Genomic DNA, 46,273 nt, shown 5'->3' with positions numbered 1-46,273 from the left:
GGCGAGGACCAGAAGCAGCATCTCGAGCTGACGCGCGACATCGCCATCAAGTTCAACAACGACTTCGCGGCACCGGACTTCTTCCCGATCACCGAACCGCTGATCTTCGGGGCGGCGACGCGCGTCATGAGCCTGCGCGACGGCACCAAGAAGATGAGCAAGTCCGATCCGTCGGACTATTCGCGCATCAACCTCACCGACGATGCCGACGCCATCGCCCAGAAGATCCGCCGCGCCAAGACCGATCCGCTGCCGATGCCGGAAACGCCTGAGGACGCCGGGAAGCGGGCCGATGCCGACAATCTGCTGGGCATCTATGCAGCGCTGGCCGACCGCGAGAAGGAAGACATCGTCCGCGAGTTCGCCGGCCGGCAGTTCTCGGAATTCAAGGCGGCGCTCACGGAACTCGCCGTCGCCAAGCTGGGGCCTGTCGGCGCGGAAATGCAGCGGCTGATGAAGGATCCGGGCCATGTCGACGCCGTGCTGCGCGACGGCGCCGGGCGCGCCCGTGCACTGGCCGGGCCGATCCTCGCGGATGTCTACAAGACGGTGGGCTTTCTGAAGCCCTAGGCCCGTGGACTAGCCTTCCATCCGCGTCAGGGCCCACTTCACGGTGCAGCCCTCCATCGGAACCTGGCCGACCAGCACGATCTGCTCGGTGCGGCGCACGCGGCCTTCCTCGCCGAGATAGATGCTTTCGGCGAGGCCGATGCCGGCGCCCGACGCGCGCAGCCGCCAGCCGCGGCCGCTCGGCAGCCGCATCAGCACCGCCTGCCCGCTCTGCGCCAACGTCGCCTTGACCGCCGGATGGAGATGGAAGCGCACGATGAAGCGCTGATCGGGCACCGTCACCGGGCGGCCTTCGGGGCCGACGAAGGTGTCCTCGCCGCGCAGGTCGCCGCCATCCGGCGACAGCCACAGGCGGCGGCGATGGATGATGCCGTAGAGCGAGCGATAGCCGTCGTGGCTCATGTCGAGCCACTGCGCGCCGTCGTTGTCGGCGCGATCGACCAGCACGTTGCCGGCGCGATACTCCAGCGCGCCGTGATTGGTGATCTCGGTCGAATTGGTGTCGTCGACCACCGCCGTGCTGTGGGCTGCGGTGTAACGCATGAAGTGGCGCCAGTCGCGTTGCGCGCCGGGATAGGTGCCGCAGTTCACGATCAGCCGCTCGTGCGCGGCGCTCATCTCGAACGACAGCGTGCCGGCATGCGCGATGCCGTCCATGCCACGGCCCGGCGGACTGCCGGCGTCGGCGATGACCAGCGACGTCCCGGCGGCCAGGCGCTGGAAGCCGCTCGCCAGCGCCATCATCGGCGCGCTCTCGTTCGAGCCGGAACGTCCCAGCATCAGGTCGATGAGCGCGCGATCACCCTCCCAGGCACCGTTGAAGAGCGCCAATCCACCGTCGCCATGGCGAAAGAAACGAAGCATCGGCGCCATGCGATCGATCGCGGCGATGAGCTCGGCCGGTGCGCGGCGTTCGGCCGACGCGAGCGCGGCGCGCACGTCCAGCAGATGCTGCAGCACCGCCACCTGAACATGCGGCGCGCGCTCGGCCACGATTCCGTCGTGCATGACGTAGCGTTTCACGAACTTTGCGAGCCTGGCCAGTGTCTGCTCCAGGCTCTTCTCGAAGCGCTTGCCGTCGCGCAGGAACGCGAGATCGGCAAAGACCATCGCCTTCAGCGCGGCAACGGCTTCATGGCCGACCAGGCCGGTGCGCAGCGCGCGCTTGAGATGGGTGCGCTGGCGGGCCAGCGAGAACACGAAGCGCGCCGCGAATCCCGGATCGGCACCGGCGGCCAACCAGTCGTAGTGCCGAATCCAGGCGACGATGCGCGCGGCCAGCACGTCGCGCCGCCAGGTACGCGACGACCAGCGCCACTCCCTATTCGTCCAATCGTCGACCAGTCGGGCGGCAAGGGCAGCGCCCGCCGGGTCGCCGCAGTCGCGCAGGTCGCGCAGCCAGGCGAACCCGTTCAGGGCATCGAGCCAGAGGGCGGTGGCACCGAACCGCCGCCAGGGCGGATCTTCCGACTCGGGCGAGACAGGGCCCACGCTGCCATGCGCGGCGAACTCGCCGCCCAGCAGGCGCTGGCCGAGCGCCGTGTCGCCGGGCCACGAATCGGGCGCCACGGCGAAGAAGCTGCGCGGCGTGCCGTAGCCCAGGGTCAGGGAATAGAGGGCAGAGCCCAGGAACCAGCGCCCGAACCTGCGGCCTTCGCCGGCGGCCGCTCCCGACGGGCGAGCAGGCACCGAACGGATCGGCCGGGTCCCGGGGACCAAAGGTTCACCGGGCCGTCGTGTCTCTGAGGCGACCAGCGTCATTTTTTCTATTCTTTGGCCACGCGATGGTCTGCGGGGCGGTGGAGGGGGTTTTGCCCAGTTTACCCGAGCCGGGGGGCCGTGGCGATGGTTTGGAAGGGCTGGGCAGCCCCTTGAACGGGGACGGCGGCACCCCAGATTTACCCTTAAGGGAAGGCCTAATTGGCTTCCTGGCCACTCGCTCCTCGGAGGAGGGTTCTATGAGCCGCGTATCGATGTTCAATTCGCCCCTGTTACTGGGCTTCGACCAGCTTGAGCGCACGCTCGACCGGCTGGCCAAGAACGCCGAGGGCTATCCCCCCTACAATATCGAGCGGATCGGCGAAAACGGCCTGCGGATCGTCCTCGCGGTGGCCGGCTTCACGACCGGCGATCTCGTCATCGAGCTGGTGGAAAGCCAACTCACGGTTCGCGGCAAACAGACCGACGACACCGATCGGGTCTATCTCCATCGCGGCATCGCCGCGCGCCAGTTCCAGCGGGCTTTCATGCTCGCCGATGGCATCGAGGTCATGGGCGCCCGCCTGGACAATGGCCTGTTGTCGATCGACCTGATGCGCCCCGCCGCCGAGCCCAGAATCCGGACCATTCGAATCGACGCCGGCGAGACGACCGTCGGCGCAACCAACGCCGTAGATATCACCGCGCGCCGCACTCAATCGCGCTGATGCTGCCAAGGAGGTAGCCGTGGAGAACAGCCAGACCACTTTCACCCGCCTCGCCGACGAGGCCTTTCTGAGCCTGGGCGCCGAGCAGGTCGCCTACGTCAAGGCGATCAACCTGCCCGACGGAGCGCATGCGATCGGCATCTTCTCGGCCGACGGCAAGCCGATGGCCGCCGCGCCTTCAATCGAAGTCGCGCAGGCGTTGATCCGCCAGCACGACCTCGAGCCGGCGCTGGTTCACTAGACGCGGGAGAAAAGCAAAAGGGGTTCAGGCCGCGCTTTGGGCCTGAACCGATTCGACGAGCAGGGCGTAGAGCGCCTCAGCGCTCTCCGTGGCCCGCAATTTGTCGACAAGGCTGCGATCGCGCAGCAGGCGTGAGACGCGGGCAAGCGCCTTGAGATGGTCGGCGCCGGCGCCCTCGGGAGCCACCAGCAGAAAAACGATGTCGACCGGACGCTCGTCGATCGAATCGAAGGCGACGGGTTGGGCAAGCCGGGCAAACAGGCCGCGCGGCGCGGCGAGCGAAGGCATGCGCCCATGTGGAATGGCGATGCCGCCGCCAATGCCGGTCGATCCCAGCGCCTCGCGTTCGATCAGGCGATCAAACAGACGACGCTCCTCAAGTGCAAACACGTTGGCGGCGCGACTGGCCAGCTCGGCCAGCAGGGCCTTCTTGCCGGACGTCTTCACGCTGGCCAGAACGGCCTCGGGGCCGGTCAGCAAATCAGCGATTTCCACAATCACACCAATGGGTTAGCGAGCGAAAGCATTCTTCGCCCGACGAGGGGTGCGCCCCTATAGGCGCGTCCTTCGGGCCGGTCAAGCCACCCCTTGCGGCGGCCATCGCTGGCGCCTCAGTCGGCCGGACCGGTCAAGGCCTGAGACGCCAGGGCAGCACTCGGCATGGACGCCGGGAGGCTGCGGCTCATGCCGAGGCGGCCGAGGCGCCGACGCTCGGCCGACGACGGAATACGCATGGCTTCGCGATACTTGGCAACGGTCCGGCGGGCGATCTCGACACCCTCACCCTTCAGCAGATCGACGATGCGATCGTCCGACAAAGGCTGGTGGGAACTCTCGCCGCCAACCAGGAGCTTGATGCGCGAACGCACCGACTCCGACGACACGACCACGCCCGGCGTGCGCGCCGGCAGCGACGAGGTGAAGAAATACTTGAGCTCGAAGATGCCGCGCGGGGTGGCGATGTACTTGTTCGAGGTGACACGGCTCACCGTGCTTTCATGCAGCTCGGTGGCAATGGCGATGTCGCGCAGCACCAGCGGCTTGAGCGCGCTCACGCCGTGGCGGAAGAAGCCATCCTGTTGGCGGACGATCTCGCGCGCCACCTTCAGGATCGTCGTCGCCCGCTGCTCCAGCGTCTTGACCAGCCAGTTGGCCGACTGGAAGCGCTCGGCGACGAAGGCACGATCGTTCTTGGCGCGCGCGCCCTTCATCAGGGTCGCGTGGTAGTTGCGATCGACCAGGACCTTGGGCAGCGCATCGGTGTTGAGCTCGATGAACCAGCCGTCCTCACCGGTGTCGGGATCCTTGGCCGGCCGCAGGTAAAGGTCGGGCGCCACGGGCTGGATCGGCTCGAAGTCGAAAGCCTGGCCGGGACGCGGATCGAGCGTGCGCAGCTCGGCCAGCATGTCGCGCAGATCCTCGTCGTCGACACCGCAGCGCCGCCGCAGCTGGCCGAGTTCTCCGGCGGCCACAAGGTCGAGATTGGCGAGCAGGGCCTTCATTGCCGGGTCCAGTCGGTCGCGTTCGGCGAGCTGGGCCGCCAGACATTCGGCAAGCGAACGGGCGAACAGTCCCGCCGGCTCGATCTGGCGCAGGCGCGCCCACACCGCCTCGACGGCCTCGGTGCTGGCGCCGGCCGCTTCGGCGACGCCCGCGACGTCCAGCCGGCAGTAGCCGGCTTCATCGAGACCCTCGGCGAGCTTCAGGGCGATCCGCCGGTCGTCGACGCCGGTGAACAGCAAGTCGATCTGCTCGAGAACATAGACCGCGAGCGAACGCGGGCGGCCGGCGACGAAGTCGAGCGCGTCGGGCAGGCCTTCGCGCTGACCGACCGTGCTGGCCGTGGCATCGCCGCCGCGGTCGGCATGTTCGCGCGTCCAGCGGTCGTCGGCTTCGGCCAGCGCCGGTGCCGCCGCCGCAAGGGCCTCGGCCGTGTCGGTGGGAGCGTCGATCACCGGGGCGTCGGGCTCGGCAATCGGGCCTTCGTCAGAAGAGCCTTCCGACAGCAACGGGTTCTTTTCGAGTTCCTGCTGGATGAAGGCCGCGAGTTCGAGGTGCGAGAATTGCAGCAGCTTGATCGCCTGCTGAAGCTGCGGTGTCATCGCCAGCGTCTGGCGTGACGCCAAGAGGAGACTCGGACCGATACGCATCGTTACCCCCAACCCCGAGGGCCAATGACCCCCGCCGGAAGTTCTAATGCAATAGTCGTGCCAAAGTCACGCCTGGCTATATTTCAATGTGCGAAAATATCGATCTCGGGCCAGCCCGCGATATCCAGGCGGGCCCGGCTGGGCAGGAAACGGAAGGCGGCGGCGGCCAGATCGGTTCGGCCTTCCCGCTTCAGGAGCGCATCCAGCTTGGCCTTGAGCGCGTGCAAGTACAGCACATCGGACGCGGCATAGGCCAATTGCTCGTCGCTCAGGCTTTCGGCGCCCCAGTCGGAGGTCTGCTGCTGCTTGGACAGGTCGACGCCCAAGAGTTCCTTGCAGAGATCTTTCAGGCCGAAACGGTCGGTGAAGGTCCGCGTCAGCCTTGCCGCGATCTTGGTGCAGTAGACCGGCTCGCAGCGCACGCCGAGCGCATGCTCGAGCACGGCGATGTCGAAGCGGCCGAAGTGGAAGAGCTTGAGGACCTTGGGATCGGCGGTCAGGGCGGCCAGGCGCGGCGCCTTGATCGGTCCGCGCGGAATTTGAACCAGATGGGCGTTGCCGTCGCCGGCCGAGAGCTGGACCAGGCAGAGCCGGTCGCGATGGGGGTTGAGGCCCATCGTCTCGGTGTCGATCGCCACGACGGGCCCGAACGACAGATCGGCGGGAAGGTCGCCGCGGTGAAGGCTGATCGCCATTTAACGGATGCCTCGCAAGCCCTGCATGGTGCCCAGGAGAAGACTCGAACTTCCACGCCTTTCAGCGCTAGTACCTGAAACTAGTGCGTCTACCAATTCCGCCACCTGGGCACGGCATGCGGGCTGTTGCGGGCCGTGAGTTAGGGCGGGGCCGCGCCGATGTCAACCGCAGTGCCTTTGCGCCATCCTCTTGCACCGGGACGACGATGAGTTATAGGCAGCATCCATGAGCATCAAGCAGGTCACGGTTTTCGGCGGCAGCGGCTTCATCGGCCGGGCCATTGTGCGGGCGCTCGCGCAGGAGGGCCTGCTGGTCCGCGTCGCGGTCCGCCGGATCGAGCTGGCGGAGCCCCTGAAGACCGCAGGCGATGTCGGCCAGATCACGCTGATGCGGGCCAATCTCAGGGTGCCGTCGTCGGTGGCGGCAGCGATCGCCGGCAGCCAGGCCGTGATCAACGCCGCCGGCATTCCATTCCAGCGCGGCCGCCAGCGCTACCAATCGGTTCACGTCGCCGGCGCCCGCGCCATCGCCGAAGCGGCAAGCGCCGCGGGTGTCGAGCGACTGGTTCATATCTCGGGCATTGGCGCCGACCGCCGCGGCTCGAAGAATCGCTTTGTCCGGTCGAAGGTCGAGGCGGAAGACGCGATCGTGGCGGGCTTCCCGTCGGCCACGATCCTGCGGCCAAGCGTGGTCTTCGGGCCCGACGATGCGATGTTCAACCGGCTGGGGCGGATTGCGGCACTGGCGCCGTTCGTGCCCGTCGTGGGCAGCGGCTCCGCCAAGGTCCAGCCGGTGTTCTGCGGCGACGTCGGCAAGGCCGCCGTGGCCGTTCTCGCCCGCCCGGAGACAGCCAAGACCGTGTTCGAATTGGGCGGGCCGCGCACCTACACCTATCGCGAGATCGCCGCCCTCGTGTTGCGCGAGATCGACCGCCACAAGCCGATCTTGGGCGTGCCGGCCCCCCTGATGAAGATCGCCGGCTTCTTCGCCGAATTCCTGCCCGTCCCGCCGCTCACCCACGACCAGGTCGAGCTCCTGACCCAGGATAACGTCGCCCGGCCCGGCGCCCCTGGGCTCGCCGCCCTTGGCATCCAGCCGACCGCCGCGGAGGCCATTCTGCCGACCTATCTCGACCGCTTCCGCGTTGGCGGCCGCTACAACCAGCACGCTCCCGCCTAATAAAATCGGGCTTTTCTGCCCGCATCTGGCTGCTTTTTCCAATTAGTCCTATAATGGTAATATATTTTTGATTTCATTCAGGTATTTTCTCCTTGATGAACCTCTGAGATTCTTTCGCTCGAAAAATAGGTCAGTAATATTGACTATAGAGTTAATCCATGATGAAAGAGCGTGGGCGCGCAGCTTTGACGCCAGCGGCACGCCCTTTGCGTAATAAAATTACATCATTGCTTCGAGGGCTGGGCCATGGCCGAAAGGATGCTGAAGTTCGTCGGAACGTCGCAGGCCATGCCGGACAAGCGGCCGGCCGCCGAGCGCCGTCGCGACTTCGATGAGATCTACAGCAACTATGCCCGCGAGAAGGCGGCCGAACAGGCCGCGCGCTGCTCGCAGTGTGGCGTGCCCTTCTGCCAGATCCACTGCCCGCTGCAGAACAACATTCCCGACTGGCTGAAGCTCACCGCCGAAGGCCGGCTCGAGGAGGCCTACGAGCTCTCCTCGGCCACCAACAACTTCCCCGAGATCTGCGGCCGCATCTGCCCGCAAGACCGGCTGTGCGAGGGCAACTGCGTCATCGAGAAGGGTTTTGACGCGGTCACCATCGGTTCCGTCGAGAAGTTCATCACCGACACCGCCTGGAGCCAGGGTTGGGTGAAGCCGATCCGGCCGCGCCGCGAGCGCCCTGAGAGCGTCGGCATCATCGGCGCCGGACCGGCGGGCCTCGCCGCCGCCGAGCAACTGCGCCGCAAGGGCTACCAGGTCGCGGTCTACGATCGCTACGACCGCGTCGGCGGCCTGATGATCTACGGCATCCCCAACTTCAAGCTCGAGAAGGACATCGTGCAGCGCCGCGAAAAACTGCTGCGCGACTCGAAGGTCGCCTTCCATCTCGGCTGCGAGATCGGCCGCGACGTTTCGATGGAAGAGCTGCGCCAGCGTCACGGCGCGGTGTTGATCGCGACCGGTGTCTACAAGGCGCGCGACATCCAGGCCCCCGGCGTCGGCCTGCCCGGCATCGCGGCGGCGCTCGACTATCTCACCGCCGCCAACCGGAGCGGCCTCGGCGACGCGGTGCCGGGAATCGAGTCCGGCGCGCTGTACGCCGAGGGCAAGAACGTCGTGGTCGTGGGTGGCGGCGACACGGCGATGGACTGCGTACGCACGGCCGTTCGCCAGGGCGCCAAGTCGGTGAAGTGCCTCTATCGGCGCGATCGCGCCAACATGCCGGGCTCGCAACGCGAGGTGAAGCACGCCGAGGAGGAAGGCGTCGAGTTCGTCTGGCTGTCCGCGCCGCAGGCGTTCCTCGGCAAGGACCACGTGAGCCATGTGCGGACGGTGCGCATCCATCTCGGCATGCCCGATGCGTCCGGCCGTCAGACGCCGCAGGAGATCCCCAACAGCCATGTCAACATCGAGGCCGACCTCGTGCTGAAGGCGCTGGGCTTTGACCCGGAGAATCTGCCCGAAGCTCTCGCCACGCCCGATCTTGGCGTCACCAGCTGGGGCACGCTCGACATCGACTGGCGCAGCATGATGACCAGTGTCGACGGCGTGTTCGCCGCCGGCGACATCGTGCGCGGTGCCTCGCTGGTGGTGTGGGCGGTGCGCGATGGCCGCGACGCCGCCGAGCGCATCCATTCGTATCTGACGACAAAGGCGCTGAACGCCCAACGAATCGCAGCGGAGTAGATGATGCTGAAGGTTTACGACTTCACCGGATCGGGCAACGGCTACAAGGTCTGGCTGCTGATGTCGCAACTCGGCGTGCCGTTCGAGCGCATCGAGCGCGATATCCTGAAGGGCGAGACGCGCACGCCGGAGTTCCTGAAGAAGAACCCGAACGGCCGCATCCCGACGCTCGAGCTCGAGGACGGCACCTTCCTTTTCGAGTCAGGCGCGATCCTCTGGTACCTCGCCGAGGGCACGGCGTTCGCGCCTTCCGACCGGCTGGCGCGCGCGAAGACGTTGCAATGGATGTTCTTCGAGCAGTACAGCCACGAGCCCTACATCGCCGTGGCGCGCTTCTGGAAGCACTTCCTCGACAAGCTCACGCCGCAGCAGGAAGCCAACCTGCCCGACATCATGAAGAAGGGTTACGCTGCGCTCGACGTGATGGAGAAGCATCTCGCGACCCGCACGTTCTTCGTCGATGAACGCTATGGCCTCGCCGACATTGCCCTCTATGCCTACACGCACGTGGCACACGAGGGTGAGTTCGACCTGTCGCGCTATCCGAACATTACGTCATGGCTGTCGCGCGTGAAGGCCCAGCTTGGCTACGTCGCGATCGACCACAAGTTCTAACAAGGGAGAAGAAGAAAATGCCGATGATCAACGTCCAGATGTTCGAGGGCCGCACGCTGGAACAGCGCCGCAAGCTCGCCAAGGAGCTCACCGAAGGCACCTGCCGGGCACTGGGCTGCACGCCCGACGCCGTCCAAATCATCCTCACCGACATCAAGAAAGAGAACTGGGCCGAGGCCGGCAAGCTCTTCTCCGACTAGTTCTCCCTGCAAGGATCCGACGTCATGTCCGCACGTCCCTTCGATGCCCAAGATGCCCAGCAATTCGTCCGCGACTACCAGAGCGGAACCGCGAAGCTCACCGACGCCTACGGCTACAATCCCGCGCAGGAGCTCGACTCCTGTGGCGTGGGGCTCGTCGTGGCGCTGGACGGCAAGCGTCGCCGCGACGTTGTCGTGGCCGGCATCGATGCGCTGAAGGCTGTATGGCATCGCGGCGCCGTCGACGCCGACGGCAAGACCGGCGACGGCGCGGGCCTGCACGTCGAGATCCCGCAGGACTTCTTCAAGGAGCATATCCGCGACTCGAGCGGCGAGCTGCCCCAGGTCGGCCGGATCGCCGTCGGCATGGTGTTCCTGCCCCGCACCGACCTCGGCGCCCAGGAGCGCTGCCGCATCATCGTCGAGACCGAGATCCTGCGCTTCGGCCACACCATCCTGGGCTGGCGTCAGGTGCCGGTCGACATTTCCTCGATCGGCGAGAAGGCCAACGAGACGCGGCCCGAGATCGAGCAGATCCTGATCGGCCGCGGCGACCCGAAGCTCGACAACCGCGAGTTCGAGAAGCAGCTCTACATCCTGCGCCGCCGCATGGAGAAGGCGGCGATCGCCGCCAGCATCGCCGAGTTCTACGTCTGCTCGCTCAGCTGCCGCTCGGTCGTCTACAAGGGCATGTTCCTCGCCGAACATCTCAGCGCCTTCTATCCCGACCTGCTCGACGAGCGCTTCACCTCGCGCTTCGCGATCTTCCACCAGCGCTATTCGACCAACACCTTCCCGCAGTGGAAGCTGGCGCAGCCCTTCCGCGTGCTGGCGCACAACGGCGAGATCAACACCATCCTGGGCAACGTCAACTGGATGAAGAGCCATGAGGCCCGGCTCGACCACGACGGCTTCGGCCGCTCGATCGAGGATCTGAAGCCGATCATCCAGCCCGATGCGTCCGACTCATCGGCGCTCGACAACGTGTTCGAACTCCTGGTGCGCGGCCATCGCAACCTGCCCATGGTCAAATCGATGATGATTCCCGAGGCGTCGTCATCCAATCCGAACGTGCCGCCCAAGCACCGCGCCATGTACAACTACGTGAACGGCGTCATGGAGCCGTGGGACGGTCCGGCCGCCATCGCCGCCGTCGCCGGCAAGTGGGCGCTGGTCGGGCTCGACCGCAACGGCCTCAGGCCAATGCGCTACGTGCGGACGTCGGACGAGCTGCTGATCGCCGGCTCCGAGGCCGGCATGGTGCCCCAGGACGAAGCCAGGATCGTCGAGAAGGGCCGGCTCGGCCCGGGCGAGATGCTGGCCGTCGATATGGACCTGCCCAGGCTCTACAAGGACCACGAGCTGAAGGACATGCTCGCCGAAACGCACGACTACGCGGCCTGGACTGGCCGCACGGTCGAACTCGATTCGCTGATCAAGCAGGACGCGCCGGCCACCGAGCATTTCGAGGCCGACGAGCTGCGCCGCCGCCAGTTCGCCGCCGGCTGGTCGGTCGAGGATCTCGAGATGATCCTGCATCCCATGGTCGAGGACGCCAAGGAAGCCGTGGGCTCGATGGGCGATGACGCACCGCTCGCGGTGCTGTCGGACACCTATCGCGGCATGCACCACTACTTCCGGCAGAATTTCAGCCAGGTCACCAATCCGCCGATCGACTCCCTGCGCGAGCGCAACGTCATGACCTTGCGCACGCGGCTCGGCAACCTTGGCAACATCCTCGACGAAAGCCCCGAGCAGAGCGAGATGCTGTCGCTGCAATCGCCGATCGTGCTCAACGCCGAGTTCGAGGCGATGCGCAACTACATGGGCGACACGGTCGCCCGCATCGACTGCGCCTTCGATCCCCGGGGTGGCCTCGATGCCATGCGCCAGGCCTTCGAGCGCATCTGCCACGAGGCCGAGGAGGCCGTGCGCCGTGGCTGCCTGCACGTCGTGCTGACCGACGCCAACGTCGATTCCGACCGGGCGGCGCTGCCGATGATCCTGGCAGCGGGCGCCGTGCACTCCCACCTCGTGCGCCAGTCGCTGCGCACCTTCACGTCGCTCAACATCCGTTCCGGCGAATGTCTCGACGTCCACTACGCCGCCGTCATCATCGGCGTCGGGGCCACTACGGTGAACCCCTACCTCGCCGAGGAGACGATCGCCGCCCGCCATGCGCGCGGCCTGTTCGGCAAGCTCTCGCTCGGCCAGTGCCTCGCCAACTACAAGAAGGCGCTGGACGAGGGCCTGCTCAAGGTGATGTCCAAGATGGGCATCTCGGTGCTGTCGTCGTACCGCGGCGGCTGCAACTTCGAGGCGGTGGGCCTGTCGCGCTCGCTGGTCGCCGAGTTCTTCCCCGGCATGCCCTCGCGCATCTCCGGCATCGGGCTGCGCGGCGTGCAGGAGAAGATCGCCGAGCAGCACAGCCGCGCCTTCGACGAGGACGTGATCGCGCTCCCGATCGGCGGCTTCTACAAGACGCGGCGTGGCGGCGATCGCCACAATTTCGAGGGCGACCTCATCCACATGCTGCAGGACGCGGTGAACACCGAGTCCTACGCCAAGTACCGCAAGTACAGCGACGCGGTGCGCAAGCTGCCGCCGATCAACCTGCGCGACCTGCTCGACTTCAAGACCGACCGCGCCCCGGTCGTCCTCGACGAGGTCGAGTCGATCACCGAGCTGCGCAAGCGGCTGGTGGCGCCCGGCATCTCGTTGGGCGCGCTCGGCCCCGAGGCGCACGAGACGCTCTCGATCGCCATGAACCGGATCGGCGCCAAGTCCGATTCGGGTGAAGGCGGCGAGGATCCGGCGCGCTACAGCCCGCGCGCCAACGGCGACAACGCCTCATCGGCGATCAAGCAGGTGGCGTCGGGACGTTTCGGCGTCACCGCCGAGTATCTCAACAACTGCCGCGAGATCGAGATCAAGGTAGCCCAGGGCGCCAAGCCCGGCGAAGGCGGCCAGCTGCCCGGCCTGAAAGTGAGCGAAATGATCGCCCGCCTGCGCCATTCCACGCCCGGCGTCACCCTGATCAGCCCGCCGCCGCACCACGACATCTACTCGATCGAGGATCTGGCGCAGCTCATCTACGACCTGAAGCAGATCAATCCCGAGGCCCGGGTGACGGTGAAGCTGGTCGCGCGATCGGGCATCGGCACCATCGCGGCCGGCGTCGCCAAGGCCAAGGCCGACACGATCCTGATCTCCGGTCACAGCGGCGGCACCGGCGCCAGCCCACAGACCAGCATCAAGTATGCCGGCATTCCCTGGGAGATGGGCCTGTCGGAGACGCACCAGGTGCTGACGCTCAATCGCCTGCGCGAAAAGGTGCTGCTGCGCACCGACGGCGGCATCAAGACCGGCCGCGATGTGGTGATCGCCGCCATGCTGGGTGCCGAGGAGTACGGCATCGGCACGGCATCGCTGATCGCCATGGGTTGCATCATGGTGCGGCAGTGCCATTCCAACACCTGCCCGGTCGGCGTCTGCACGCAGGATCCGAAGCTGCGCGCCAAGTTCGATGGCTCGCCCGAGAAGGTCGTCAACCTCTTCAGCTTCGTCGCTGAAGAAGTGCGCGAGATCCTGGCGCAGCTGGGCTACCGCTCGCTGGTCGAGATCGTCGGCCGCTCCGACCTGCTGCGGCAGGTGAGCCGCGGCGCGCGTTATCTCGACGACCTTGACCTCAATCCACTGCTGACGCGCGCCGACGGCGGCCGCGAGGTGGCGCACTGCACGGTCGAGGGCCGGAACGAGGTGCCCGACACGCTGGATGCCCAGATGATCCGCGACGCCCAGCCGCTGTTCACGCATCGCGAGAAGATGCAGCTCCAATACAGCGTGCGGAACACCCATCGCGCCGTGGGCACGCGGCTGGCCGCCATGATCACGCGCAAGTACGGCATGTCCGGCCTGCAGCCCGACACCGTCACCGTGCGGCTGCGCGGCACCGCCGGCCAGTCGCTCGGCGCCTTCGCCGTGCGCGGCATGAAGCTGGAAGTGTTCGGCGATGCCAACGACTATGTCGGCAAGGGCCTGAGCGGCGGCACCATCGTTGTGAAGCCGACCGTATCGAGCCCGCTGGTGCCCGAGCACAACGCCATCATCGGCAACACGGTTCTCTATGGCGCGACGGCCGGCAAGCTGTTTGCCTCAGGCCTCGCGGGCGAGCGCTTCGCCGTGCGCAACTCCGGCGCCGATGCCGTGGTCGAGGGCCTGGGCTGCAACGGCTGCGAATACATGACCGGCGGCACCGCCGTGGTGCTGGGTCCGGTCGGCGTCAACTTCGCCGCCGGCATGACCGGCGGCATGGCCTTCGTCTACGACCCGGCCGATGCCTTCAAGCTCAAGGTCAATCCCGAGACGGTGATGTGGCAGCGCCTCGACCATCCGCATTGGGAAGCCGAGCTCAGGAAGCTGGTCGAGGAGCATGTCGCCGAAACCAAGTCACCGCTCGGCGCGCGCCTGCTGAACGACTGGGACCGCGAAGTCGAGCGCTTCTGGCAGGTCGTCCCGAAGGAGATGCTGACCCGCCTGCCGCAGCCGCTGTCGATCGCCAAGGCGAAGCGGGCCTAGGGACTCCATACCGTGCATGGGGCGCGGATTCCCCGCGCAGCTTGGCTGCAGCTCGCCGCCAACATCATCCTGTTTGGCCTTAGCTGGCCGATCATCAAGATCGGCCTGGAGGCGTCGACGCCGCTGTGGTTCGCCGCCGCGCGCGCGACGCTGTCGGCCACCACCGCCTTCATCCTGCTGGCCTGCCTCGGACGACTGGCCTGGCCGCATCGCGCCGACTGGCCGATCGTGCTGTCGGTGGGCGCGCTGTAGCTCTCCTGCTTCTTCGCCTTCTCCAACCTCGGCGTACAGAGCCTGCCCGCCGGCCGTTCGAGCGTGCTCGCCTACACCACGACACTCTGGATCGTGCCGCTCTCCCTGCTGATCGGCGAGAAGGTCGGCTGGCGCGCTGTCGCCGGCGTCCTGCTCGGCCTCGCGGGGATCGTCGTGCTGGTCGATCCATTGCGCTTCGACTGGAACGACAAGGCGATCATCTGGGGCCATGTCTGGCTGTTGCTGGCGGGCTTCACCTGGGCGATCGCCATCGTCCACATCCGCCGGCATCGCTGGAAGCTCACGCCGCTCGATGCGCTGCCCTGGCAAATGAGCGTGGCGACGGTCCTGCTCTGGATCCTGGCGCTGCTCGCCGAGCCCGCGGGTTATCTGGAGCCGGGCAAGAGCGAACTCTGGATGGCGCTGCTCTATATTGGCGCCTTTGCCGGTCCGATCGCGACCTGGGCCGCCGTGTCGGTCGGACGGTCCCTGCCGCCGGTCATCGGGTCGATGAGCATGCTGGGCGTGCCCCTGCTCAGCATCGCCTCGTCGGTCGTCCTGCTGGGCGAGACCGTCACGGCGCCGCTCGCCATCGGAACGGCCCTGGTGATCGCGGGCATCGCCATCGTGATCCTGGACAGGTCCCGCGATTGACAGTCCGGGACGGCGTCCCGCATATGCGGACGGTACGGCTCTTGCACGGAACGAGGGTATGGCAAACAAAGTCTACAAAGACGCGAAGTCGGCGCTCGAGGGCGTGCTGCACGACGGCATGATGGTGATGTGCGGCGGCTTCGGCCTGGTCGGCATTCCCGACAGACTGATCCACGCCATGCGCGATGCGGGCGTCAAGAACCTGACATGTGTCAGCAACAATGCCGGCATCGACGGCGCCGGCCTCGGCCTGCTGCTCGAGGCCGGTCAGGTCAAGAAAATGATCTCGTCCTACGTCGGCGAGAACAAAACCTTCGCCAAGCTCTACCTCGAGGGCAAGCTCGAGATCGAGTTCAACCCGCAGGGCACGCTGGCCGAACGCTGCCGCGCCGGCGGCGCGGGCATCCCCGCTTTCTACACAAAGACCGGCGTCGGCACCGAAGTGGCCAAGGGCAAGGAGACCAAGGTCTTCGACGGCCAGGAATATGTCATGGAGCGCGGCCTGGTTGGCGACCTCGCCCTGGTCAAGGCGTGGAAGGGCGACACCTCGGGCAACCTCGTCTATCGCAAGGCGGCGCGAAACTTCAATCCGATGATGGCGACGGCGGCCAAGATCTGCGTCGCCGAAGTCGAGGAACTGGTGCCGGTGGGCCAACTCGATCCCGACCACATCCACACGCCCGGCATTTTCGTCAATCGCATCCTCTGCGGCGCGCCCTACGACAAGCAGATCGAGCAGCGCACCATTCGCAAGGCTTAGGAGACTCCAACATGGCCTGGACCCGCGAACAGATGGCGGCACGCGCCGCCAAGGAACTGAAGGACGGTTACTACGTCAATCTCGGCATCGGCATTCCGACCCTGGTGTCGAACTACGTGCCCGAGGATGTCGACATCACGCTGCAGAGCGAGAACGGCATGCTGGGTGTCGGCCCCTTCCCGCTCGACAACGAGGTCGACGCCGACATCATCAATGCCGGCAAGCAGACCGTGACGGAGCTGAAGGGCACGTCGTACTTCTCCTCGGCCGACAGCTTCGCCATGGTCCGCGGCGGCCACATCGACCTCTCCATCCTGGGCGCCATGGAAGTGGCGGAGAACGGCGACCTCGCCAACTGGATGATCCCGGGCAAGATGGTGAAGGGCATGGGTGGCGCGATGGATCTCGTGGCCGGCGTCCGGCGCGTCATCGTCACCATGGAGCATGTCTCCAAGGACGGCGCTTCCAAACTCCTGAAGGAATGCAGCCTGCCGCTCACCGGCCGCCGCGTCGTCGACATGGTGATCTCGGAACTCGGCGTCTTCGCGGTCGACAAGAAGGGCGACGGCGGCGTCACGCTGATCGAACTCGCCGATGGCGTCACCGTCGAGGAGGTCAAGGCCAAGACCAAGGCCAAGCTCTCGATCGACGCCGGCCTGAAGGTCGCCTAGTCGCGGGGGGACCCGCGACGACTCACCACCTGGCGAGGAATTTCCGCAGCGGCTCGGCGCCGGGATTGCTGAACTTGCGGTCGAGCGCGATCGCCTTGGCCGTGGCGCCCTGGCCGTAATAGAGCGCGTTCCAGTCGCCGTCGGCATCGAGGTACGAGCCCTCGATCGAGGCGCCGGCAAAGAGACCGGCGGAATTGGAGAAGGCCACGATGTCGGCGCCACCTGCCGACGTGGAAGCGCCCTCGAGGCCGATGCCCACCGCCACCATGGTGACGCCGGCCTCGGCGCCGAACTTGAACTTGTGATCGAGAATCGCGTGCAGGCCCTTTTCGGTCCGGATGATGAACACGATCTCCGAGACCTTGCCACCGATCTGCAGGCCGATGCTGCCGGAGCCCATGCCGTAGAACACCGGATAGCTCCAGTCCTGGGGCTTGGTGCGCGCGACCAGAACGCCGCGCCCGCCGGCTGCGCCCAGGATGAAGCCGCCCTGCACGAGTTCGGGAATGATCAGCACGCCCCGGGCGCCGGACATCAATTTGACGGCGTCGGGGAAGTCCTTGCCACTCAGCACCTTGGTGGCGCTCGCCAGGCAGGAATCGACCAGAGACTGGCGCTTGGCGTCGGCCCGGGCGGGCTCGGTGACGATCATCGGGGCGGCGAACGCGGCCGCGGCGCCCGTAAGAACGGTTCGGCGATCGAGCTTCATTTTCTGCTCCTTGGCTGGCGGCCGACGCCGGGGAAGCGCCTAGGTGGCCTCAACAGCCTAAATAATACCATGTTTCGCGGCGGAATTGCGGCCGGTCAGGACCGGGGCGCCGGGCGGTCCTTCATCAGTAGAGGCAGGCCGGCGGCCATGAAAATCACCCGGTCGGCACGTTCAGCCACAGCCATGTTCATCCGCCCCATGGCGTCGCGGAAGGAGCGGCCGAGCGGAGTCTCGGGCACCAGGCCCAGGCCGAGTTCGTTGCTGACGAACACCACCGGAGCGCCGTAGCCGTCGAGTGCGCGCACCAGATCGTCGGTCGCCTCGTCGACGTCGGCGCCGGCATGCATGAGGTTGGAGAGCCAGAGGGTGAGGCAGTCCACCAGGACCGGCTGGCCGTGCGCCGCCGCCGCCTCGAGCGCTGAAGCGAGCTTCAACGGTTCCTCGATCGTGGTCCAGCCGCCGCCGCGGCGGGCGCGGTGGGCCATGATCCGGGTCGCCATCTCGACATCGCCCGCTTCGGCGGTGGCGATATAGACCGCGGGCTGCGGCGAGGCGCCGAACAGCGTGCCCGCCACCAGCTTCTCCGCGTGCGTGCTCTTGCCCGACCGTGCGCCGCCCAGCACCAGGCTGACCGGCGGCAGCGCATAGGTCGGGACGTGCTCCATCAGCCGGCGCTAGCACGGGCGGTAACGAGCCAGCAGGCGCCGGGCAGGCGCACGCCTTCGGCCGTCTCGTGCGGCGTCAAGGCTTCGGCGATCGCGGCCTTCGCCTTTTCGATCTGCTCGGGCGTGGCATCGGCGAAGGCACGCGCCAGCGGACCGAAGCGGCCGGCACTCGCCAGGATGTCGGCGACGCTCTTGCCCATGAACACCAGCTGGTCGAGCGGCTTGAACGAGAGCGCGCCAAAACCCGCTTCCTTGAGGATGCGTTCCACGCGCACGCGGTCGCCGAAGGCGAACTGGCCGGGATCTTCCGGCCCCGGCCGCGGCAGCGGCGGCAGGAACGGCGCGGCGGCGCGCACCGGCACGAGGCCCCAGGGATTCTCGTTCGGCGTGCGCCAGCATATGAAGACCAGGCGGCCACTCGGCTTCAGCGCCTGCTGGAAATTCCGGAACGCCGCCACCGGATCGCCGAAGAACATGACGCCGAAGCGCGAGAAGACGAGATCGTAACCCGCGGCCTCGAACGGATGCGTGGCCGCATTGCCCAGCACGAAGGTCGCGTTGGGCACGCGATGCGACCGCGCCGAGGCGACCAGCTCCTCGGAAATATCGACGCCCAGCACGCGGCCCTGCGGGCCGACGGCCTCGGCCAGCGCGCGTGTCGTACCGCCCAGGCCGCAGCCGACGTCGATCACCTTCTCGCCCGGCTGAGCGTTGGCTGCCACCAGCGCCGCCTTGCCGAAATCACCGATGCCCTGCTCGATGCGCTCGATGGATGCCAACCAGCCCTTGCCACCCGGGCCGTTCCAGTAGGCCGCCTGCTCGGTGGCGAGCTCGGCGGGCGTCTTCATGCCTTGCTCCCGCCGTGGGCGAGCACGAGTTCGCGCGGCATGTAGTTGGTGAAGGCCACGCGCCAGGCATGCGCCGGATCGGCCTGCTCGAAATGCTCGATCAGGGTGATCGAGACATTGTCGATCTCGAAGCGCACCGCCGCCTCGGGATGCATGTTGAACGCATGGCTGAGCGCCGCGCGGATCGTGCCGCCGTGCGCCGTCGCCACGATGTCGCGACCGCGATGCTCGGCCGTGATCTTCTCGATGCTCGACACCGTGCGCTCGCGGAGATCGATGAAGCTCTCGCCGCCGGGCGGCCGGAACTCGGGCGGTCCCAGCCAGAACAGATGGTTGCTGCCGTGATCCTCGGCGATCTCGGTGTAGGTGAGGCCCTGCCAGCTGCCAAAATGCTGCTCGGCCAGCGCCGGATCGATCAGCAGCTTGCCCATCTCGGCGCCGGCCTTGGCGAGGTGCTCCGCCGTCTTGCGCGCGCGCAGCAGGTTGGACGAATACCAGACCGCGCCCTTGGGCAAGAGCGCCGCCTGGTGACGAAACAGCGCCTCGTTGCTGACGTCGCAGTCCTTGTCGGACTGGCCGTAGCAGCGCGCCTCGGGATTGGGGACGGGGGCATGCCGCACCCACCACCAGCGGGTGATGGCACCCGTGACCTTTGCTCCTGTTGCCATGCCGAAGGTTCTAGCGGGCGATCAGGAGCGCCGCCACCACGAGAAAGGCGATCTCCGCCGTCTGCTGCACGGCGCCCAGCGTGTCGCCGGTGTAGCCGCCCAGCCGCTTGGCGATCCAGTGCGCGGCGCCCCAGGCCGCGGCGACGGCGGCAACAGGTGCCAGGAGGGCCACGAAGAAGCCCTTGCCCAGCAGCAGCAGGAAGGCCAGCACCACGCCGATGCCGATGGCGATCCAGACGTCGTTGTCGCTGGGCTTGCCGACCCGCGCGCCCAATCCATTGTCATGGACGGGCGAGAAGGCGAGCAGCGGATAGGCCAGTGCGGCCCGCGACACTGCGTGCGCCCCGATCAGCACCACCAACCCCGTGGCGCCGCCGAACTGCGCCAGGCAGGCGACCTTGATCAGCACCGAGAGCGCGATCGCCAGCACACCGAAAGTGCCGTTGCGGCTGTCGCGCATGATTTCCAGCCGCCGCGACGGTTCGAGCCCGTGCGGGCCCAACCCGTCGGCGGTGTCGGCGAGGCCGTCCTCGTGCAGCGCGCGGGTGATCAGCACGGCCGCGCCGACCGCGAGCACGGCGGCGAGCCAGCCCGGTCCTGCGACACCCCGAACGACCGCGAACACAAGCCCGGCGGCGAGGCCGACGCCCGCCCCAACGAACGGCAGCACCGGCAGCACCTCGGCCAACTGCCAGCGCGGCAGGCCGACATCGAGCTTGAGCCCGGTGAAAAAGGAGACCTGCTCCTTGAACGCCTGCAGCCACTCGTCGAACGAGGTGGGCCGGCCCGTGGGTGCTTGGTACTCGTTGGGACTGGTCATGAGGGTCTGGTCATGTTGAGGCAAATATAGGAGGGTCCGCGCCCAAATGAATGCCCCAACCGCGACTTTCGACGAAATGCGCCGGATCCTGCGCGAATTGCCGGGACCCGACCTCGCCGCCCAGACCGAGGTGGTGCGCCGCCAGACCGAGCTCACCAAGCCGCCGGGCTCGCTCGGCCGCCTGGAGGAGATCGCGGGCTGGCTGGCCGCCTGGCAGGGCCGCGCCCACCCGCGCGTGGAACGGCCCCGGATCGCGGTCTTTGCCGGCACCCACGGCGTCGCCCAACGCGGCGTCTCGGCCTACCCGCCCGAAGTCACGCAACAGATGGTGAAGAACTTCCTGAACGGGGGTGCCGCCATCAACCAGCTCGCCGCCGCCATCGACGCCGACCTCCGCATCTACGAACTCGACCTCGACCACCCGACCGACGATTTCACCCAGGGTCCGGCCATGAGCGAGGCCCGCGCCGCCAACGCCATGGCCTACGGCATGATGGCGGCGGAGCCCGGCATCGACGTGCTGTGCCTGGGCGAAATGGGCATCGCCAACACGACCGCCGCCGCCACGCTCAGCGCCGCCCTGTTCGGTGGCAGCGGCGCCGACTGGGCCGGCCCCGGCACCGGCGTCGCCGGCAAGGCGCTGGCCCACAAGATCGCCGTGATCGACGAGGCGCTCGCCCATCACAAGGACGCCCTCGCCGCCCGCGATCCGCTCGCCCTCCTCGCGGCGGTGGGCGGCGAGGAATTCGCCGCCGTCGCCGGCGCCATCGTGGCCGCCCGCATGGCCCGCATCCCGGTGCTGCTCGACGGCTATGCCTGCACGGCCGCCGCCGCGGTGCTTTATGCCGCCGACCGCCGCGCCCTCGACCACTGCCTGGTCGCCCATCGCTCGGCCGAGCCCGGCCACACGCGCCTGCTCGCGGCGATCAACCAGCAGCCCCTGCTCGACCTGAATATGCGCCTGGGCGAGGCCTCGGGCGCGGCGCTCGCCGTGCCGATCCTGAAAGCCGCCGCCGCCTGTCACAACGGCATGGCGACCTTCGCCGAAGCCGGCGTCAGTTCGAAGGAAACGTAGACGCGTCTTCCTCGCGGCGGCGCCGTTCAGGTCTTGGCCTGCTGCGCCCGCCCTTCGTTTGACGTCGGCCAACTCAAGGATTGATGAAAATCAATGCCTTCCGTTCCGCAAGCGTCAGCTTGCTCTCTTCCTCGGTCGGCGTGCGGCCCGAGCCGTACTTGCGATCCAGCCCAATGATCGCTTCGTGGAGATCAGGCGGCAGAGCCTCCGTCGAATAGATCGTGCAAGGATCGCCGTCCGTAGGGATCGACACCCCCGTCGCTCGATCGATCTCCAGTATTTCCTGCCGCGTGATATCTCTTCCTCTGATGCGCGCCGCCGTCACTTCGAGCGTGAGCCCGGTGACTGTCTGGCCGCCCGGATACTGGGCATGAAACAGGTCTCCCGGTCGGAGTTTCTGAAGATCTATTCTCTTTTCGGCCATCGCAACTTCGTACTGCGAGAACCACGGTCTGTAAAGCACGTATAGGTTGCATATGGAAATGCCAACCTCATCGCTTCTCGAATTCCTTCAGCGTCTTCATCAACTCATCCGCGGGGCTGTTTTCCATACCGAGTTGCTTTACGGCGCAACTCCGACACAGATTTTTGCCCTCCATGTGGTACATGCCCGTAGTCCCCCGGCTACCGCCACGCGTGCAACTACCGCCTACGCACTTCAAGTCGCCTGCTGCGACCGGAACAAGGTGTCCGCCGCCGGGTACGGCTGGATCGGTGGATTGAGCAACGATGGTGTCGATGTCGACGCCAGTCGGTGCTCTGCCTTCAATCACATCGAAGCCGTCGAGCCGGTTGCGTGCGTCGACGCGAGCCTCGGACGCTTCCGCGCTATCGGTTTCGACACCTTGGACTTGGAGCGCCCAATCGATGCCGCGCCGTAGACGGTTGTAGCGTGCGAGGACCGGTTCGATGCGGCCCTCGACAATCGCCTTCTGCGCGCCGGCGAAGCGCGCATGGTCCGCGTCGTTCAGCGACAGACGATGGCGATTGAGATCGGCGGCTGCGAAGGTGTCGGGCTCATAGATCATCTGCCAATCGAGCCGCTCGAAGAGGTCGCGATCGGTCCTGAGGCGGCCGTCGATGTAGAAGGCTTCCAGGCCGCGCCACTGGTCGGCAGCCAGCCAGTCGCGGATATCCGGTGGAATCGCTAGGAACGACCTGTCGGGATTCTTCCCGATCCAGTCGAAGGCAGCGATGCCTGCCTCGGCCTGCTGCCGGCTCCACTGCCGCTCGGCATGGCGATGCGCATGTTCGGCGACTTTGGCGATGCGGACCTGCACCTCGTTGCTCGCGTCGTCCGGCGCGAGTTCGGCCGCGCGGCTCTGGAAGATTTCGAGGCCGGGCGGGCCCGCTGGCTCGATCGGGATACCGGCCAGGTGGCGGTCGATGTCGCGGTAGACGGCGACTTCGCGCGCCCGGACGAAGCGGCGGTTGATTGCGGCCTGGCGTTCGGGATCGATGATCGCGCGGGCATGCTCGTAGAGCCCCGCGGCACCGTCGAGATCGTCCTGGCCGATCGCGGTCTCGACCGCGCCGGCATAGAGATCGGAGAGGCTGCCCCGCACCCTGGCGTCGGTTTCGGCCGGCTCCCAGCCGCGGCGCTCGCCCTGGTAGCGCAGTTCCTCGACCGTGGTCCGGCCGAGCCTCCGCAGATGGGCCGGGTCGTGCCAGGCCGCCGCTGCGTCCTGTCTCAGGCTGGCGATCCGGGCAGTCACGCTGGCATCGTCGACTTCGACCGTGGCGCGCTCTGCCAACCGGCCCAGCGTGCCGGCGGCCCAGTCGAGCCGCGTCTCGATCAGCGGTTCGAAGATACCGCGCTGGCGCGGGCCCATGGCCTGCGAAAGCGTGCGTTCCTTCAGCTCATTGAGCGCTGGCAAGGCACTCGCGATGGCTTCCAGCGCCGCTTCGCCGCTCTGGGCGGCAATCCCGGTCTCGGGAGCGTGCAACAGCGCCCGGACGCCGCTCGAAAACTCGGTGTCGATCTGGCGTGCGAACATCTCGTCGACGCGGATCGTGTGCTCATCTACTGGCCACGGCTCCGCCTCCGGCTGTGCCCCTTGTCCTTCGACGGGCACAGTCGGGTAAATCTGGATTGCCATTTCGATCGTCTCCTTTCAGGCAAAAGAAAACCGGCGGGAGACGCCCGCCGGTTGGTCGTGTCATTGCCGGAAGCGTGCTCCCGGCTATTCGTCGAACTCATCCTTCACTGCGCGCCACCACCTGGCCGGTCGGGCAAGGCGTGGCGGGCGCAAGGTCCTTCGCTTACGCTCAGGACGACAGGAAAGGTCCATTCCGTGCTCAGACGCTCGCTTCTCGCAACCGCAGCCCTGCTGCCCGCCGCCGCGGCGTTCGCCCATCCGCCGCAGGCGCCCCAGGGCGCCGAGGCCCGGCGCATGATCGACGAGGTCACGACCTTCCGCGCCAGGCTCGCCAAGGCGATCGCGGACAAGCACCTGCCGACGCTGAAAGCCTGCTACGCCGACAGCTTCACCCACACCGACGCCGCCGGGAAAATCGACGACAAGGCCCAGCGCCTCGCGGCGGCGATGGCGGGCGCGCCGCTGATCGAGACGGCGCCCACGAGCGAACTCGGCTTCCGCGTCTTCACCGGCCCGACCGTGATCGCCACCGGCCGCAGCCCGCTTGCGACCGCGGCCGACCGGAAGACCGACGACGTCCGCTGGACCGCCGTCTACGTGACCGCGATCAGCGGCTGGCAGCTCGCCGCGAGCCAGGCGACGCGCCTCGCGACGCCGGCCTGACCCTTTAGCGCGGGCCCAACTTTCGAATTTTGGCCCAAATCGCGTGTAAGTTTTTCGGCTTTTAACGCGCCGAAAAGCCAGCAAATCCAGGCTTTTCGGCGCCCCGGCTGGCCCACCTGAACGATGGGAGTGTTGGGCCAGAAGTTGGGCCCACACGTTGGGCTTGAGCCAAAACCAGTGCCCCTCATCGCTGGGAGCGCGCCACTCCAGTGGCGCAATCTTCTCATGAGCATGAGCGCCACTGGAGTGGCGCGCTCCCAGCATGCCGCGACTCAGGAGCCGCGGGTGGCCGCTAAAGTCCCTCGGCCCAAAAGCCTCGGGAGAAACGCGTGCGCGTTGGTCCGGCACGTCCCGTCAGCACCGACGTCCGAACGACCGTCGGAGGGTGCTGCGGTTTGTTGGTGTTCCTTCGGCCTACGGCCTCAGGACAGGCCACGGGTCAGGACCCGCGGTGGCGCCCCCTCTCCTCAAGGGAGTGTACCCGGTGGGACGGGCGGGGCTTGCCTGAAGGGATGTTCTGCTGGTCAGTCGATATCCACGTTCTTATGTCGCGGCGACTTCCTTGAAGCCGGACGGAAGGATCACGGTCGAAGCAGTCAACGCCTTCACCGGGTATAGAAGGACAAGAATGTTCCAAGTCGTATCGAAGGCTTCGGCAAGACACTCGTGACGGTCCCCGTTGCGATCAGCAACGAAAAGTGTTGTGGGCCGTGTCATCCTGCGCCCGATCGGCAGAACGGGTCCGAGCATATGGTCAAGTGTTATCACCGTATCTGCCGGATATCCGAACTTGATCGCGTAACTCGGCGAGACTTCGACCCGCCGAACATGAGCGCGGGCGCCGACGCCGGGCGCGAACTCAATCGGTTCTAGAATGTAGACAACACATTCCCTGAAGTTCGTTCGCGCGAATTCGCGGGTCGACGCGTAAACCGATGCGCCAAATTTCTTGGCAAGATTCATCGGGGTCTTAATCGTGAACTTGCTGTCGGCGGCGTATTGACGGTAGGTGTCACCTTGGAAAAGGGCAAATCGCGCAAAATTGTTGGCTTCACGTTCGAATCGGTCTGCAGTTTCCGGTGCGAGAGTCTTATCGCAATCCTGAAAAAACTTGAACAGCTTTCGATGGGTAGGCAGCTCATGATGGCCAGTCTCATGAAGCTTTAGAAAGTTCTGTTTCGACTGAGCAACCGTGCTGTCGATATGAATAACGGACTCCTCGACATCGCAAAGGCCGAAAATTTTCGAGATTGCCGATTTGACAAGATTCGCGGTACCGGCCGTCTTTTCTTGGATATACGCCATGAGTCGACGCGGATCGAATAAGCTGCTGGGTGCGAGCTTAAGCTTCGCCGCAGCCACGATATCGTCGACCGGTGTTGGAAAAACCTTCCAGGCAGATGCGCGATCAAGGAGCTTCCGTGCGCGCTCCTCGACCGCGCGAAGTTCATCCGGATCAAGACTGCTATCGTCAGGTTTGATCATCCGGTCGTTTCTTCCTGCGAATGAACTCAAGGTAATCCATCAGCGTTACCTCTTCCTCCGGCGTCAGGTTGTGCTCAGCGAAAGTTGCGACTCGGCCGTGCCGTTGTTCGCTGCTGCGACTCTTCGAGGGGAGGATATGCCCCGCCATTTCCATGAGCTGTTCGTAATCGATAGCGTAAACTTGAGCGAGCGCGTGAAGCACATTGGGCGATGGTTGTTGAACGTTGTCGTTCTCGATTTGGCTCAGGTATGCGTTCGATACTTCTTTCGCTGTCGCCTCTTCCACTTGCCGTAACGTCATGCGGCGGTCTTTACGAATTGATGCCAGATACTGCCCAAGTGTCTTTGGTTTCGCGGCACTCCTCTTAACGTGGTTGAGCATCTGGGCGCCTCCCTAGTGATTGATTCGTAAGCAGATTCTAGGCTTACACGCCTTCTCTATCAAGCGCGCTTGATGTTTGCTTGACATTTCAAGCAGGCTCGTCATCATAAGCAAGGGCTCGGAAAGCCGAGGCACCATTAAATAATGAGGAGCTTTGCGTGATGACCAACGAGACAAGCGCGGCCGCAAAAAAGGAACCGAAGTACATCTTGAACATCGAGGGAAAGGACATCCCTTGGGATCAAGACACCATTACGACCGAGCAGATTGCCCAGCTTGGCGGCTGGGAACTCTCACAGGGCGTGATCGAGGTAGATAAGGACAACAACGAGCGCACCTTGTCGCCGGGTGAAATCATCGAGATCAAGCCGGGCCAGGGCTTTGGCAAGAAGCACAAGTGGAAACGCGGCTGATGCGTCCACGGCTCGAACAGGAGCTGGCACTCCTGAGGAAGTACTATCCGGATATCGAGCATAGAGAGCAAGGCGGGGAGGACTGGTTCAGGATTCCCCGTTTTGCTTTTCCAGCCGGGTGGCAGATCGGCGAAAAGCCCGCCGAGAAAGAGCCTGTCGTGTTCAAGATCGTAGCCAGCTATCCGGCCGGTGAGCCGTATGGTTTCGCCGCACCAACCGGGATCAATTTCAAAGGCATCGCGCCAAAGGACACCGGGTCAGCCATCAGCCCGCCGTTCGACGGTTCATGGCAGCATTTCTCTTGGGCGCCAGACGGATGGACACCCAGCGCAGATGCCGCCGCGGGCTCCAATCTGCTTGCTTGGGTCCGAAGCTTCACCCAGCGACTGAAAGAGGGAGCATGAAAACGCTTCTTAAGATGCCGGACGCACTGTTCATGGACCTGATCGCGCATTTGCTTCGACCCGACAGCATTCACGAAGAAGCGGCGTTCCTGTTTGTCAATTCGAGTCGTTTCGAGGATCACGTCAACTTTGAAGTCGTCGAGTCAATGAAACTCACACCGGAAGATTTTGAGACTCAGGAGAGCGACTACCTTGAATTGAAAGACACTACGCGCGCCCGGCTGATCAAACGGGCGCACGACCTTGGCGCATCCCTCGTCGAAATGCACTCTCATCCGGGAGCACGTACGGCCGCCTTTTCGCTGGCAGACCGCGTTGGCCTACAAGAGACAGTTCCCCATATGTGGTGGCGCCTTCGCAGCCGCCCCTACGTCGCGATCGTCGTCGCACGAAACTGCTTTGATGCTCTTGTGTGGCTCGACGATCCGAAGATCCCGCTGCCGCTCGGCGGCATTCTCGCTGGCGAGCATCTACGCCGCCCGACCAACCAGTCCCTGAAGGGGTGGACATGACCGACATGCCCGACCGGTATCACCGCAATATTTTACTCTTCGGCGCTGACGGCCAGCAGAAGCTACGCAGCACCGCGGTCGTCGTTGCCGGCACTGGCGGGCTCGGCAGCCCGCTCATCCAACACCTAGCGCTTCTTGGCGTAAAACGCATCACGTCCATCGACGACGAGGAACTTGATGACACCAATCGGAACCGCTTTGTCGGCGCGCGACATACCGATCCAATACCTGGCAGCGCAAAGGTGATAATTGCCAATCGGCTCATCCGAGAGACAAACCCTGACGTTGAAAGCGTGCCGTTGGAATGCAGCCTCGTCTCGGAAAGGGCGTTCGCTGCGATTAGAGAGGCAAACTGGGTGCTTGGCTGCTTTGACCATGATGGTCCACGTGCGATCCTAAACGAACTCTGCGCGGCTTATGAAAGGCCGTATATCGATCTCGCTTCCGACGTGCCGGAGCCAGGAATCTACGGTGGCCGTGTCTGCGTCTCTGTCGGCGGCCAGGGATGTCTCGACTGCCTCGGCCTACTCGATCGCAAGATGGTACGCCGGTACATCGAAACGGACGAGAGCCGCAACCGTGAGGACGCCATCTATGGCATTGCCGCAGGCGCGCTAGATGTCAAAGGGCCGTCCGTCTCTCCGCTTAACGGTGTTATTGCTGGTCTAGCGGCACTTGAGTTCATGGTCGCAGTGACTGGCCTTCGCGCGCCCAAACGCCTGCAGACATATCGTGGCTGGGAGTCCAAGGTAGTGGTGAGCTTGGATGAACCGCGAACAGATTGCCTAGTCTGCAAGGGCATTCGCGGCCGACCAGAGGAAGCTGATGTAGAGCGCTACCTCAAACTCTCGCACCTCTTGAAGCGCAGAAACTGACGAGGTTTTGTTAGAGTGCAATCGGCTAGGCAATTAATATTGAGCGCCTACCGCGCCGTCGCCGCGGAGGCCGAAGTAAAGGAGAGAGAGTGTAGGTCGATACGCAGCTTAGCTTTATCGTCACCATAGAGGATGCGAATCTTCGTTCCATCCTCTAGAGATGGCATCACGGCGACGTAGAGGTTGCCCTTCAGACGCTGGCCAAGCGGATTGCCTCGTTCACAACGCCACTTCAGATATTCGACGAAGTCATCAACTCGCTGCTCGGCGCCGCCGTGGAGGCGGAGATAGCTCGCCGCAAACATCTCGGAGGGATTTGCCACGTACTTCTTTATACCGAGGTTTCTGAGCTGCAAGTGTAGCCATCTCCGCCGCGCCCCAGGCGCGATCATCTTCCTCGACATCGGCAGGCAGTAGCTGGGTTGCCGCAAAGTACGGAAGCTCCTCGCCCGGCGCCGCACATTCCCACGCCTCTGTATGGCTGAGTTCACTTATGGAGCGTGCGCTGTTCTGGAGACAGACAAAGTCAGCAACCTCATCGACAAGCTTCATCTCAGCATCCGAGAACGCCGACATGTTTGGCGGCCGCCGCGCGATGTATTCGTACTTCGAAAAGCCGAAGTACGGCACAAGCTTCTCGTCAAGATCACCCTCAGCGATCAGCTCGCGAAGGCACGACTGTAGGTGTTCAGCAACGGGCCCATGACTCTGGCGAGCGTAGGTCTCTCCCGTCATCGGGCGACCCAACTGCAAGTAGCAGATCATGTCGGCGTAAAAACCTGCTTTGTTGAGTTTGGTTTTCCCGACATGCTCCGGAGGGCAGCGATTGATCACGTAGTGGATCAGCGCCTTGAATTTCTGTCGGTCGAACTGGTGCATTTCCCTTGTCGAGCGTGATGGTGGGGTCGCGCTCTTGCGTCGAGTGTACATGATTGGGACTCCTCTAGCCTAGAGTAGAACGCAGAGCATCCCGGACGGATCCGTGGGTATTAAGGCCACCGGACCTATCAGAAATGCCCAAAATACAGCATTTTCGCGAATGCCCGATGACAACAAGGGGGCATCGGATCGCCAATCTGAACGGGCCGGCGAACGCCGTTCGCCTCTGCGGCATCCTGGGAGCGGGGTACAAACCGACCTCCCCGCCCTCCCTTGTCGACTCGTCCGTCGCGTACAAGCAGACCAAGCCGTCAGATCCGTAGAACCAGGTCCGGTCGCGCCGCCACCCTACGAGACGGCCGCGCGGCGGCCTCCTCGGGGTGAGGCCATTCGTTGCCTACCCTCAAAGATCATGAAACATGTCGTACTCATGATCCTCGTCCAGGATGCGCACCCTGGGCGGCAGGTCCCAGCCCCAGTCCGGCCGCACCGGGTGGGCGAAGGTGAGCGCCAGCGCGTCGCCGATGTCGGGTGAGGCGAGGCCGCGCTTCTTCATGTCCTCCTTCTTCTCGAGCTGGATCTCGCCCTGGCCGTTGTAGCCGTACTCGCAGCCGGTGAGGTCGGCGCGCAGCTCCGGGTCGTCGGGCAGCGCGGCCCGGCGCCCTACTTCACCGACCGCAGTTCGGTGGCAAGGGCTGCCAGGCCGATCGCCTCGATCTTCCCGCCCAGGGAAAAGCGCTCGGTGCCGGGATAGACGACGAACCGCTTCTTCGGCCCGAGGTCGTCGCAGGCAAAATGGAAGCCCTTCTCGACCTTGGGCGCGGAACTCCGCTTCACTTCGACGGCCCACAGCCGGCCGCCGGGAAGCTGCAACACCAGGTCGATCTCGGCGCCCGCGGAGGTGCGATAGAAGCTCGCCTCCGTCCCGTCCGGTGCGGCGGCGATTAGCGTTTCGACGACGAGCGTCTCCCACGTCTGGCCGGCCACGGGATGGCCGAGAATGTCTTCCTTGGTGCGGAGCCCCAGCAGGGCGTGGGCGAGCCCGGTGTCGCGGACATAGACCTTCGGCGACTTCACCAGCCGCTTGCCGTCGTTGCGATGCCACGCCGGCAGGCGGCGCACCAGCAGCAGGTCGACCAGGAGGTCGAGATAGCGGGCGACCGTGACGCCGCTCACGCCCAAGGCGCGCGCCAGATTGGCGGCGTTCAGGAGCTGGGCCTGGGCGTGCGCCAGCATCGTCCAGAAGCGGCGCAGCGTCTCGGCCGGGATGCGGGGCCCGAGCTGCGGGATGTCGCGTTCGAGATAGGTGCGAATGAAGTCCTGGCGCCATTTGAGGCTCGACGCATCGTCGTGGGCCAGGAAGCTGTCCGGAAAGCCGCCGCGCACCCAGAGCCTGTCGAGATCCCTTGCCGGCACTTCCAGCGCATCGAACGGCGCCAGTTCGAGGTAGGAGATGCGGCCGGCCAGCGTCTCGCCGGACTGCTTCAGGAGATCGATCGCGGCGGAGCCCAGCAACAGGAAGCGGCCCGTCTTGCGGCCGCTCCGGCGCCCGCGGTCGATGACCCCGCGCAAGGTCTGGAAGAGTTCGGGGACGCGATGCACCTCGTCGAGGACGACCAGCTCGGTCTCGTGATCGGCGAAGTAGCGGTCCGGGTCGGAGAGACGGGCGCGGTCGGGGGCGGATTCGAGGTCGAGATAGACGGCGGGACGGTCCTCCGCGATCTCGAGGGCGAGCGTCGTCTTGCCGACCTGCCGCGGGCCCAGCAGGCCCACGGCGGGGGTGCGATCCAGCAGATGGACCAGGCGGCCTTTCAGGTGGCGTTCCAGCATGGTTGCAATTATAAAGTATAAAGTTATATTTACAAGGTTGTAGAATGTTGGGATCGACCGAGAAATCGAAGGACATCGGTCGCTCATGACCCCCTTCGCCCCCTGCGGGGGCACTTCCCCCGCTTCGCGGGGGCAGAGAAAGGACATATGCGACAGCCCCGCCCTCGCCCTCAAAGATCGTGAAACATGTCGTACTCATGATCCTCGTCCAGGATGCGCACCCTGGGCGGCGCATCCCACAGCCAGTCCGGCCGCACCGGATGCGCAAACGTGAGCGCCAGCGCGTCGCCGATGTCGGGTGAGGCGAGGCCGCGCTTCTTCATGTCCTCCTTCTTCTCGAGCTGGATCTCGCCCTGGCCGTTGTAGCCGTATTCGCAGCCGGTGAGGTCGGCGCGCAGCTCCGGGTCGTCGGGCAGCGCGCCGCTGCCCCGTAGCCAGTCGCGGAGGTTGCCCCACATCTCGGCGCGCTTGTTGGCGTAGAGCGTCTTGGCGCCATCGCCGTCCCAGCGCGCGGCGGCGGCGCCGAAGTTGACGCCGTGCACGCGCTGCACGCCCAACTGGCGCAGGCGATCGACCACGCCGGCGCCGAGGCCGGTCTCGTCGACGAAGACGGCGGCGGGGCCGCGTTCGAAGGCGATCTCGGCCACGCGGCCCGCGAGCGTCATCAGGTCGAGGCCGCGGTGCTTCTCGATCGGGATGGAGCGCGCGTCGCGGCCGCGGCGCAGGACGATCACGCTGCGATCATCGCCGAAGCGGGCGACGTCGACGCCCATCACCAGCGGCGCCCGCTGTCCCTGGGGACCGTCGCGTTCGGGAACCCGGCGCACGGCATCGTCGACGCTCTCGCCGTCGATCAGCTGCATGGTGCCGGCGCGCGGAAAGAGTCCGCGCACGCGCACCCGCACGAAGTCGGAATCGGCGCCGTAGTCCCTCACCCACTGATTTAGCTGCGCCTTGTCGGTGAGCGAGACCTGGCGCGAATCGACCTGTTGTGTGTGCCAGCGGTCGCGGAAGCGGTTGAAGCACTCGAAGAAGCGGCCCGAGGTGCGCGTCGGGTTGCCGAAGGCGACCCAGACGATCTCCGTACCGGCGTCGGTCAGCGCGCCCTCGGCCGTCTCCCAGATCGGATCGGCGATGGCCGAGGCCTCGTCGAACACCAGCAGGACGCGGCTGCCCTTGTTATGAAGGCCAGCGAAGGCCTCGGAGTTGTGCGCGGCCCACGGCACCATGTCGATGCGGCCGGGGCCTTCGGGCACCGGCAGCTTGGAGGCGAGCGAGGTGGCGCCCAGTTCGTTGAAATCGTTTGTGGCGGCGAGGCCCTGCCACTTGGCGAGCTCGGCCCAGGTCTTGGTTTTTAGCTGGGTCTCGGTGTTCGCCGTCACGACACCGCGTGTGGAAGGTACGGTGGCGGCGGCCCACAGGATCAGCCACGCCACCAGCGCCGACTTGCCGACGCCGTGGCCCGAGGCGACGGCGATGCGGACGGGGCCGTCACGCGCCTCCAGCCGGTCGCCGATCTCGCGCAGCACCTCGGCCTGCCACGGCTCGGGGCCCTTGTGGTCCTGCAGCGGGCCGGGCTCACCCCAGGGGAAGGCCCAGGTGACGAAGCCCAGCGGATCGCGGCGATAACGCTCGACGCGGACCAGGCGCTCGCGCTGGAGGTCAGCGTCCTTGTTTCTTGTTCTTGGCATCCCGCTTCTCCTTCGCGGCGTCGTAAGCATCGGCGCGCGGCCGGGCGGCGGCCAGGCGCTGGGCGAGGTCGAACGGCAGCGGCGAGGCGGCCGCCTTGCCGCGCTCGCCGTAGGTCTCGGGGCGGTGGGACTTCAGCAGGAACTGCAGCAGGCGGTTGTCGAACTGCTGCACGGAGCCGACTTGCTTTCCGTTGCGGAACACCGCGCGCTCGGTGCCGTTGAGCGCGCGGCGCATGGCGTCGTCCTGCAGGCGCTCGACGCCGAGCTGCAGCGCCTCCTCCCAGCGTTCGGCGAAGGCCTCGTCGGCGGCGCGGCGCTTGTAGAGCGGCCGGCGCGGCAGGCCCGCGCGGGCGGCGGCGAAGGTGACCGAGCCGGTGCGGGCGAGATGGAGCAGGAACGATTCGAGCTTCCTGGGGGTGAGATCGGGCGGGGGCGCGGACGCGCGTCTGCGCCGCTTCGGGCGGGGCATGGGGACTCCGGGGTTTACGGGGTGGTTCTGGGCATGAAAAAGCCCGCCGGGCTCGAGGGGCCGGGGCGGGCTGGGAGGCGGACGGACGTTCCGCGATTATGCCAGAATTTCTAGCATAAACCTGCTGAACTTGCAACTTTCATTTCTGACCCCCTTCGCCCCGTAAGACGGGGCACTTCCCCCGCTTCGCGGGGGCAGAGAAGAATCTGACTCCTCCCCCCTTGCGGGTCGTCGCTCAGGCCTACTCGGCGGCCTTCACGCGCACCGGGAGCTTCCAGCCGGGCCGGATGAAGTGGCAGGTGTAGCCGTGGGGAATGCGCTCCAGGTAGTCTTGGTGCTCGGGCTCGGCTTCCCAGAAATCGGCGGCGGGCACGACTTCGGTCACGGCCTTGCCGGGCCACAGGCCGGAAGCGTCGACATCGGCGATCGTGTCCTGGGCGACGCGGCGCTGCTCGTCGGTCGTATAGAAGATCGCCGAGCGGTAGCTGGTGCCGCGGTCGTTGCCCTGGCGGTTGAGCGTCGAGGGATCGTGGATCTGGAAGAAGAACTCCAGCAGCGTGCGATAGCTGATCTTCGCCGGATCGAAAACGATCTCGATCGCCTCGGCGTGGCCGTCGTGGTTGCGATAGGTCGCGTTGGCCACGCGGCCGCCCGTGTAGCCGACCCGTGTCGAGGCGACACCAGGCAGCTTGCGGATCAGGTCCTGCATGCCCCAGAAACAGCCACCAGCCAGAACTGCGCGCTCTTCGCTCATCGGATGTCCTCCATCTGGTCGAGACAGGCACCATAGCCCGCCGCCGCCATCCCGTCGCGGGGGACGACGCGCAGCGAGGCCGACGGGAGGCGGGAAATCCCGAAGGCCGTCTATTGCGGCTCGATGCCGGCGGCCTTGAGGGCGGTCTTCCAGACGCCGAGCTGCTCCTTCATGTAGGCGGCCAGCGCCGCGGGCGTGGACGACTTGGGGATGAAGCCGTGCTTCTGCATCGCCGCCACCACCGAGGGCTTGGCCAGCGCCGCGGCCATCGCCTTGTTCATGGCGGCGACGATTTCGGGCGGCAGGCCGGCGGGGCCGACCAGGGCGAACCACGGGCCGATCGGGAACGGCGGCTGGCCGGCCTCGACCAGCGAGGGCAGCTCGGGCATCAGCGGGCTCCTCTGGGGGAACGAGGTCGAGAGCGCGCGGAGCTTGCCGGCCCTGACCTGGGGCAGGGTCGAGGTCGCGGTGCCGTTCATGAGCTGGACGCGGCCGGACAACAGGTCGGTCATGGCGTCGGGCTCCGACTTGTAGCGCACCGCCTCGAGCTTGATGCCGTTGTTCTTGGCGAACATCGAGGTCGAGACCAGGGCATAGGTGTTGCCGGTGGCGTAGTTGAGCGGCGTCGGGCTCGCCTTGGCGAAGGCCACGAGCTCGGCGATCGTCCTGGCCGGCACCGCGGGATTGACGACGATGAAGAAGGTGTTGTCGCCGAGATAGGTGACCGGCGTGAAATCGGTGAGGACGTTGTAGGGCGGCTCCTTCAGGATGTTGGGCACGACGGCGAGCGGGCTGTTGGTGCCGAACATGAAGGTGTAGCCGTCTGAGGCTGCGCGCTTGACCTCGCCGGCGGCCAGCGCCCCATCGGCGCCGGGCTTGGGCACGATGATGATGGACTGGCCCAGCGTCTGCTCCAGCTCCTGGCCGACGATGCGGGAGAGCGCGTCGGTGGCCGACCCCGCGCCGAAGGGGATGACGAATCTGATGGGCTTCGATGGCCAGGCCTGAGCCTGCGCCTCGATCTGGGGCAACAACAGGACTGCCGACAACGCCAACGCGATGATCCTCAGCATGGAACCCTCCCTGTGGTTTTTTACTTCTTGTCCGTACGCGCCGCCCTTCCCTCTTCAATACTGACTCTAAAGCGTATTCCGCACCAACAGCCCTACCTCATGCTGAGGAGCCACGCGAAGCGTGGCGTCTCGAAGCATGGGCAACAACACGACTGGTTCCCACCCTTCGAGACGGCCGCTGCGCGGCCTCCTCAGGGCGAGGTTGGTGGTGCGCTCTGGCCTCAATACCGCGCGATCACCTGCTTGGCGAAGTCTTCGAGATTGCGGCGCGCCTCGGCCATCGCCGGCAGCAAGGTGATTTCATTCAGGCCCATCGCCTCGCGCTCGCGCAGCATGGCCACGATCTCGTCCGGCGTGCCGACCAGCCCGCCGGTGGCGCGGATCAGGTCCTCGGTGATGAAGCGGCGTTCCTCCGGCGGCAGGAAGGCGCAATGGCCGAGATGGACCTGCTGGTAGCGGCGAGCCGGCGGCGTCTCCATCTTCTCGGTGAAGGCGAGATACTCGTCCCACAGGTTGCGGCAGCGGCCGGCTACGGTGCTGGTGTCGCCGTCCTTCTGGTAGAGCTCCCACCAGTAGTGCAGTGTTGCCACGGCCATCGAGCCGATCTCGTCGATGACGCGATCCGACGTCATGCTCTCGCCGGGCCGGAGCACGCAGGCGTAGCTGAGCGCCGCCGTGTGGAAGTTTTCCGGCAGGACGCGACCGACGGCCGACGCGCCTTCGCGCATCACTTCAAGGCTCTTCTGCAGCCTGGCGCGCGTCTGGTTGTGCGAGCACACGCGGCCGTCGCCGTAGGCGCCGGCGGTCTTCAGCGCCAAGGGACCGTCGGCGGCGACATAGATCGGCACGGGGTGGGCCACATCGATGAAGCCCTCGTCGGGATGCAGGAAGCGGATGTCGGTTCGCTCTTCTTTGTCGAGAACGTAATCAACCTCCTCGCCGTGCAGCAGGGCGCGCAGGACGCGGAGATACTCGCGGAAGGCAGCGGCCTTCATCGGGTCCTTGCCCATGACGCGCATCGCGGTGTGGCCGGTGCCGATGCCCAGGAACACCCGGCCGGGGGCGAGCCTGTTGATGGTGGCGATCGAATGCGCCGTGACCGGCGCCAGCCGCACGCCCGCCACCGAGACGCCGGTGCCGAGCCTGATGCGCGAGGTGTTGGCCGCCGCCAGCGCCAGCACGGCATAGGCGTCGGAATAGAGCATCTGTGAATCGGCCGCCCAGGCCGCGTCGTAGCCCATCGCCTCGAGGTCGACGAACAGCTTCCAGTCGGAGACGCGCGGGACGACGGTGACGCCGAACTTCACGCGGCGCTCCTGTGCGCCGCCGCGGCCGCCAGCACCATTTCGGCGCACTTCTCGCCGATCATGATGGTGGGGGCGTTGGTGTTGCCGCTGGTCAAGGTCGGCATGATCGAGGCGTCGGCGACGCGCAGGCCCTGCAGGCCGTGGACCCGGAGCTCGGAATCGACCACGGCCAGCGGGTCCGCGCCCATCCGGCAGGTGCCGATCGGATGGTAGGTCGTCTCGGCGTTCTTGCGCACCCAGTCGAGCAGCTCGTCGTCCTTCTGCAGGTGCGCGCCCGGCGCGATCTCCTCGCCCGTGACCTCCTTCAGGGGCGAGGTCGCCATCAGCTCGCGGCCCTTGCGGATGGCGGCCAGCACGCCGGCGCGATCGTGCTCGGCGGAAAGGAAGTTGAAGCGGATCGCCGGCGGCTCGGCCGGATCCGCGGATTTGATGTGGATCGAGCCGGTGCTTTCGGAGCGCAGCACGTTCACGTTCATGGTGATGCCGCGCTTCTTCGAGACGCGGCGCTCGTGGCCCACCATCTCGTAGAGGAAAGGCGCGATCGAGACCGTCGCATCGGGCGTTTCCAGCCCGACCCGGGTGCGAAAATAAAGGCGGATCGGCACCGAGGTCGAGGCGAGGAAGCCCTCGCGGAACAGCGCGTACTTGATGGCCTCGCGCGCCAGCCGCCAGCCGCGGGCGTTGTCGTTGAAGGTGAGGTTCTTCTCCCTGATGGCGAACTTCACCCGCGGCGAATAATGGTCGCGCAGGTTCTCGCCGACGCCGCGCAGTTCATGCACGGGCGCGATGCCCCTGCTGCGCAACAGGTCGGCCTGGCCGATGCCGGAGAGTTCCAGCAGCTTGGGCGAGTTGATCGAGCCGCCCGAGACGATGACTTCGCGCGCGGCCCGCGCCTCGCGTTTCACGCCGCCCACGGCATAGCGCACGCCGACGCAGCGCTTGCCGTCGAGGATCAGCGCCTCGGCCATCGCGCCCTGCTCGATCACGAGATTGGGTCGCGCGCGGGCCGGGTCGAGGTAGCAGAAGGCCGTGCTCTGGCGGCGACCCTTGGCGATCGTCACCTGCGACATGCCGATGCCTTCCTGGGTCTCGCCGTTCAGGTCGGGATTGAAAGGCAGGCCTATTTTTTCCGCGGCCGCGATCATTTTTTCGAGGAGCGGCACCTTGTGGCGCGGCGTGTCGGTGACGCGCAGCAGGCCGTCGCGGCCGCGAAATGCGTCGGAGCCGCCGTCGTAGCGCTCCATGCGCTTGAAGACCGGCAGCACGTCCTGGTAGCTCCAGCCGCGGTTGCCGAGCTGGGCCCAGTGATCGTAGTCCTGCGCCTGGCCGCGGATATAGACCATGCCGTTGATCGAGCTCGAGCCGCCCAGCATCTTGCCGCGCGGCACGTCGATGCGGCGCCCGCCCGAGCCCTCGTCCGGCTCCGAGGCGTAGCACCAGTTGACGGCGGGATCGTCGATCATCTTGGCGACGCCGACGGGCACGCGCGACCAGAAGAAGTTCGAGCCCTGGGTCCCTGCCTCCAGCAGCAGCACGCGGTAAGCGCCGCTCTCGGTCAGCCGGGCGGCCACCACGGCGCCCGCCGAGCCTGCACCGACGACGATGTAATCATAAGCAGCGTCGCTCGGCATGGCGCATGGATTCCTTTTCCCGGGAAGGCAAAGGAAACCAGCGCCAGAACTTCGTGGCAAGGGTGCGATGGCAAGCGCAGCCGATCTGCGGCTTCCCGGCAAACCACCGGAATATCAGCCAGGTCCGGCGATCGCGATGCCGTGGCCCGGCCAGGTGCAGTTCCCCTATCCGACCATTGCCCCGCCTTCGGCGCGCGCCACGGCGAGATCGTAGATTTCCTCGGGAACGATCCTCCGCTCGAAGGCAAGCTGCGCGTGTTCAGGCGTCATCCTGAGGTCGGCCCAGGCTTTCTCGGGCGTCCGCTTGTACTGGGGCAGGCTGCGGTGGACCCACTGCCAGTAGACCACCATGTCGAATTCCGGCGTGTTCATCTTCGGGCCGAGAGACTCCAGATAGTTCTTCAGGTCAGGGCGGGGTTCGTAGTCCGCGGGTTCTTCCCAAGCCATCGTGTCCTCCTGCGTTCGGGTTTGTGTGTCCGTCGAGGCCGCTCCTCGGTCTCGACAGATGCATTCTCACGACGGAAGGCTCGCAGAGCGTGATTTGACCGTTCGCGCCCCGTGAAAAATTCACGTGAACAATATTCGGGGTACTCATCCCGGCGGTTGTGCTCGCCCAGGGCGACAGAGCGACCGGCTTGCAACCGGGTCCCTCGCACAGGCGGTACGCGGGGCTGCCGATGCGCGGTCCAGCCGCCCGCGAGCGGCTTCCCGGGAAATCGCCGGAGTGCTAGCCATGTCTGTCCATGCGACAGCGGCGTCGCGGAAAGGGTAAGAATGCGTATCGGCGTTCCGAAGGAAGTGAAGACCCATGAATACCGCGTGGGCCTGGTGCCGGGCAGCGTGCGGGAACTCCTCCATCACGGCCACCAGATCGTGGTCGAGAAGAACGCCGGCGCGGGCATCGGCATCGACGACGCCGACTACGTGCGGGCGGGCGCCACGGTTGCGGCGAGCGCCGTGGAGGTCTTCGCGGGCGCCGACATGATCGTGAAGGTGAAGGAGCCGCAGCCGGCGGAGATCGCGATGCTGCGCACCGGCCAGGTGCTGTTCACCTACCTTCATCTCGCCGCCGACAAGGGACAGACCGAGGGGCTGCTGCGCTCCGGGGCGACCTGCATCGCCTACGAAACGGTGACCGACGCGCGCGGCGGCCTGCCGCTGCTGGCGCCGATGAGCGAGGTCGCCGGCCGCATGTCGGTCCAGGTGGGCGCGCATTGCCTCGAGAAGGAACAGGGCGGCAAGGGCGTGCTGCTGGGCGGCGTGCCGGGCGTGAAGGCGGCCAAGGTCGTGATCATCGGCGGCGGCGTCAGCGGCACCAATGCCGCCCGCATGGCGATGGGCATGGAGGCCTATGTCACCGTGATCGACAAGTCGCTGCACCGGCTCTACGAGCTCGACCTGCAGTTCGGCTCGCAGCTCCACACGCTGTTCTCGACGGTCGAGAATATCGAGAACGAGGTGATCGAGGCCGACTTGGTGATCGGCGCGGTGCTGGTGCCGGGCGCCGCGGCGCCAAAACTGGTGAGCCGCGACATGGTGCGGCGCATGAAGCCGGGCTCGGTCATCGTCGACATCGCGATCGACCAGGGCGGCTGCTTCGAGACCAGCCGGCCCACGACGCATGCATCGCCGACCTACGTCGACGAGGGCGTCGTGCATTACTGCGTGACCAACATGCCGGGCGCGGTGGCGCGCACCTCGACCTTTGCGCTCAACAACGCGACCCTGCCGTTCGTGCTGGCGCTGGCCGACAAGGGCTGGCGCAAGGCGCTGCAGGACGACGTCTATCTGCGGCGCGGCCTCAACGTCCATGGTGGCGCCATCACTTTCGAGGCGGTGGCGACGGACCTCGGCCTGCCCCTCAACCCGATCGAGCGGGTGCTGGCGGCCGCGTAAGGTGGCAGAGCTTTTGCAAGCAACCGAGACATGACAAAGCCGTTCCATCTCGCCTGGTTCCTGTCGCAAGGCTACGGCCCCAAGAGCTGGCGCTCGCAATGGCCGGGCAGCGACCTCGGGCGCTGGATGATGCCCGACATCTTCATCGATCTCGCCAGGAGCATGGAACGGGCGTGCATGGACTACATGATCATCGAGGACTCCTCGATGGTGCCCTACACCTACAAGGGCTCGCACGACGTCTATCTGAAATACGCCGCCAGCACACCCAAGCTCGATCCCGCGGTGCTTGTTTCGTACCTCGCCCAGGCGACGAGCCGTCTCGGCCTGGTGCCGACGCTGTCGACCAGCGAATACCCGCCCTACCTGATGGCCCGGCTGGTCAACACGCTCGATCACGTGACCGAGGGACGGATCGGCTGGAACTGCGTCACCGGCAGCAACGACGGCGCCGCCGAGAACTACGGGCATGTGGGGCAAAGACCGCATGACGAGCGCTACGACGTGGCCGATGAGTTTGCCGATGTCGTGACACGCCTGTGGGAGTCGTGGGAGCCGGACGCCGTGGTGCTGGACCGCGAGACGCCGATGTTCGCGCATGGCTCCAAGGTCCATCCGATCAACCACGCGGGGAAATATTTCAAGGTGCGCGGGCCGCTGAACGCGCCACGTTCGCCCCAGGGCCGTGTGCCGATCTGCCAGGCCGGCGGTTCGCCGCGCGGCCAGGACTTTGCCTCCAAGTGGGCCGACACGATCATCACCAACGCCATCACCGTCGAAGGCATGAAGACCTTCCGCGAGGATGTGCGCCGGCGGGCGGCGGCGTACGGGCGCGATCCGGACACGATCAAGGTGCTGTTCCTGGCCTACCCGATCGTCGACACCACGATGGAGGCAGCCCGCGACAGAAGGCGTCTGCAGCAGGAGGAGTCGGGCCGGCATCTCGACCTGCAGCTCTCGGGCATGTCGCGCCTCACCAACATCGATTTCTCGAAGTTTCCGCTCGACGAGCCGCTGCCCGAACTCAGCACCAACGGCCATCAGTCCTCGCTCGCCAAATGGATCGGCAAGACACCGCGCTCCCTGGCCGAGGGGTCCAACAGCCGCCAGGGCGTCGACCTGGTCGGCACTTCGGACCATGTGGCCGGCCTGATGCAGGACATCATGCAGGAGGTGGGCGGCGACGGCTTCCTGCTGTTCAACGCTTATTTCGACCGGCGCTACATCATGGAAGTTTGCGACGGGCTGGTGCCGGAGCTGCAGCGGCGTGGCCTCACGCGCAAGGCCTATGCCCACAAGCACTTCCGCGACAACCTGATGGAGTTCTGACCGCGCCGAGACGGCCGCGATCAGCTCTTCTCCAGGGTCGCGCGCAGGTGGGCAAGCAGGCCGACGCAGCCGGCCTCGATGAGGTCGAGAGCACGCTCGTAATCCTGGGCGGAGCCGCCGTGGGGATCTGCGACGTCGTGGTCGCCGAACATCCGCGGCCGTTCGGCGAGGCCCGGCGGCGCCAGGGCGCGCAGCGCGGCGAGGTGCGTCTGCGCCATCGCCAACGGATGGGTAAAACGGGCGATATCGTCCGCTGTCAGCGGGCGTGACCGATGGCCGGCGATGTCGTGGCCGCAACAAGCGGCAGCTTTCAGGGCAAGCGGGCTCGGCGGCTGGCCGGCGTGGCGGACGCCGGTGCCGGCGGAGCCGATCTGGACGGCATGCTCCACTCCCGCACGACGTACGAGGCTCCGCATCACGCCAACCGCCATCGGCGACCGGCAGGTGTTGCCCGTGCAGACGAAGAGGATGCCGATGACCAACTCGCGCTACTTCTTCGCGCCCGGCAGGAAGTCGTCGAGCGGCACGCCGAAGCTGTTGAGCGCCCACGAGACGAGATTGTACTGGCCGATGGTGAAGACCACGTCCATGAGCTGCTCGGTCGAATACTTCTTCGAAAGAACCGCCCAGGTGCCGTCGGAGACGACGGAATTCTCGTAGAGGTCGTCGGCGGCCTGCATCAGCGCCGCCTCATGTTCGCTCCAGGTGCCCTTCGGCCCCTTCTTGATGTTCTCGACATCGGCGTCGGTGACGCCGCCCTTCTTCGCGATCAGCTCGTGCTGGGCGAATTCGTATTCGGCCTGGTTCAACCAGCCGATGCGCAGGATCAGGAGCTCGCGGTCGCGGAACGGCAGGGTCTGCTTGCCGAGCACGTGCCCGGCAAAAGGCGTCCAGCGCTTCACCAGCTTCGGGTGATGGGCGAGCACCTTGAAGATGTTGAAGATCTGGCCCCCCATCGCGTTCTTCTCGACGGTCTCGCGGTCCTCGGCCGCCATGGTCGCGAGGTCGCGCATCGGAATACGCTGCTTACGCTTGATCATCCTGTTTCCTCTCTAACGCCCTTTGATTTTCCGCCAGGCCGCGAAATCGACCATGGTCTGCTCGTTCGTCGCCGGATAGAGGCCGTAGATTCCCATGCCGCCGGTCACCTGCTCGGTGACGAAATCCTCGAACGCCGTCATCTCGTACGCCTCCTCGGCGACCTCGTCGGCGATGTTGGCGGGGATGACGATGACGCCGTCACTGTCGCCCAGGATCACGTCGCCGGGAAAGACCGGAGCGTCGCCGCAGCCGATCGGCACATTGATGTCGATCGCCTGATGGAGCGTGAGGTTGGTCGGCGCGCTGGGACGGTGGTGATAGGCCGGGAAACCCAGCCGCGCGATCTCGGCCGAATCTCGGAAGCCGCCGTCGGTGACCACGCCCGCGACGCCGCGCTTCATCAGTCGCGTCACCAGGATAGAACCCGCCGAGGCGGCACGCGCATCCTTGCGGCTGTCCATCACCATGACGGCGCCGGGCGGACAATCCTCGATCGCCTTGCGCTGCGGATGGCCGCGGTCGCGGAACACCGCGAGCTGGTTCAGATCCTCGCGCGCGGGCATGTAGCGAAGCGTGAAGGCCTCGCCCACCAGCACGGGCTGGACGGGCGACAGCGGATGCACGTCCTGGATGAACTGGTTGCGAAAGCCGCGCTTGAACAGGGCGGTGGCAACGGTAGCGGTGCTGATGGTTTTCAGCTTGTCGCGGGTCTCGGGCTTCAAGGCCATGCTGCTGTCCTCAGTAAATCGACGGTTCGACGACGGGCGCGCCGAAGCTCGTCTCGAGGAAATCGAAGTCGCAGCCTTCGTTGGCCTGCTTGATGTGCCTGGTGAACATCCAGCCGTAGCCGCGTTCATAGCGCGGCTCGGGCTTCTTCCAGGCGGCGCGGCGCCTGGCGAGTTCCTTGTCCGAAACGTTCATGTTGATGGTGCGCTTGTCGACATCGAGCGAGATCATGTCGCCGGTCTTCACCAGCGCCAGCGGACCGCCGATGTAGGATTCCGGCGAGACGTGCAGGATGCAGGCGCCGTAGCTGGTACCGCTCATGCGGCTGTCCGAGAGCCGCACCATGTCGCGCACGCCCTGCTTCACCAGCTTCTTCGGGATCGGCAGCATGCCCCACTCCGGCATGCCGGGCCCGCCCTGCGGTCCGGCGTTGCGCAGGATCAACACGGTATCTTCCGTGACATCGAGATCGTCACGGTCGATCGCCGCTTTCATCGAAGGGTAGTCGTCGAACACCAGGGCCGGGCCGGTGTGCTTCAGGAATTTCGGTGCGCAGGCGGAAGGCTTGATCACGCAGCCGTCGGGCGCGAGGTTGCCCTTGAGCACCGCCAGCGCGCCCTCCTTATAGATCGGATTCTTCACGGTGCGGATGACGTCGTCGTTGTAGATCTCGGCACCCTTGATGTTCTCGCCCAGGGTCTTGCCGGTGACGGTCATGGCCTTGAGATGGAGCTGGCCGCGGATCTGCTCCATCAGGCCGGGCAGGCCGCCGGCATAGAAGAAGTCCTCCATCAGATACTTGTCACCGCTAGGCCGGATGTTGGCGATCACCGGCACCTTGCGGCTGGCCCGCTCGAAATCATCCAGGCCGATGTCCTGGCCAGCACGCCGCGCAATCGCGATCAGATGGATGATGGCGTTGGTCGAGCAGCCCACGGCCATGGCGACCGTGATGGCGTTCAGGAACGCTTCCCGGCTCATGATCTTTTTGGGCGTAAGATCCTCCCACACCATCTCGACGATGCGGCGGCCGGTTTCGGCGCTCATGCGGATGTGGTTGGCGTCGGCCGCCGGAATCGACGACGCCCCGGGCAGGGTCATGCCCAGCGTCTCGGCCATCGCCATCATGGTGGCGGCGGTGCCCATGGTCATGCAGGTGCCATAGCTCCGCGCAATGCCGGCCTCGACATCGACCCAGTCGGCGTCGGAGATCTTGCCGGCGCGGCGCTCGTCCCAGTACTTCCAGGCATCGGAGCCGGAGCCCAGCACCTTGCCCTTCCAGTTGCCGCGCAACATCGGCCCGGCCGGCAGGTAGATCGTGGGCAGGCCCATGCTGATGGCGCCCAGCAGCAGCGCCGGCGTGGTCTTGTCGCAGCCGCCCATCAACACGACCCCGTCCACGGGGTGCCCGCGCAAAAGCTCCTCGGCGTCCATGGCGAGCAGGTTGCGGTAGAGCATGGTGGTCGGCTTCAGGAAGCTTTCCGACAGCGACAGCGCCGGCAGCTCCATCGGGAAGCCGCCGGCCTGCAGGATGCCGCGCTTCACGTCGTCGACCCGGCTCTTGAAGTGCATGTGGCAGGGCTGGGCGTCCGACCAGGTGTTCAGGATGGCGATGACCGGCTTGCCGGCCCATTCCTCCGGCGCGTAGCCCATCTGCATGGCACGCGAGCGGTGGCCGAAGGCGCGCAGATCGTCGGGCGCGAACCAGCGGGCGCTGCGCAGGTCAGCAGGTTTCTTTCTTTTGGTGCCGGTCATTGGTATTCCCTCCGGCCCCGAGGGAATACACTGGCGCGTCCGCGGTCAAGCTATGGCGCTGCCGTCCCCTCGGCTGCCGGCGCGGGCTGCAGACGCGCAGCGGCCAATTTGGCATGGCCGGGCGTGGTGAATTGCACACCGTCGAGTTCAAAGAACCGACGGGCGACCGCATGGAAGCGGAAGGCGTTGCCTTCCCTGAGGACGATGCCCGCAGGCTCGCCCCAGACTTCGACGACGAAGGGTTCGGACATGGTGTTCTCCCTGGTCTTCCCTGAGATGGTGCCACTCCAGCGATCCGGCAATGGTCGTGATTGCCAAACCTTCCTCGACGCGCAGCAGAGACTGCGCATGCGGCGTCAATATGGCGGAAGATCCTTTCAGAATTTGTGGCGATGCCCGGTCGTGGAAGAATGTGACACTAATGTTCAATCTTCCTAGTGTGAGCTCGAGGTGATCATGACCCTGACACGCTCCACCTTCCTCGGGATCGCCGGCGCTGCCGTGTTGACCGCGGGGCGGAGCGTCGCGCAGACAGCTCCGGGAGCACGCATGCATCAACGCAAGATACCGTCGAATGGCGAGATGCTGCCGGTCGTCGGCTGCGGCACCTGGCGGACCTTCGATGTCGGCGCCAAGCCGGAGGACCGCGCACCGCTGGCCGAGGTGCTGCGCATCCTGTTCGAGGCCGGCGGCTCGACTATCGACACCTCGCCGATGTACGGCTCGGCCGAGGCCGTGGTGGGCGACCTGCTGGCCGCCGCCAAGACGCGCGACAAGGCCTTCATCGCCACCAAAGTCTGGACGTCGGGCCACGACAACGGCATCGCCCAGATGCGCCAGTCGCTGCGGCTGCTCAAGACGGATCGCATCGACCTGATGCAGATCCACAATCTTCTCGACTGGCGGGCCCACCTGCCGACCCTGCGTGCCTGGAAAGCCGAGGGCCGCATCCGCCTGATGGGCGTCACGCATTACACGCAAAGCGCCCACGACGAACTCGAGGCGGTGCTGCGGGCCGAGAAGTGGGACTTCGTGCAGCTCAACTATGCGCTCGACGATCGCGCGGTCGAACGCCGCCTGCTGCCGCTCGCCGCCGAGCGCGGCATTGCGGTTCTGGTGAACCAGCCGTTCGGCGGCGGCGGGCTCCTGCGCAAGATGCTCAGCCGCAAGCTGCCCGACTGGGCGGGCGAGATCGGCTGTGCGAGCTGGGCGCAGCTCCTGCTCAAGTTCGTTCTCGCGAACCCAGCCGTCACCTGCGTCATTCCCGGCACCGGCAAGCCCGAGCACATGAAGGACAACGTGCAGGCCGGCTTCGGCGTCTATCCCGATGCGGCGCTGCTGAAGAAGATGGTGGCGGCGATCGGCACCTGAGCCCTTCTGCTGGCCCAACTTTTCAAAACTGGCCCAACTCGACCGACAGAATATCGGCTCTCCGCGCGCCGGAAAGCCAATGAATACGGGATTTTGCCCGTCCCGGCGGGCCCACCTGAAACGTGGGAGTGTTGGGCCCGAAGTTGGGCCCGGAGTCCGACCCCCTCCGCCCCGAAAGACGGGGCACCTCCCCCGCAGACGGGGGAGGAGGAAGAGGCCGAT

At 65.9% G+C, this 46,273-nt stretch carries 48 protein-coding genes, 1 tRNA gene and 2 pseudogenes; 22 read left to right on the top strand and 29 right to left on the bottom strand.

What is annotated here, in order from left to right; translation table 11 throughout:
• Positions 1-570: pseudogene (locus EPO55_RS13950) on the top strand (tryptophan--tRNA ligase); the annotation flags it as partial.
• A 9-nt stretch (positions 571-579) separates the two neighbouring features.
• On the opposite strand, the gene EPO55_RS13945 reads toward EPO55_RS13950, so the two are convergent.
• A complete protein-coding gene (locus EPO55_RS13945) occupies positions 580-2,259 on the bottom strand; it encodes a heparinase II/III family protein (RefSeq protein WP_296337495.1) in 1,680 nt (559 codons plus the stop codon).
• 269 nt (positions 2,260-2,528) lie between these two features.
• On the opposite strand from EPO55_RS13945, the gene EPO55_RS13940 reads away from it, so the two are divergent.
• The gene (locus tag EPO55_RS13940) at positions 2,529-2,996 is read left to right on the top strand and encodes an Hsp20 family protein (RefSeq protein WP_296337494.1); all 468 of its coding nucleotides are present in this window, start codon (positions 2,529-2,531) and stop codon (positions 2,994-2,996) included.
• Between the two features lie 19 nt (positions 2,997-3,015).
• On the top strand, positions 3,016-3,237 hold the full coding sequence (locus EPO55_RS13935) for a DUF1150 family protein (RefSeq protein ID WP_296337492.1): 222 nt from the start codon (positions 3,016-3,018) through the stop codon (positions 3,235-3,237).
• A 24-nt stretch (positions 3,238-3,261) separates the two neighbouring features.
• Here the strand turns inward: EPO55_RS13935 and EPO55_RS13930 are convergent, their stop codons facing one another.
• The 4 genes from EPO55_RS13930 to EPO55_RS13915 form a co-directional block, all read right to left on the bottom strand.
• Positions 3,262-3,732 (bottom strand): PTS sugar transporter subunit IIA, encoded by a 471-nt coding sequence (locus tag EPO55_RS13930; RefSeq protein WP_296337491.1) that lies wholly within the window; start codon positions 3,730-3,732, stop codon positions 3,262-3,264.
• Positions 3,733-3,848: 116 nt separating this feature from the next.
• Positions 3,849-5,387, bottom strand: a complete 1,539-nt coding sequence (gene rpoN, locus EPO55_RS13925; RefSeq protein WP_296337490.1) for an RNA polymerase factor sigma-54 — start codon at positions 5,385-5,387, stop codon at positions 3,849-3,851.
• Between the two features lie 83 nt (positions 5,388-5,470).
• Positions 5,471-6,082 carry a ribonuclease H-like domain-containing protein gene (locus EPO55_RS13920; RefSeq protein WP_296337489.1) on the bottom strand — a complete coding sequence of 204 codons (612 nt, stop codon included), beginning with the start codon at positions 6,080-6,082 and terminating at the stop codon, positions 5,471-5,473.
• 26 nt (positions 6,083-6,108) lie between these two features.
• Positions 6,109-6,193, bottom strand: a tRNA-Leu gene (locus tag EPO55_RS13915).
• A 115-nt stretch (positions 6,194-6,308) separates the two neighbouring features.
• On the opposite strand from EPO55_RS13915, the gene EPO55_RS13910 reads away from it, so the two are divergent.
• The 10 genes and pseudogenes from EPO55_RS13910 (at position 6,309) to EPO55_RS13865 (ending at position 16,681) form a co-directional block, all read left to right on the top strand.
• Positions 6,309-7,262 carry a complex I NDUFA9 subunit family protein gene (locus EPO55_RS13910; RefSeq protein WP_296337488.1) on the top strand — a complete coding sequence of 318 codons (954 nt, stop codon included), beginning with the start codon at positions 6,309-6,311 and terminating at the stop codon, positions 7,260-7,262.
• Positions 7,263-7,508: 246 nt separating this feature from the next.
• Complete coding sequence (locus EPO55_RS13905; RefSeq protein ID WP_296337486.1) at positions 7,509-8,951, top strand: NAD(P)-dependent oxidoreductase; 1,443 nt, start codon at positions 7,509-7,511, stop codon at positions 8,949-8,951.
• A gap of 3 nt (positions 8,952-8,954) precedes the next feature.
• Complete coding sequence (locus EPO55_RS13900) at positions 8,955-9,566, top strand: glutathione S-transferase family protein (protein WP_296337498.1); 612 nt, start codon at positions 8,955-8,957, stop codon at positions 9,564-9,566.
• Positions 9,509-9,766 carry a 4-oxalocrotonate tautomerase gene (locus tag EPO55_RS13895; RefSeq protein ID WP_296337485.1) on the top strand — a complete coding sequence of 86 codons (258 nt, stop codon included), beginning with the start codon at positions 9,509-9,511 and terminating at the stop codon, positions 9,764-9,766. The genes EPO55_RS13900 and EPO55_RS13895 overlap by 58 nt, the downstream gene beginning before the upstream one ends.
• 24 nt (positions 9,767-9,790) lie before the next feature.
• The gene (gene gltB, locus EPO55_RS13890; RefSeq protein ID WP_296337484.1) at positions 9,791-14,344 is read left to right on the top strand and encodes a glutamate synthase large subunit; all 4,554 of its coding nucleotides are present in this window, start codon (positions 9,791-9,793) and stop codon (positions 14,342-14,344) included.
• Between the two features lie 12 nt (positions 14,345-14,356).
• A complete protein-coding gene (locus tag EPO55_RS13885) occupies positions 14,357-14,596 on the top strand; it encodes a hypothetical protein (RefSeq protein WP_296337483.1) in 240 nt (79 codons plus the stop codon).
• Positions 14,597-14,614: 18 nt separating this feature from the next.
• Positions 14,615-14,767 (top strand): annotated as a pseudogene (locus tag EPO55_RS13880) (EamA family transporter); the annotation flags it as partial.
• Positions 14,768-14,770: 3 nt separating this feature from the next.
• Positions 14,771-15,250 carry a DMT family transporter gene (locus EPO55_RS13875; protein WP_363719091.1) on the top strand — a complete coding sequence of 160 codons (480 nt, stop codon included), beginning with the start codon at positions 14,771-14,773 and terminating at the stop codon, positions 15,248-15,250.
• A 58-nt stretch (positions 15,251-15,308) separates the two neighbouring features.
• Positions 15,309-16,010 carry a CoA transferase subunit A gene (locus EPO55_RS13870; protein ID WP_296337482.1) on the top strand — a complete coding sequence of 234 codons (702 nt, stop codon included), beginning with the start codon at positions 15,309-15,311 and terminating at the stop codon, positions 16,008-16,010.
• Between the two features lie 11 nt (positions 16,011-16,021).
• Complete coding sequence (locus EPO55_RS13865) at positions 16,022-16,681, top strand: CoA transferase subunit B (protein WP_296337481.1); 660 nt, start codon at positions 16,022-16,024, stop codon at positions 16,679-16,681.
• 22 nt (positions 16,682-16,703) lie between these two features.
• Here the strand turns inward: EPO55_RS13865 and EPO55_RS13860 are convergent, their stop codons facing one another.
• From EPO55_RS13860 to cobS, 5 genes are all read right to left on the bottom strand, one after another.
• Positions 16,704-17,390: a lipid-binding SYLF domain-containing protein gene (locus tag EPO55_RS13860; protein ID WP_296337479.1), complete on the bottom strand. Its 687-nt coding sequence runs from the start codon at positions 17,388-17,390 to the stop codon at positions 16,704-16,706.
• 95 nt (positions 17,391-17,485) lie between these two features.
• Entirely contained in the window at positions 17,486-18,055 is a 570-nt protein-coding gene (gene cobU / locus EPO55_RS13855; RefSeq protein WP_296337478.1) for a bifunctional adenosylcobinamide kinase/adenosylcobinamide-phosphate guanylyltransferase, read from the bottom strand.
• Positions 18,055-18,903, bottom strand: a complete 849-nt coding sequence (locus tag EPO55_RS13850; protein ID WP_296337476.1) for a class I SAM-dependent methyltransferase — start codon at positions 18,901-18,903, stop codon at positions 18,055-18,057. Before EPO55_RS13850 ends, cobU begins: the two co-directional genes overlap by 1 nt.
• Entirely contained in the window at positions 18,900-19,571 is a 672-nt protein-coding gene (locus EPO55_RS13845) for a histidine phosphatase family protein (protein ID WP_296337475.1), read from the bottom strand. Before EPO55_RS13845 ends, EPO55_RS13850 begins: the two co-directional genes overlap by 4 nt.
• Before the next feature lie 10 nt (positions 19,572-19,581).
• Positions 19,582-20,391, bottom strand: coding sequence for an adenosylcobinamide-GDP ribazoletransferase (gene cobS, locus EPO55_RS13840; protein WP_296337474.1), 810 nt, complete (start codon positions 20,389-20,391; stop codon positions 19,582-19,584).
• 46 nt (positions 20,392-20,437) lie between these two features.
• Between cobS and cobT the strand changes: the two genes are divergently transcribed.
• Positions 20,438-21,466 carry a nicotinate-nucleotide--dimethylbenzimidazole phosphoribosyltransferase gene (gene cobT / locus EPO55_RS13835; RefSeq protein WP_296337473.1) on the top strand — a complete coding sequence of 343 codons (1,029 nt, stop codon included), beginning with the start codon at positions 20,438-20,440 and terminating at the stop codon, positions 21,464-21,466.
• A gap of 73 nt (positions 21,467-21,539) precedes the next feature.
• On the opposite strand, the gene EPO55_RS13830 is transcribed toward cobT, so the two are convergent.
• Together EPO55_RS13830 and EPO55_RS13825 are read right to left on the bottom strand one after the other, a co-directional pair.
• On the bottom strand, positions 21,540-21,890 hold the full coding sequence (locus EPO55_RS13830; RefSeq protein ID WP_296337472.1) for a hypothetical protein: 351 nt from the start codon (positions 21,888-21,890) through the stop codon (positions 21,540-21,542).
• A gap of 67 nt (positions 21,891-21,957) precedes the next feature.
• Positions 21,958-23,463 (bottom strand): hypothetical protein, encoded by a 1,506-nt coding sequence (locus tag EPO55_RS13825; protein WP_296337471.1) that lies wholly within the window; start codon positions 23,461-23,463, stop codon positions 21,958-21,960.
• Positions 23,464-23,760: 297 nt separating this feature from the next.
• Here EPO55_RS13825 and EPO55_RS13820 point away from each other — a divergent pair, with 297 nt between their 5' ends.
• On the top strand, positions 23,761-24,228 hold the full coding sequence (locus tag EPO55_RS13820; protein WP_296337470.1) for a nuclear transport factor 2 family protein: 468 nt from the start codon (positions 23,761-23,763) through the stop codon (positions 24,226-24,228).
• Between the two features lie 543 nt (positions 24,229-24,771).
• Here the strand turns inward: EPO55_RS13820 and EPO55_RS13815 are convergent.
• Together EPO55_RS13815 and EPO55_RS13810 are read right to left on the bottom strand one after the other, a co-directional pair.
• Positions 24,772-25,713, bottom strand: coding sequence for an ImmA/IrrE family metallo-endopeptidase (locus tag EPO55_RS13815; protein ID WP_296337469.1), 942 nt, complete (start codon positions 25,711-25,713; stop codon positions 24,772-24,774).
• Positions 25,700-26,095 (bottom strand): helix-turn-helix transcriptional regulator, encoded by a 396-nt coding sequence (locus EPO55_RS13810; RefSeq protein ID WP_296337468.1) that lies wholly within the window; start codon positions 26,093-26,095, stop codon positions 25,700-25,702. Before EPO55_RS13810 ends, EPO55_RS13815 begins: the two co-directional genes overlap by 14 nt.
• Before the next feature lie 161 nt (positions 26,096-26,256).
• Here EPO55_RS13810 and EPO55_RS13805 point away from each other — a divergent pair, with 161 nt between their 5' ends.
• Genes EPO55_RS13805 through EPO55_RS13790 form a run of 4 tightly spaced genes read left to right on the top strand, consistent with a single transcriptional unit; the run spans position 26,257 to position 28,299 of the window.
• Complete coding sequence (locus EPO55_RS13805; protein ID WP_296337467.1) at positions 26,257-26,508, top strand: hypothetical protein; 252 nt, start codon at positions 26,257-26,259, stop codon at positions 26,506-26,508.
• On the top strand, positions 26,493-26,912 hold the full coding sequence (locus tag EPO55_RS13800) for a hypothetical protein (RefSeq protein ID WP_296337466.1): 420 nt from the start codon (positions 26,493-26,495) through the stop codon (positions 26,910-26,912). Before EPO55_RS13805 ends, EPO55_RS13800 begins: the two co-directional genes overlap by 16 nt.
• Positions 26,909-27,424, top strand: a complete 516-nt coding sequence (locus EPO55_RS13795; protein ID WP_296337464.1) for a Mov34/MPN/PAD-1 family protein — start codon at positions 26,909-26,911, stop codon at positions 27,422-27,424. The genes EPO55_RS13800 and EPO55_RS13795 overlap by 4 nt, the downstream gene beginning before the upstream one ends.
• Positions 27,421-28,299 (top strand): ThiF family adenylyltransferase, encoded by an 879-nt coding sequence (locus EPO55_RS13790; RefSeq protein WP_296337463.1) that lies wholly within the window; start codon positions 27,421-27,423, stop codon positions 28,297-28,299. The genes EPO55_RS13795 and EPO55_RS13790 overlap by 4 nt, the downstream gene beginning before the upstream one ends.
• Before the next feature lie 252 nt (positions 28,300-28,551).
• Here the strand turns inward: EPO55_RS13790 and EPO55_RS13785 are convergent, their stop codons facing one another.
• From EPO55_RS13785 to EPO55_RS13740, 10 genes are all read right to left on the bottom strand, one after another.
• Entirely contained in the window at positions 28,552-29,229 is a 678-nt protein-coding gene (locus EPO55_RS13785) for a Panacea domain-containing protein (RefSeq protein WP_296337462.1), read from the bottom strand.
• A 352-nt stretch (positions 29,230-29,581) separates the two neighbouring features.
• On the bottom strand, positions 29,582-29,734 hold the full coding sequence (locus tag EPO55_RS13780; RefSeq protein WP_296337461.1) for a hypothetical protein: 153 nt from the start codon (positions 29,732-29,734) through the stop codon (positions 29,582-29,584).
• A gap of 107 nt (positions 29,735-29,841) precedes the next feature.
• A complete protein-coding gene (locus EPO55_RS13775) occupies positions 29,842-31,008 on the bottom strand; it encodes an ATP-binding protein (RefSeq protein WP_296337460.1) in 1,167 nt (388 codons plus the stop codon).
• Between the two features lie 170 nt (positions 31,009-31,178).
• Positions 31,179-32,699, bottom strand: a complete 1,521-nt coding sequence (locus tag EPO55_RS13770; RefSeq protein ID WP_296337459.1) for a terminase — start codon at positions 32,697-32,699, stop codon at positions 31,179-31,181.
• Positions 32,671-33,168 (bottom strand): hypothetical protein, encoded by a 498-nt coding sequence (locus EPO55_RS13765; protein WP_296337458.1) that lies wholly within the window; start codon positions 33,166-33,168, stop codon positions 32,671-32,673. The genes EPO55_RS13770 and EPO55_RS13765 overlap by 29 nt, the downstream gene beginning before the upstream one ends.
• A 241-nt stretch (positions 33,169-33,409) precedes the next feature.
• Entirely contained in the window at positions 33,410-33,922 is a 513-nt protein-coding gene (gene msrA / locus EPO55_RS13760) for a peptide-methionine (S)-S-oxide reductase MsrA (protein ID WP_296337457.1), read from the bottom strand.
• A gap of 110 nt (positions 33,923-34,032) precedes the next feature.
• Positions 34,033-34,995, bottom strand: a complete 963-nt coding sequence (locus tag EPO55_RS13755; RefSeq protein ID WP_296337456.1) for a tripartite tricarboxylate transporter substrate binding protein — start codon at positions 34,993-34,995, stop codon at positions 34,033-34,035.
• A 221-nt stretch (positions 34,996-35,216) separates the two neighbouring features.
• A complete protein-coding gene (locus tag EPO55_RS13750) occupies positions 35,217-36,302 on the bottom strand; it encodes an LLM class flavin-dependent oxidoreductase (protein ID WP_296337455.1) in 1,086 nt (361 codons plus the stop codon).
• On the bottom strand, positions 36,299-37,933 hold the full coding sequence (locus EPO55_RS13745) for a GMC family oxidoreductase N-terminal domain-containing protein (protein ID WP_296337454.1): 1,635 nt from the start codon (positions 37,931-37,933) through the stop codon (positions 36,299-36,301). The genes EPO55_RS13750 and EPO55_RS13745 overlap by 4 nt, the downstream gene beginning before the upstream one ends.
• A gap of 165 nt (positions 37,934-38,098) precedes the next feature.
• Complete coding sequence (locus EPO55_RS13740; RefSeq protein ID WP_296337453.1) at positions 38,099-38,380, bottom strand: hypothetical protein; 282 nt, start codon at positions 38,378-38,380, stop codon at positions 38,099-38,101.
• Between the two features lie 327 nt (positions 38,381-38,707).
• Between EPO55_RS13740 and ald the strand changes: the two genes are divergently transcribed.
• Positions 38,708-39,829 (top strand): alanine dehydrogenase, encoded by a 1,122-nt coding sequence (gene ald / locus EPO55_RS13735; RefSeq protein ID WP_296337451.1) that lies wholly within the window; start codon positions 38,708-38,710, stop codon positions 39,827-39,829.
• 30 nt (positions 39,830-39,859) lie between these two features.
• On the top strand, positions 39,860-41,158 hold the full coding sequence (locus tag EPO55_RS13730; protein ID WP_296337450.1) for an NtaA/DmoA family FMN-dependent monooxygenase: 1,299 nt from the start codon (positions 39,860-39,862) through the stop codon (positions 41,156-41,158).
• Positions 41,159-41,178: 20 nt separating this feature from the next.
• On the opposite strand, the gene EPO55_RS13725 is transcribed toward EPO55_RS13730, so the two are convergent.
• From EPO55_RS13725 to EPO55_RS13705, 5 genes are read right to left on the bottom strand one after another with little or no spacing between them, the layout of a single operon-like run.
• A complete protein-coding gene (locus EPO55_RS13725; RefSeq protein ID WP_296337449.1) occupies positions 41,179-41,640 on the bottom strand; it encodes a low molecular weight protein-tyrosine-phosphatase in 462 nt (153 codons plus the stop codon).
• 6 nt (positions 41,641-41,646) lie between these two features.
• Positions 41,647-42,198, bottom strand: coding sequence for a carboxymuconolactone decarboxylase family protein (locus tag EPO55_RS13720; protein WP_296337448.1), 552 nt, complete (start codon positions 42,196-42,198; stop codon positions 41,647-41,649).
• 12 nt (positions 42,199-42,210) lie between these two features.
• Positions 42,211-42,927, bottom strand: coding sequence for a ribonuclease activity regulator RraA (locus EPO55_RS13715; RefSeq protein ID WP_296337447.1), 717 nt, complete (start codon positions 42,925-42,927; stop codon positions 42,211-42,213).
• A 10-nt stretch (positions 42,928-42,937) separates the two neighbouring features.
• The gene (gene araD, locus EPO55_RS13710) at positions 42,938-44,680 is read right to left on the bottom strand and encodes an L-arabinonate dehydratase (protein ID WP_296337446.1); all 1,743 of its coding nucleotides are present in this window, start codon (positions 44,678-44,680) and stop codon (positions 42,938-42,940) included.
• Positions 44,681-44,730: 50 nt separating this feature from the next.
• On the bottom strand, positions 44,731-44,931 hold the full coding sequence (locus tag EPO55_RS13705; protein ID WP_296337445.1) for a hypothetical protein: 201 nt from the start codon (positions 44,929-44,931) through the stop codon (positions 44,731-44,733).
• A gap of 298 nt (positions 44,932-45,229) precedes the next feature.
• Here EPO55_RS13705 and EPO55_RS13700 point away from each other — a divergent pair, with 298 nt between their 5' ends.
• Entirely contained in the window at positions 45,230-46,051 is an 822-nt protein-coding gene (locus tag EPO55_RS13700) for an aldo/keto reductase (protein ID WP_296337444.1), read from the top strand.
• Positions 46,052-46,273 lie beyond the last annotated feature (222 nt).

It is taken from the genome of Reyranella sp. (assembly GCF_004296935.1).
Taxonomy (GTDB): Bacteria; Pseudomonadota; Alphaproteobacteria; order Reyranellales; family Reyranellaceae; genus Reyranella.
The sequence above is the reverse complement of the archived record's forward strand: the minus strand, read 5'-3'. Positions and strand labels throughout refer to the sequence as shown.

Excerpts from the sequence above, each read along its gene's own strand:
- EPO55_RS13940 (WP_296337494.1), top strand. The coding sequence starts at position 2,529 with ATGAGCCGCGTATCGATGTTCAATTCGCCCCTGTTACTGGGCTTCGAC.
- rpoN (WP_296337490.1), bottom strand. The coding sequence starts at position 5,387 with ATGCGTATCGGTCCGAGTCTCCTCTTGGCGTCACGCCAGACGCTGGCG.
- EPO55_RS13920 (WP_296337489.1), bottom strand. The coding sequence starts at position 6,082 with ATGGCGATCAGCCTTCACCGCGGCGACCTTCCCGCCGATCTGTCGTTC.
- EPO55_RS13910 (WP_296337488.1), top strand. The coding sequence starts at position 6,309 with ATGAGCATCAAGCAGGTCACGGTTTTCGGCGGCAGCGGCTTCATCGGC.
- EPO55_RS13905 (WP_296337486.1), top strand. The coding sequence starts at position 7,509 with ATGGCCGAAAGGATGCTGAAGTTCGTCGGAACGTCGCAGGCCATGCCG.
- EPO55_RS13900 (WP_296337498.1), top strand. The coding sequence starts at position 8,955 with ATGCTGAAGGTTTACGACTTCACCGGATCGGGCAACGGCTACAAGGTC.
- EPO55_RS13895 (WP_296337485.1), top strand. The coding sequence starts at position 9,509 with ATGGCTGTCGCGCGTGAAGGCCCAGCTTGGCTACGTCGCGATCGACCA.
- gltB (WP_296337484.1), top strand. The coding sequence starts at position 9,791 with ATGTCCGCACGTCCCTTCGATGCCCAAGATGCCCAGCAATTCGTCCGC.
- EPO55_RS13870 (WP_296337482.1), top strand. The coding sequence starts at position 15,309 with ATGGCAAACAAAGTCTACAAAGACGCGAAGTCGGCGCTCGAGGGCGTG.
- EPO55_RS13865 (WP_296337481.1), top strand. The coding sequence starts at position 16,022 with ATGGCCTGGACCCGCGAACAGATGGCGGCACGCGCCGCCAAGGAACTG.
- EPO55_RS13860 (WP_296337479.1), bottom strand. The coding sequence starts at position 17,390 with ATGAAGCTCGATCGCCGAACCGTTCTTACGGGCGCCGCGGCCGCGTTC.
- cobU (WP_296337478.1), bottom strand. The coding sequence starts at position 18,055 with ATGGAGCACGTCCCGACCTATGCGCTGCCGCCGGTCAGCCTGGTGCTG.
- EPO55_RS13850 (WP_296337476.1), bottom strand. The coding sequence starts at position 18,903 with ATGAAGACGCCCGCCGAGCTCGCCACCGAGCAGGCGGCCTACTGGAAC.
- EPO55_RS13845 (WP_296337475.1), bottom strand. The coding sequence starts at position 19,571 with ATGGCAACAGGAGCAAAGGTCACGGGTGCCATCACCCGCTGGTGGTGG.
- cobS (WP_296337474.1), bottom strand. The coding sequence starts at position 20,391 with ATGACCAGTCCCAACGAGTACCAAGCACCCACGGGCCGGCCCACCTCG.
- cobT (WP_296337473.1), top strand. The coding sequence starts at position 20,438 with ATGAATGCCCCAACCGCGACTTTCGACGAAATGCGCCGGATCCTGCGC.
- EPO55_RS13830 (WP_296337472.1), bottom strand. The coding sequence starts at position 21,890 with ATGGCCGAAAAGAGAATAGATCTTCAGAAACTCCGACCGGGAGACCTG.
- EPO55_RS13825 (WP_296337471.1), bottom strand. The coding sequence starts at position 23,463 with ATGTTCGCACGCCAGATCGACACCGAGTTTTCGAGCGGCGTCCGGGCG.
- EPO55_RS13815 (WP_296337469.1), bottom strand. The coding sequence starts at position 25,713 with ATGATCAAACCTGACGATAGCAGTCTTGATCCGGATGAACTTCGCGCG.
- EPO55_RS13810 (WP_296337468.1), bottom strand. The coding sequence starts at position 26,095 with ATGCTCAACCACGTTAAGAGGAGTGCCGCGAAACCAAAGACACTTGGG.
- EPO55_RS13805 (WP_296337467.1), top strand. The coding sequence starts at position 26,257 with ATGACCAACGAGACAAGCGCGGCCGCAAAAAAGGAACCGAAGTACATC.
- EPO55_RS13795 (WP_296337464.1), top strand. The coding sequence starts at position 26,909 with ATGAAAACGCTTCTTAAGATGCCGGACGCACTGTTCATGGACCTGATC.
- EPO55_RS13790 (WP_296337463.1), top strand. The coding sequence starts at position 27,421 with ATGACCGACATGCCCGACCGGTATCACCGCAATATTTTACTCTTCGGC.
- EPO55_RS13785 (WP_296337462.1), bottom strand. The coding sequence starts at position 29,229 with ATGTACACTCGACGCAAGAGCGCGACCCCACCATCACGCTCGACAAGG.
- EPO55_RS13780 (WP_296337461.1), bottom strand. The coding sequence starts at position 29,734 with ATGAAGAAGCGCGGCCTCGCCTCACCCGACATCGGCGACGCGCTGGCG.
- EPO55_RS13775 (WP_296337460.1), bottom strand. The coding sequence starts at position 31,008 with ATGCTGGAACGCCACCTGAAAGGCCGCCTGGTCCATCTGCTGGATCGC.
- EPO55_RS13770 (WP_296337459.1), bottom strand. The coding sequence starts at position 32,699 with ATGCCAAGAACAAGAAACAAGGACGCTGACCTCCAGCGCGAGCGCCTG.
- EPO55_RS13765 (WP_296337458.1), bottom strand. The coding sequence starts at position 33,168 with ATGCCCCGCCCGAAGCGGCGCAGACGCGCGTCCGCGCCCCCGCCCGAT.
- msrA (WP_296337457.1), bottom strand. The coding sequence starts at position 33,922 with ATGAGCGAAGAGCGCGCAGTTCTGGCTGGTGGCTGTTTCTGGGGCATG.
- EPO55_RS13755 (WP_296337456.1), bottom strand. The coding sequence starts at position 34,995 with ATGCTGAGGATCATCGCGTTGGCGTTGTCGGCAGTCCTGTTGTTGCCC.
- EPO55_RS13745 (WP_296337454.1), bottom strand. The coding sequence starts at position 37,933 with ATGCCGAGCGACGCTGCTTATGATTACATCGTCGTCGGTGCAGGCTCG.
- EPO55_RS13740 (WP_296337453.1), bottom strand. The coding sequence starts at position 38,380 with ATGGCTTGGGAAGAACCCGCGGACTACGAACCCCGCCCTGACCTGAAG.
- ald (WP_296337451.1), top strand. The coding sequence starts at position 38,708 with ATGCGTATCGGCGTTCCGAAGGAAGTGAAGACCCATGAATACCGCGTG.
- EPO55_RS13730 (WP_296337450.1), top strand. The coding sequence starts at position 39,860 with ATGACAAAGCCGTTCCATCTCGCCTGGTTCCTGTCGCAAGGCTACGGC.
- EPO55_RS13720 (WP_296337448.1), bottom strand. The coding sequence starts at position 42,198 with ATGATCAAGCGTAAGCAGCGTATTCCGATGCGCGACCTCGCGACCATG.
- EPO55_RS13715 (WP_296337447.1), bottom strand. The coding sequence starts at position 42,927 with ATGGCCTTGAAGCCCGAGACCCGCGACAAGCTGAAAACCATCAGCACC.
- araD (WP_296337446.1), bottom strand. The coding sequence starts at position 44,680 with ATGACCGGCACCAAAAGAAAGAAACCTGCTGACCTGCGCAGCGCCCGC.
- EPO55_RS13705 (WP_296337445.1), bottom strand. The coding sequence starts at position 44,931 with ATGTCCGAACCCTTCGTCGTCGAAGTCTGGGGCGAGCCTGCGGGCATC.
- EPO55_RS13700 (WP_296337444.1), top strand. The coding sequence starts at position 45,230 with ATGCATCAACGCAAGATACCGTCGAATGGCGAGATGCTGCCGGTCGTC.